General features: G+C 67.5%; 52 protein-coding genes and 1 riboswitch (1 of these 53 cut by a window edge). Of the genes, 36 read left to right on the forward strand and 16 right to left on the reverse strand.

Going from position 1 to position 57,286, the window contains the following annotated elements; all coding sequences use genetic code 11:
• Positions 1-601: 601 nt before the first annotated feature.
• From PSV23_RS16870 to PSV23_RS16890, 5 genes are read left to right on the forward strand one after another with little or no spacing between them, the layout of a single operon-like run.
• Positions 602-850, forward strand: coding sequence for a MoaD/ThiS family protein (locus PSV23_RS16870; RefSeq protein ID WP_300471413.1), 249 nt, complete (start codon positions 602-604; stop codon positions 848-850).
• Between the two features lies 1 nt (position 851).
• Entirely contained in the window at positions 852-1,322 is a 471-nt protein-coding gene (locus tag PSV23_RS16875; protein WP_300471416.1) for a molybdenum cofactor biosynthesis protein MoaE, read from the forward strand.
• Complete coding sequence (moaB, locus tag PSV23_RS16880) at positions 1,322-1,861, forward strand: molybdenum cofactor biosynthesis protein B (RefSeq protein ID WP_300471418.1); 540 nt, start codon at positions 1,322-1,324, stop codon at positions 1,859-1,861. Before PSV23_RS16875 ends, moaB begins: the two co-directional genes overlap by 1 nt.
• On the forward strand, positions 1,858-2,349 hold the full coding sequence (moaC, locus tag PSV23_RS16885; protein WP_300471421.1) for a cyclic pyranopterin monophosphate synthase MoaC: 492 nt from the start codon (positions 1,858-1,860) through the stop codon (positions 2,347-2,349). The genes moaB and moaC overlap by 4 nt, the downstream gene beginning before the upstream one ends.
• Positions 2,346-3,533, forward strand: coding sequence for a molybdopterin molybdotransferase MoeA (locus PSV23_RS16890; protein ID WP_300471424.1), 1,188 nt, complete (start codon positions 2,346-2,348; stop codon positions 3,531-3,533). Before moaC ends, PSV23_RS16890 begins: the two co-directional genes overlap by 4 nt.
• A 6-nt stretch (positions 3,534-3,539) precedes the next feature.
• Here PSV23_RS16890 and ric read toward each other — a convergent pair whose 3' ends face one another.
• Positions 3,540-4,184, reverse strand: a complete 645-nt coding sequence (gene ric, locus PSV23_RS16895; RefSeq protein ID WP_300471426.1) for an iron-sulfur cluster repair di-iron protein — start codon at positions 4,182-4,184, stop codon at positions 3,540-3,542.
• Between the two features lie 303 nt (positions 4,185-4,487).
• Between ric and PSV23_RS16900 the strand changes: the two genes are divergently transcribed.
• Genes PSV23_RS16900 through PSV23_RS16915 form a run of 4 tightly spaced genes read left to right on the forward strand, consistent with a single transcriptional unit; the run spans position 4,488 to position 7,325 of the window.
• Positions 4,488-5,012: an SCP2 domain-containing protein gene (locus PSV23_RS16900; RefSeq protein WP_300471428.1), complete on the forward strand. Its 525-nt coding sequence runs from the start codon at positions 4,488-4,490 to the stop codon at positions 5,010-5,012.
• A complete protein-coding gene (locus PSV23_RS16905) occupies positions 5,009-6,022 on the forward strand; it encodes a peptidase U32 family protein (RefSeq protein WP_300471431.1) in 1,014 nt (337 codons plus the stop codon). Before PSV23_RS16900 ends, PSV23_RS16905 begins: the two co-directional genes overlap by 4 nt.
• An 8-nt stretch (positions 6,023-6,030) precedes the next feature.
• Positions 6,031-6,951 (forward strand): U32 family peptidase, encoded by a 921-nt coding sequence (locus tag PSV23_RS16910; protein ID WP_300471434.1) that lies wholly within the window; start codon positions 6,031-6,033, stop codon positions 6,949-6,951.
• Complete coding sequence (locus PSV23_RS16915; RefSeq protein WP_300471436.1) at positions 6,948-7,325, forward strand: chorismate mutase; 378 nt, start codon at positions 6,948-6,950, stop codon at positions 7,323-7,325. Before PSV23_RS16910 ends, PSV23_RS16915 begins: the two co-directional genes overlap by 4 nt.
• Here the strand turns inward: PSV23_RS16915 and modC are convergent.
• From modC to modA, 3 genes are read right to left on the reverse strand one after another with little or no spacing between them, the layout of a single operon-like run.
• Positions 7,316-8,380, reverse strand: a complete 1,065-nt coding sequence (modC, locus tag PSV23_RS16920; RefSeq protein WP_300471438.1) for a molybdenum ABC transporter ATP-binding protein — start codon at positions 8,378-8,380, stop codon at positions 7,316-7,318. The two genes, PSV23_RS16915 and modC, sit on opposite strands and share 10 nt — an antisense overlap.
• Positions 8,380-9,075, reverse strand: a complete 696-nt coding sequence (gene modB, locus PSV23_RS16925; RefSeq protein WP_300471441.1) for a molybdate ABC transporter permease subunit — start codon at positions 9,073-9,075, stop codon at positions 8,380-8,382. The genes modC and modB overlap by 1 nt, the downstream gene beginning before the upstream one ends.
• Before the next feature lie 9 nt (positions 9,076-9,084).
• Positions 9,085-9,852, reverse strand: a complete 768-nt coding sequence (gene modA / locus PSV23_RS16930; RefSeq protein ID WP_300471443.1) for a molybdate ABC transporter substrate-binding protein — start codon at positions 9,850-9,852, stop codon at positions 9,085-9,087.
• Between the two features lie 203 nt (positions 9,853-10,055).
• A riboswitch (molybdenum cofactor riboswitch) is annotated at positions 10,056-10,192 on the forward strand.
• Here modA and moaA point away from each other — a divergent pair.
• Positions 10,182-11,174 (forward strand): GTP 3',8-cyclase MoaA, encoded by a 993-nt coding sequence (gene moaA, locus PSV23_RS16935; protein WP_300471446.1) that lies wholly within the window; start codon positions 10,182-10,184, stop codon positions 11,172-11,174. It overlaps the preceding riboswitch by 11 nt.
• Here moaA and PSV23_RS16940 read toward each other — a convergent pair whose 3' ends face one another.
• Entirely contained in the window at positions 11,175-11,954 is a 780-nt protein-coding gene (locus tag PSV23_RS16940; RefSeq protein WP_300471599.1) for a cyclic nucleotide-binding domain-containing protein, read from the reverse strand.
• Positions 11,955-12,262: 308 nt separating this feature from the next.
• Here PSV23_RS16940 and PSV23_RS16945 point away from each other — a divergent pair, with 308 nt between their 5' ends.
• Genes PSV23_RS16945 through PSV23_RS16995 form a run of 11 tightly spaced genes read left to right on the forward strand, consistent with a single transcriptional unit; the run spans position 12,263 to position 25,915 of the window.
• A complete protein-coding gene (locus PSV23_RS16945; RefSeq protein WP_300471448.1) occupies positions 12,263-13,606 on the forward strand; it encodes a nitrate/nitrite transporter in 1,344 nt (447 codons plus the stop codon).
• 12 nt (positions 13,607-13,618) lie between these two features.
• The gene (locus PSV23_RS16950; protein WP_300471451.1) at positions 13,619-15,013 is read left to right on the forward strand and encodes an MFS transporter; all 1,395 of its coding nucleotides are present in this window, start codon (positions 13,619-13,621) and stop codon (positions 15,011-15,013) included.
• A 2-nt stretch (positions 15,014-15,015) separates the two neighbouring features.
• The gene (locus tag PSV23_RS16955; RefSeq protein ID WP_300471453.1) at positions 15,016-18,747 is read left to right on the forward strand and encodes a nitrate reductase subunit alpha; all 3,732 of its coding nucleotides are present in this window, start codon (positions 15,016-15,018) and stop codon (positions 18,745-18,747) included.
• Positions 18,744-20,270, forward strand: a complete 1,527-nt coding sequence (gene narH / locus PSV23_RS16960) for a nitrate reductase subunit beta (protein ID WP_300471455.1) — start codon at positions 18,744-18,746, stop codon at positions 20,268-20,270. The genes PSV23_RS16955 and narH overlap by 4 nt, the downstream gene beginning before the upstream one ends.
• A gap of 2 nt (positions 20,271-20,272) precedes the next feature.
• Entirely contained in the window at positions 20,273-20,983 is a 711-nt protein-coding gene (gene narJ / locus PSV23_RS16965; protein ID WP_300471457.1) for a nitrate reductase molybdenum cofactor assembly chaperone, read from the forward strand.
• A gap of 11 nt (positions 20,984-20,994) precedes the next feature.
• Complete coding sequence (gene narI / locus PSV23_RS16970) at positions 20,995-21,714, forward strand: respiratory nitrate reductase subunit gamma (RefSeq protein ID WP_300471459.1); 720 nt, start codon at positions 20,995-20,997, stop codon at positions 21,712-21,714.
• Positions 21,711-22,823, forward strand: coding sequence for a peptidylprolyl isomerase (locus tag PSV23_RS16975; RefSeq protein ID WP_300471461.1), 1,113 nt, complete (start codon positions 21,711-21,713; stop codon positions 22,821-22,823). Before narI ends, PSV23_RS16975 begins: the two co-directional genes overlap by 4 nt.
• Before the next feature lies 1 nt (position 22,824).
• Positions 22,825-24,063, forward strand: a complete 1,239-nt coding sequence (locus tag PSV23_RS16980) for a hypothetical protein (protein ID WP_300471463.1) — start codon at positions 22,825-22,827, stop codon at positions 24,061-24,063.
• 27 nt (positions 24,064-24,090) lie between these two features.
• Positions 24,091-24,651, forward strand: a complete 561-nt coding sequence (locus PSV23_RS16985) for a hemerythrin domain-containing protein (protein ID WP_300471465.1) — start codon at positions 24,091-24,093, stop codon at positions 24,649-24,651.
• Positions 24,648-25,337 (forward strand): carbonic anhydrase, encoded by a 690-nt coding sequence (locus tag PSV23_RS16990; protein ID WP_300471467.1) that lies wholly within the window; start codon positions 24,648-24,650, stop codon positions 25,335-25,337. The genes PSV23_RS16985 and PSV23_RS16990 overlap by 4 nt, the downstream gene beginning before the upstream one ends.
• The gene (locus tag PSV23_RS16995; protein ID WP_300471469.1) at positions 25,334-25,915 is read left to right on the forward strand and encodes a molybdenum cofactor guanylyltransferase; all 582 of its coding nucleotides are present in this window, start codon (positions 25,334-25,336) and stop codon (positions 25,913-25,915) included. Before PSV23_RS16990 ends, PSV23_RS16995 begins: the two co-directional genes overlap by 4 nt.
• A gap of 224 nt (positions 25,916-26,139) precedes the next feature.
• On the opposite strand, the gene PSV23_RS17000 is transcribed toward PSV23_RS16995, so the two are convergent.
• The 8 genes from PSV23_RS17000 to PSV23_RS17035 form a co-directional block, all read right to left on the reverse strand.
• On the reverse strand, positions 26,140-28,917 hold the full coding sequence (locus PSV23_RS17000) for an HAD-IC family P-type ATPase (protein WP_366524279.1): 2,778 nt from the start codon (positions 28,915-28,917) through the stop codon (positions 26,140-26,142).
• Between the two features lie 771 nt (positions 28,918-29,688).
• Positions 29,689-31,128, reverse strand: coding sequence for an aldehyde dehydrogenase family protein (locus tag PSV23_RS17005; protein WP_300471471.1), 1,440 nt, complete (start codon positions 31,126-31,128; stop codon positions 29,689-29,691).
• A gap of 50 nt (positions 31,129-31,178) precedes the next feature.
• Positions 31,179-32,417 (reverse strand): NAD(P)/FAD-dependent oxidoreductase, encoded by a 1,239-nt coding sequence (locus tag PSV23_RS17010; RefSeq protein ID WP_300471473.1) that lies wholly within the window; start codon positions 32,415-32,417, stop codon positions 31,179-31,181.
• Positions 32,418-32,508: 91 nt separating this feature from the next.
• On the reverse strand, positions 32,509-34,887 hold the full coding sequence (locus tag PSV23_RS17015) for a TonB-dependent receptor (protein WP_300471475.1): 2,379 nt from the start codon (positions 34,885-34,887) through the stop codon (positions 32,509-32,511).
• Positions 34,888-35,007: 120 nt separating this feature from the next.
• Entirely contained in the window at positions 35,008-35,865 is an 858-nt protein-coding gene (locus tag PSV23_RS17020; protein WP_300471477.1) for an SDR family NAD(P)-dependent oxidoreductase, read from the reverse strand.
• Positions 35,858-36,694: an acetoacetate decarboxylase family protein gene (locus PSV23_RS17025; RefSeq protein WP_300471479.1), complete on the reverse strand. Its 837-nt coding sequence runs from the start codon at positions 36,692-36,694 to the stop codon at positions 35,858-35,860. Before PSV23_RS17025 ends, PSV23_RS17020 begins: the two co-directional genes overlap by 8 nt.
• 74 nt (positions 36,695-36,768) lie before the next feature.
• Positions 36,769-37,959: an amidohydrolase family protein gene (locus tag PSV23_RS17030; RefSeq protein ID WP_300471481.1), complete on the reverse strand. Its 1,191-nt coding sequence runs from the start codon at positions 37,957-37,959 to the stop codon at positions 36,769-36,771.
• A gap of 130 nt (positions 37,960-38,089) precedes the next feature.
• Positions 38,090-39,400, reverse strand: a complete 1,311-nt coding sequence (locus PSV23_RS17035; protein WP_300471483.1) for an MFS transporter — start codon at positions 39,398-39,400, stop codon at positions 38,090-38,092.
• Positions 39,401-39,676: 276 nt separating this feature from the next.
• Here PSV23_RS17035 and PSV23_RS17040 point away from each other — a divergent pair, with 276 nt between their 5' ends.
• The 15 genes from PSV23_RS17040 to PSV23_RS17110 are packed head-to-tail and all read left to right on the forward strand — an operon-like array spanning position 39,677 to position 53,562.
• Positions 39,677-40,549: a CoA transferase subunit A gene (locus PSV23_RS17040; protein WP_300471485.1), complete on the forward strand. Its 873-nt coding sequence runs from the start codon at positions 39,677-39,679 to the stop codon at positions 40,547-40,549.
• A gap of 10 nt (positions 40,550-40,559) precedes the next feature.
• Positions 40,560-41,375 (forward strand): hypothetical protein, encoded by an 816-nt coding sequence (locus PSV23_RS17045; protein ID WP_300471487.1) that lies wholly within the window; start codon positions 40,560-40,562, stop codon positions 41,373-41,375.
• Positions 41,376-41,377: 2 nt separating this feature from the next.
• Positions 41,378-42,271: an enoyl-CoA hydratase gene (locus PSV23_RS17050; protein WP_300471488.1), complete on the forward strand. Its 894-nt coding sequence runs from the start codon at positions 41,378-41,380 to the stop codon at positions 42,269-42,271.
• Between the two features lie 2 nt (positions 42,272-42,273).
• Positions 42,274-43,353, forward strand: a complete 1,080-nt coding sequence (locus tag PSV23_RS17055) for a nitronate monooxygenase (protein WP_300471490.1) — start codon at positions 42,274-42,276, stop codon at positions 43,351-43,353.
• A gap of 13 nt (positions 43,354-43,366) precedes the next feature.
• Positions 43,367-44,116: an enoyl-CoA hydratase family protein gene (locus PSV23_RS17060; RefSeq protein WP_300471492.1), complete on the forward strand. Its 750-nt coding sequence runs from the start codon at positions 43,367-43,369 to the stop codon at positions 44,114-44,116.
• Between the two features lie 10 nt (positions 44,117-44,126).
• Entirely contained in the window at positions 44,127-45,287 is a 1,161-nt protein-coding gene (locus tag PSV23_RS17065; RefSeq protein ID WP_300471494.1) for an acyl-CoA dehydrogenase family protein, read from the forward strand.
• Between the two features lie 2 nt (positions 45,288-45,289).
• On the forward strand, positions 45,290-46,366 hold the full coding sequence (locus tag PSV23_RS17070) for an acyl-CoA dehydrogenase family protein (RefSeq protein ID WP_300471496.1): 1,077 nt from the start codon (positions 45,290-45,292) through the stop codon (positions 46,364-46,366).
• Positions 46,356-47,507, forward strand: a complete 1,152-nt coding sequence (locus PSV23_RS17075) for an acetyl-CoA C-acetyltransferase (protein ID WP_300471498.1) — start codon at positions 46,356-46,358, stop codon at positions 47,505-47,507. The genes PSV23_RS17070 and PSV23_RS17075 overlap by 11 nt, the downstream gene beginning before the upstream one ends.
• Before the next feature lie 11 nt (positions 47,508-47,518).
• Positions 47,519-48,430, forward strand: a complete 912-nt coding sequence (locus tag PSV23_RS17080) for an SDR family oxidoreductase (RefSeq protein WP_300471500.1) — start codon at positions 47,519-47,521, stop codon at positions 48,428-48,430.
• Positions 48,431-48,440: 10 nt separating this feature from the next.
• On the forward strand, positions 48,441-49,601 hold the full coding sequence (locus PSV23_RS17085; RefSeq protein WP_300471502.1) for an acyl-CoA dehydrogenase family protein: 1,161 nt from the start codon (positions 48,441-48,443) through the stop codon (positions 49,599-49,601).
• Positions 49,598-50,377, forward strand: coding sequence for an SDR family oxidoreductase (locus PSV23_RS17090; protein ID WP_300471504.1), 780 nt, complete (start codon positions 49,598-49,600; stop codon positions 50,375-50,377). Before PSV23_RS17085 ends, PSV23_RS17090 begins: the two co-directional genes overlap by 4 nt.
• Positions 50,378-50,380: 3 nt before the next feature.
• A complete protein-coding gene (locus PSV23_RS17095; protein WP_366524270.1) occupies positions 50,381-50,836 on the forward strand; it encodes a MaoC family dehydratase in 456 nt (151 codons plus the stop codon).
• Positions 50,837-50,845: 9 nt separating this feature from the next.
• Positions 50,846-52,048: an acetyl-CoA C-acyltransferase gene (locus PSV23_RS17100; protein WP_300471508.1), complete on the forward strand. Its 1,203-nt coding sequence runs from the start codon at positions 50,846-50,848 to the stop codon at positions 52,046-52,048.
• A complete protein-coding gene (locus PSV23_RS17105; RefSeq protein WP_300471510.1) occupies positions 52,048-52,371 on the forward strand; it encodes a 2Fe-2S iron-sulfur cluster-binding protein in 324 nt (107 codons plus the stop codon). Before PSV23_RS17100 ends, PSV23_RS17105 begins: the two co-directional genes overlap by 1 nt.
• Positions 52,372-52,380: 9 nt before the next feature.
• Entirely contained in the window at positions 52,381-53,562 is a 1,182-nt protein-coding gene (locus tag PSV23_RS17110; RefSeq protein ID WP_300471512.1) for an acyl-CoA dehydrogenase family protein, read from the forward strand.
• A 119-nt stretch (positions 53,563-53,681) separates the two neighbouring features.
• Here PSV23_RS17110 and PSV23_RS17115 read toward each other — a convergent pair whose 3' ends face one another.
• The 3 genes in view from PSV23_RS17115 to PSV23_RS17125 are tightly spaced (each overlapping or abutting the next) and all read right to left on the reverse strand, a layout consistent with a single transcriptional unit that may run on beyond the window.
• Positions 53,682-54,449, reverse strand: coding sequence for an SDR family oxidoreductase (locus tag PSV23_RS17115; protein ID WP_300471514.1), 768 nt, complete (start codon positions 54,447-54,449; stop codon positions 53,682-53,684).
• The gene (locus tag PSV23_RS17120; protein ID WP_300471516.1) at positions 54,442-55,992 is read right to left on the reverse strand and encodes a FadD3 family acyl-CoA ligase; all 1,551 of its coding nucleotides are present in this window, start codon (positions 55,990-55,992) and stop codon (positions 54,442-54,444) included. Before PSV23_RS17120 ends, PSV23_RS17115 begins: the two co-directional genes overlap by 8 nt.
• Positions 55,989-57,286, reverse strand: the 3' portion of a protein-coding gene (locus tag PSV23_RS17125; protein WP_300471518.1) for an MFS transporter. It continues 43 nt past the right edge of the window; 1,298 of the gene's 1,341 nt are visible here — the last part of the coding sequence; its start codon lies off the right edge, out of view — the gene reads right to left on this strand; its stop codon occupies positions 55,989-55,991. Before PSV23_RS17125 ends, PSV23_RS17120 begins: the two co-directional genes overlap by 4 nt.

Raw genomic sequence — 57,286 nt, forward strand, 5'->3', positions numbered from 1 at the left:
TGGACGACCTCGTCAAGGCGATGGACCGGCTGTGGACACACTGCAACGTGGCGCGGATGCCCTGCGCGGCCTGAGCCTCAAGGGGCCCGGAAGCCCCGACCATCTCCACTCGGCTATTTCCATTGGGTCAGACGTTTGTTTCGAGCCCCGAACCCTGGTTCCGAGATGCGCGCCGCGAGCACGTGGATCATGCAGCTCACCCGCTCGTACGACCCTGTACTTCGGCGCCAGGTCAAGGGGTCGCTCCTGAACGCCTTCAACAACCGCCACCCTATGGTGTCCGGCCTCCGGATTCAGCCCGTTCCAGGCCGCAGGCCTTGCACCTTCGTCTGTCTGCATTGACGGGAGTAGGCAGGCCGATTGACAGTCAGCAATTCGAAATGCGGGCGCAGGCTGTAAGCCCGGCAGGTCGGCCCGATTTCGGGCGCAGAGGCAACCGACATAACCATGATGACGGCCCTTGACCGAGAGATCGTCCGGATGAGCCCCTGCGGGTCTGGCCCCTCGGTTCGGCCGACGCCTCTCCCGCGCTTCATCGTGGATCTGGACGAGGCCCCGCCCCGCGCGGGCTCCGCCCTGGCGGCCTGAAATGGAGACGACCATGACCCGTATTCTGTTCTTCGGCCGCGTCAGCGAAAGACTGGGACCGGAAGGAAGCCTGGACCTGCCGACCGAGGGATTGCCCGTCGGGCAGATCCGCCGCCTGCTGGCCGAGCGCGATGAGGTCGCCGCGGACGCCCTTCTGCGTCCGGACGTCCGCGCCTGCGTCGACCTGGTCGTGGTCGGCGAGGACGCACGGGCGCGGCCGGACCAGGAAATCGCCTTCTTTTCCATCTTCTCGGGGGGCTGAGATGTCTCTCGACGTCCGACTGGTTCCCGGCCCCCTGTCCGCCCCCGCCGAACTGGAGGCCTTTCTCGCCGGCCGCACGACAGAGGGGGCGGTGGTGAGCTTCACCGGCCTGGCCCGCGGCGTGGGCAAGGACGGGTCGATCGTCGACGCTCTCACGCTGGACTGGTATCCGGGCATGACCGAACGCTCGATGCGCGACATCGCCGAGGCCGCCGCAGCGCGGTTTCCCGTCCGGGACCTGGTTGTGGCGCACCGCTGCGGGGACATCGTCCCCGGCGAGACCATCGTCTTCGTCGCCACCGCGGCGGCGCACCGGCGTGCGGCCTTCGAGGCGGCGGACTATCTGATGGACAGGCTCAAGACCGAGGCCGCATTCTGGAAGCGCGAGACCGGCCCCGCCGGCGTCCGCTGGATCGAGCCCGTGGATGAAGATCGCGCCGCCGTGGCGCGCTGGAAGGACGAGACGCCCTGATGGCCGGACGAATTGACGAGACCCTGCCCTTTCATCCTCTGAACATCGCGGTCCTGACCATCTCGGACACCCGCGACGAAACCACCGACACGTCCGGCGGAACCCTGGTCGAGCGGCTGACCACCGCCGGTCACGTGCTGGCGGGGAAGACCATCGTTCCTGACGAGGTCGACGCCATCCGCGGCCAGTTGAAGATCTGGATTGCGGACCCGGCCGTGGACGTGGTGCTGACCACGGGCGGCACCGGCTTTTCGCCCCGCGACGTGACGCCCGAGGCTGTGAAGCCGCTGTTCCGACGCGAGCTGGAGGGCTTCTCGGTGGTCTTTCACCTCGCCAGCCTGGGGACGGTCGGGGTGGCGACGCTGCAATCCCGGGCTCTCGCCGGGCAGGCTGAAGACACCTTCGTCTTCTGCGTGCCGGGATCGACCGGAGCCTGCCGCGACGCCTGGGATCTGGTGCTGGCTGAGGAATTGGACAGCCGGTTCCGGCCCTGTTCCCTGGTCGGCCAGATCCCGCGTTTCCGGGGCATCTGTCCGTGAGCGCCCTGACGCACCTGGACAGCGCCGGCCGCGTGCATATGGTCGACGTTGGGGACAAGGTCGCGACGGCGCGCCGGGCCGTCGCCGAGGGCCGGGTCATCTGCGCGCCCGCGACCCTCGCCCTGGTGCGCGACAACCGCGCCCCCAAGGGGGCTGTGATCACGACCGCTGAGCTCGCCGGGATCATGGGGGCCAAGCGAACGGCCGACCTGATTCCGCTGTGCCATCCGCTCGGCCTCGACAAGGTCTCGGTGACAGTGACCCTCGACGAGGCCCTGCCGGGCTTCGTCGTCACCGCCGAGGCGCGGGTCAGCGGGCCGACCGGCGTCGAGATGGAAGCCCTGACCGCCGTCTCGGTGGCCTGCCTAACCCTCTACGACATGCTCAAGGCGGCCGACCGCGGCATGGTCATCAGCCAGGTCCGGCTGCTGTCGAAATCCGGCGGACGTTCGGGCGACTGGACCATCGACGACGGAAGCGCGACGTGATCGATTTCGATACCGCCCTGGCCCTGGTCCTGAACGAGGCCCGGCCGCTCCCCTGCGAGACGGTGGCTATTGACGCCGCCGGCGATCGGGTCCTGGCGGCCGATCTGAGGGCGCGCGGCGAGGCGCCGCGCACGGCGGTTTCCGCCATGGATGGTTATGCCGTGCGCGACATCGACCTGGCGACGCTGCCAGCGCGATTGCCCGTCGCCACGGTCGCCTTCGCGGGACGGGCGGACGTCCCGGTCCTGCCCCCCGGGGCCTGCGTCCGGGTCTTCACCGGTGGACCGACGCCGCACGGGGCCGACAGGGTCGTAGTCCAGGAGATCGTCGGCCGCGACGGCGACGAGGCGCTGTTCGAAATTCCGCCGGGACCGGGGCGCCATATCCGCGCGGCCGGATCGGATTTCGGAGCCGGCGACATCCTGCTTGCGGCCGGAACCGTCCTCGGCTTCCGCGCCATGGTCGCCGCCGCCGCGGCCGATGTCGCCACCCTGTCGGTCGTGCGCAAGCCCCGCGTCATCATCCTCGGCACCGGTGATGAATTGGCGGAACCGGGACAGGCGCTGGAGACCCCCGGCAGTATTCCGGAAAGCGTTTCGTTCGGCGTCGCGGCCCTGGCGCGGCAGTGCGGCTCCGAGGTGATCGCCCGCCGCCGGCTGACCGATACCCCGGAGACGCTCGAGGCCGCCGCGCGCCTCGCGCTCGACGAGGCCGATCTGGTGGTGGTCACAGGCGGGGCATCCGTCGGCGAGAAGGACTACGCCCGCGCCATGTTCGCCCCCTTCGGTCTTGATCTGATCTTCTCGAAGGTGGCGATCAAGCCCGGCAAGCCGGTCTGGTTCGGACGGGCCGGCGGCGCGCTGGTGCTGGGGCTGCCCGGCAATCCGACATCGGCGCTGGTGACCGCCCGGCTCTTCCTCGCACCGCTGCTCGCGGGCCTGGCGGGCCGGGATCCGGCCGCATGGCTGGCCTGGCGGGACATGACCCTGACCGCGCCGCTGAAGCCCTGTGGCGATCGCGAGACCTTCGAACGCGGGCGCCGGGTGGGCGACGGCGTCGCGGGGCTGGAGGTCCAGGACTCCGCGACCCAGAAGGCGCTGGCGAACGCCGACGTACTGATCCGCCGCCGCCCCGGCGCCCCCGGCCTCAGCGCGGGCGACGCCGCGGCCGTTCTGGACTTCTGATCGGGCTCAAAGGAAGCGACGGAAAAGGATATTGTTCTCCAGGTGGACGTGTTCGCGCAGGTCCGCATCCAGCTTGCTGCAACCGGCGTAGAGGGCGCGCCAAGAGCCGCAGGCGCCCTCGGGCGGGACGAAGTCGTCGGTCAGGTCCGCCATGAAGGCGAGCAATTCGCCCAGTTCCACATGGTCCTGCATCATCCGGGCGATCGGGTGGCGCAGGACCGGTCCCATGCCGCTGATCATGGCGGGAAACAGGACCGCCTCCTCCTTGTGCTGATGGTCTTCCAGGTCCTCGAACATGCGGGACAGCAGATCGGCGAGCCCGCGGGGACAGTCGGCCCTGGCCTGATGCACGGACTCGACGCGGCGGGCCATCTCGATGACCGCGGGGAATTCGCGCCGGTGCACCTTGTGATAGCGCTCAATAATGTGGGCGATCAGATCGGCGATCTCCGCCGGCGCATGCTCGCCCGGCGTGTCCAGGCCGTGAAGCTCCGCCTCGATGGCCGACAGGTCCAGTCCGCGGCTCTCCGCCTCGCGCGCAAGCAGGGCGTCGCCCTTGCAGCAGAAATCGATCTTGTGACGACGGAAGACGGCGGTGGCGCCAGGCAGGATGACGGCGATCTCGCCGACGGACAGATGTTGAAGGGCCATGTTCCCGGGTGTCCTTTCCGTTTCCCGCTCCGATCCGCGGGGGCGGCGTTGCGCTTTCCTAGGCCGCCGGCGCCGACCGTCGCTTGACCTCCGTCAAGCCTGCCGTTGATGGGGGTCCAGGTCTGCGACACCCCCGGACCCCTTCCGCGCGCCGCAGGGAATCACGGAGTCTGGCCTCCGCTTTTGAAGGGGTGCAGACATGGCGTTCGACAGTCCGCTGGCCGGTGAAATCCGGAGCAGCGAATCCCCGCAGGTCACTGCGGATGCCGGACAGGACAGTCGCCTCGACAGCGGCTCTTCCCGATGCGCATAGCTCCCCTGCGCGTCGCGCCGTCGCGCCGTCGCTGGACGGATCTGCTGTACCTCGCGCGGCGGCCCGTGGAGATGCTGTTGACGGCGTCGCTCCGGGGCGTCGCACGTCGCCAGCCCGATGCGTTCGACCGGCTGGGTCCGATCCGCCGGGCCACCATCCGGATCATCCCGGACGACCTGCCCGTCGCCTTCGAGATGCGGCCGGACGGCGCGGCCGGGTCCATCCGCGTGGTGCGCCCCGGTTCAGACGCCGCCACGGCCTCGGCCCGTATCAGCGGCCCCCTGCTGACGCTCCTGGCCCTGTTCGACGGACGCGGGGACGCCGACGGGGCCTTCTTCCAGCGCCGCATCGACGTTGACGGCGACACCGCCGCCATCCTCGCCCTGCACAATGCGCTGGAAGCCTCGGAGTTGACGATGGCCGACATCCTGGGCCTGCCGCGGCGGCTCGACCCAGTCCTGCAGGCGGCCCTGTCCATCGTCGGACGCTGGCAACAGGGCGAGGTCCGCCCATGACCGGCGCGACCGCGCCGGCGCTGGAGCTGGTCTGCCCCGCCGGCTCGCCCGCCATGCTGAAGGCGGCGATCGAGGCGGGCGCGGACAGCGTCTACTGCGGCTTCCGCGACGAGACCAACGCACGCAATTTCCCGGGCCTGAACTTCTCCCCCGAGGAACTGCGGGCGGCGACCGACTGGGCTCACGAACGCGGCGCGCGGGTCCTGCTGGCGCTCAACACCTTCGCCCGGGCCGACGCCACCGACCTGTGGCGAGCCTCGGCAGATGCGGCGGCCGAGGCCGGCGCGGACGCCGTGATCGCAGCGGACCTGGCCGTGCTGTCGCACATGCGCGCCAACCATCCCGACACCCGCCTGCACCTGTCGGTCCAGGCGGCGGCGGGCACGCCGGAGGCGATCGCCTTCTACGCTCGCGAATACGGCGTGAAGCGGGTCGTCCTGCCCCGCGTCCTGAGCGTCGAGGAAATCCGGAGCCTGACACCGGACATCACCGTCGAGACCGAGGCCTTCGTCTATGGCGGCCTGTGCGTCATGGCCGAAGGGCGCTGCGCCCTGTCTTCCTACGCTTCCGGGCGCTCGCCGAACCTGTCGGGTGTGTGCTCTCCGCCCGAGGCGGTGAGTTTCAGCGACGACCACGGCGAGCGCACGACGCGATTGTCCGGGTTCGCCATCGACCGGCTGCCGGCGGGCGAGGTCGGCGGCTATCCGACCCTGTGCAAGGGGCGGTTCCGCGGCGGCGGGTCCGGCGAGGCGGCCTATCTGTTCGAGGACCCGGTCAGCCTGAACGCCATGAGTCTGCTGGCCGGCCTGGCCCGGGCCGGCGTCACCGCCGTCAAGATCGAGGGACGACAGAGAGGCCGCGCCTATGTGGCGCGGGTCACCGCCGCGTTCCGGGCCGCCATCGACGCCATTGGGCGCGGGGAGTCGCCCACCCCCTATGAATCCCTGCTGGGCGATCTCGCCGAGGGGGCGCGAGAGACCACCGGCGCCTATCGGAAGCGCTGGCGATGAGGGCGTCCATGGAACCGGACGGGACGATGAAGCTGGCGATCGGACCGCTGCTGTTCAACTGGGCGGCGGACCGGGTCGAGAGCTTCTATGCCCGGATCGCCGACGAGGCCCCGGTCGGGACGGTCTATCTGGGCGAGGTGGTGTGCGGGAAGCGCCAGCCCCTGCTCCAGGACGTCCTGGCGCGGGCCGCCGAGCGGCTGGAGACGGCAGGCAAGACGGTGATCTGGTCCACCCTGGCTCTCCCCGCGACGCCCAGGGAACGCCGGCTGGCGGTGGAACTCGCCGCGGATCCCGACCATCTGATCGAGGCCGGGGACATGTCGGCGGTCTGGAGCCGGGCGCCCGCCCCCTTCGTCGCCGGCCCGCTGCTGAACGTCTATAACGCCCTTGCGGCGGCGGAGCTGGTGCGGATGGGCTGCGTGCGTCTGTGCGCCAATGTCGAACTTCCGCTGGGCTCCCTCGCGAAGATCGCCCGGGCCTGCCCGGGGCTCGAACTTGAACTGTTCGCCTTCGGTCGCTTGCCGCTCGCCCTGTCGAGCCGCTGCGCCCAGGCCCGGATGGAAGGGCTGCATCGGGACGCCTGCCGCTATGTCTGCGACCGCCATCCGGACGGCATGGACGTAGCGACCATCGAGGGACAGGACTTCCTGGCCGTGAATGGACTCCAGACCCTGTCGCACGGATGCCAGCTGATCGACGTTCCGGTCGAGGCGCTTGAGGCTGCCGGCGTATCGGTCCTGCGGCTGTCGCCGCACAGCCTGGACATGGTCGCGGTCAGTCACCTGTTCCAGGACTTTGTCGCCGGGCGGATCACACCGCGGGAGCTCGCCCTGGGGATCGAGCCTCTGGGGCCGCCGGGACCTCTGGTCAGCGGCTACCTGCACGGGGCGGCGGGCGCCCGCCGGGCCGGCGTCGGGGCGGCGTCGTGAGCGCGTCCGAACTGGCGGCCCGGCGGGCGCGAATCGACCGGATCGACGCGGTCCTGGTGCGGCTTGTCGCCGCCCGTCAGCGCCAGGTCGTCCTCATCGCCGGGCTCAAGGCCGGGCCGGATCGTGTGCGGGATCCTGAACGGATCGCAGACATCCTCGCCCGCGTCCGGGCCGCGGCACGACGTTACGGGCTGGACGAGGCGACCGCGGTTCCAGTCTGGCGCGAACTCCTCGAGCGTTCGGCCGAGGCCCAGCAGGCGCTGTTGCGCGCGCCCGGCTCAATCGGCCGCCTTGACCAAGGGCAGGCCGCGCCCCCTCCCGGTCGGTCGCCGACGAAAGCCGCATCGCCCGGGGCTGACAACGGTCAGGCGTAGCGGGCGGCCGCGGTCGCCTTGACCAAGGCGATGACGTCGGTCCCGGGCGCCAGCCCCAGTTGTTCGCTTGCCTGGCGCGTGACCAGCGCCTTGAGCCTCAGTCCCCCCGCCTCCAGCCGCACCAGGACGCCGTCGGCCCGCAGTTCGAGTGCGGCGATCCGCATCGGCAGCCGGTTCTGAAAACTGGCGCCGATCGGGTCGGTCAGGGCCAGGGCGACGTCGCGGGCGTCGACGACGACGCGCAGGCGTTCGCCCGGAACCACGTCCAGGAGCGGCGACAGAAACGGGATTCCGGCCAGATCGATCCGGGTGGCGTTCCCCGCCGGATCGTGCGCGGTCACGCGTCCGTTGAGGATGGACAGGGGCGCGCTGAGCCCGGCGGCGGCCTCCGCTTCCAGTCGGTCGAACGTCGCGTCCGGCGGCTCCGCCCCGACGGCCCGGCCATCGCCGACCAGCACCACCCGATCCGCGAGGCGCGCCACCTCCTCGACCGAGTGGCTGACATAGAGGATGGGCGGCCCGTCCCGGGCCAGTCTGTCCAGATAGGGCAGGATGTCGCCGCGCCGGGCTCCGTCCAGCCCCGCCAGCGGCTCGTCGAGGATCAGCAGGCGGGGCCGGGTCAGCAGGGCCCGCCCGATCGCGACCCGGCGGGCCTCGCCGCCCGACAACGCCCCCGGCCGGCGCTCCAGAAGGCCTTCGAGCCCCAGCAGGGCCGCCGCCTGGTCGAGGGCGGGGTGAAGCTCGCCTGATCGCCGGGGGCCGTACAGCAGATTGTCCCGCACGGTCATGTGCGGGAAGAGGCGCGCGTCCTGGAACACATAGCCGATGCGCCGCTTCCAGGCCGGGACTGACAGGCCTGCATCGCTGTCGAACAGGACCTCCCCGTCCAGCAGCACCCGACCACGCACGGGATGGATCAGACCCGCGACCAGTTCGGCCACCGTGGTCTTGCCGGCCCCCGAGCGGCCGAACAGGCAGGTGATGCGCGCATCGCTGGAAAAGCCGACCTCGAGCGAGAAATCATCGCGGGCGATATGGGCGGAAACCTCCAGCATCACCGCATCCCCCCGACGCGCCGCGCCGCCGCCCGCGCGCCCCACTCCGAAACCAGAAGGGCGGCGATCGACACCCCGACCGAGATGAGGACCAGTCTCAGCGCGGCGGCCTCGCCCCCGGGAACCTGGGTCAGGCTGTAGATGGCGAGCGGCAGGGTGCGGGTCTCCCCGGGAATGCTGGCGACGAATGTGATGGTGGCGCCGAACTCGCCCAGCGCCTTGGCGAAGGCCAACACCGTCCCGGCAGCGACCCCGGGAAGGGCGAGGGGCAGGCTGATGGTCAGGAAGCGGATGAAGGGCCTCGCCCCCAGGGTCTCGGCCGCGCGTTCGATGCGAGGATCAACCATGTCGAACGACAGGCGCACGGCCCGCACCAGCAGCGGAAAGCCCATGATCGCGGCGGCCAGCGCCGCCCCGGTCCAGTCGAAGGCGAAGACGATCCCCATCGGCGCGAGCAGGCGGCCCAGCGGCCCGTTAGCGCCGAACAGCAGCAGCAGGGCATAGCCGGTCACCACCGGCGGCAAAATCAGGGGTAGATGGGTCAGGCCCGACAGGAGGGCCTTGCCGGGGAAGCGGGCGCGCGACAACAGATAGGCCAGCGCGATCCCCGGGGGCAGGCTGAACAGTGTCGCCGTCGCCGCGACCTTCAGCGAGAGGCCGATAATCTGCTGTTCCTCGGGGCTGAGCGCGATCATCCGGGGTGCTCAGACGGTCGCGGGCGCGAAGCCGAAGCGTCGGAACAGGGCCTGTCCGTCCGCGCCGGTCAGGAAATCCAGAAAGGCCAGCGCGCCCTCGCGGTCGCCGGCCCCGTCCCGCCGCCGAACCGGCGCCGCCGCATAGAGGATCGGCGCATGGCTGGCGGCGGGAAAGGCCGCCACCACCCGAACCCGCCGCTCCGCACGGGCGTCGGTGGCATAGACCACGCCCAGGGGCGCCTCCCCGCGCGCGACCAGGGCCAGGGCGGCGCGGACACTGTCGCCGGGGGCCAGCCGATCCTTGACCCCTGACCACAGGTTCAGACTTGTCAGGGCCTCCTGCCCGTAGCGGCCCGCCGGCACGGCGGCTTCGGCCATGGCCAACCGGCCCCCGCCCAGCCGCACGGCGAGCGCGGTCGGGGATGTCAGGTCGACGGGCGCGTCGGGGGTCGAGATCGGGGCGATCAGCACCAGACCGTTGGAGGCGAGCCGTCGTCGCGCGGACGCCTCTATCAGACCGCGTTGGTCCAGCCAGTCCATCCAGGACTCGTCGGCCGGGATGAACAGGTCGGCCGGGGCTCCTTGGGCGATCTGGCGGGCCAGTTGGGCGCTGCCGGCGTAGGTCGCCCGAACTGTCCGGCCGGATCGTTGATGGTGCGCGGCGGCGGCCGCGTCCAGCACCTCACGCAGGCTGGCCGCCGCGAACAGGTCGATCGGCGCCGGGCCGGCGGGGCGCCGGGGCGCACAGGCGGCCAGGGCTGTGGCCGCGAGCAGCATCAGCCCGGTCCGCCGTCCGACGCCTGCCTCCGCGTTCGCCATTGATCGCGCCTCCATCCGGAGCCAGCCGTTTCGGTCCGCCGTCCTGACTAGCATGGCCGGAGCCATCAGCCGTACAAGGGTCGCGCCGGTGGCGCTTGATCTTCATCAAGACCGGTTCGGCCGCGCGTCATAGGGTGGGATGGATTGATCGACTAACAATCCGCTTGAGTTCGCTCCGAGCCGCCCGACCTGTAGCGCCCGTGCGCCATGGTGGCGCGGCCGGATCCGCAAGGATCGAGGGTGGCGGGAGAAATCCCTCCGCCTCCCGCGTTTGGAAAGGAGCTTCCATGGCGCTCGACGCCGCCCCCATGACCGACGGCTTCGGCCGCCGGTTTCACTACCTTCGCCTGTCGGTGACGGAGGTGTGCAATTTCAGTTGCACCTACTGCCTGCCGAACGGCTGGAAGAAGACCGGGCCGCTGTCCTTTCTGACCGTCGAGGAGATCGCCCGTCTGGTGGCCGGGTTTTCGGACCTGGGGCTCGGCAAGGTTCGCCTGACCGGCGGCGAACCCACCGTCCGCAAGGATTTCAACGCCATCATCGAAGCCGTGGCGGCCGCGCCCGGGGTGGCCAAGGTCGCCATGACCACGAACGGCTGGAACCTGGCCCGTCACGCGGCCGACTGGCGCGCCGCGGGCCTCAGCCATATCAACGTCAGCATTGACTCGATCGACCCGGAGACGTTTCACCGCATCACCGGCCACGACAAGCTGAGCCAGGTCCTGACGGGCCTGGATCTGGCGCTGGCCGAAGGCTTCGCCGCCGTGAAGGTCAACGCCGTCCTGCTGCGCGAGACGGCCGAAGCCGGATTCGACGACTGGGCGCGCTTCGTCCGCGAGCGGCCCGTGGCGGTGCGCTTCATCGAACTGATGAAGACGACCGACAATGACGACTATTTCGCCCGCCATCATGTGAAGGCCCAGGGCCTGCGCGACTGGCTGGACCGGAACGGGTGGACGCCGACGCCCCGCGCCTTCGACGCCGGGCCGGCGCTGGAATATCGTCATCCCGACCACGCCGGGGCCATCGGCCTGATCGCTCCCTATGCGCCGGGATTCTGCGACAGCTGCAACCGCCTGCGCGTCACCGCCCGGGGCAAGCTGCGCCTGTGCCTGTTCGGGGACGGCGGGGTCGACCTGCGCGATCTGCTGCAGGACGATGATGACCGCGAGACGCTGACGCAACGCATCGTCTCGTCTCTCGGGGGCAAGTCCGCGGGCCACGCCCTCGCCGTGGGGCGCTCAGGCGACTTGCGAAACCTGGCCCAGCTCGGGGGCTGATCAGCCGATGACAGAGCCGCAGGTTCGTCCCGTCCGGGTGGTCCACCGCTCGCTCTCGGCCTTGCCGACGACGGCCGACGGCGGCGGCATGTGATTGTCAATCAGAGGGTCAGGCCGCGCCAGACGCTCCAGGGCGTCCGGACGGCCGAGGCTGACCTCCGCGCCGTGAACGACGACCCCGTAGCTGGACAGGTTGGCGAAGGCTCGGGACAGATTCTCCGGGGACATGCCGAGCAGCGAGGCCAGCACCCGCTTCTCGTGGGGCAGAACGATCGGATCGCGCATCCCCTGACGAACCCTTTGCGTGATCAGATAGTTGGCCAGGCGTTCGACGCCGCCACGAAGCTTCTGGTTCTTCACGGCCCGGACCAGGCCGCGGTAACAGCCCGACAATTCCTGGGCCACCGCAAAGCTGAAGTCGGCGTCCTGTCGCATGGTTCGGCGAAGGGCTTCGCCCGACAACATGAGGATCTCGGACCTCTCCAGCGTCCGCGCCGACATCAGGGCGTCCGCATCCAGGACGACAGCGGCCAGGATGAAGGTGGATATCGGAGTCAGCAGCGCCAGAGTGGTTTCCTTCTCCTTCCAGGAGCCCTGGAGTTCGACGGCCCCGTCCAGCAGGACATAGAGGAAGTCGACGGTGTCGCCCTCCATCAGCAGTGTCGTGCCCGCGGGGAATCGCTGAAGGAAGGCGCCGGCCGTAACGTCCCGGAAGACTTCCGGCGAGGCCCGCGAGAACAGCGGCAGCGCCTTGACGCGGTCGAGATCGGCGGCGCGCATGGTCATAGGGCTTTCCTCCTGATCACATCCGGCCGCGTGGGCCCGATCTGATCTCGTTCGCTACACACACCGCCGCCACTCCTGCTCACTAGAACACCTCACTTGATGAATATCAATCGCCAACTGCAGGCGCGACAACTCCGGGGCGCACATATGTCGGTTTACTGAAAGCTTTCTGTATCGAGGAGGTTCTGAGCCAACTCTACAAAGACTTCAATTGATAAGCATCAAACAGCGACTGTCAGACGCGGGTTAGAAATCACCGAACGGAGACCCGGCGAGCGGGACCGTCCATGGAGCATGGCCAGGTGGTATCCGCCTCCGAAACATCAGCGCCGGGCGCGGCGTCCGCCCTGTGGATCAGCACCTTCGCCTTCACGGCGTGTTTTGCGGTGTGGACGATCTTTTCGATCATCGGGGTCCAGATCAAGACCGACCTCGGGCTCACCGAAGCGCAGTTCGGCCTGCTGGTCGGGACGCCGATTCTGACCGGATCGCTGGTGCGTGTGTTCCTGGGCGTCTGGACCGAACAGTTCGGCGGGCGGCGGGTTAATCTGATCGTCATGGCCCTGGCCGCGGCGGCGACCTTCCTGCTGTCCTACGCTCACACCTACCCCCAATTCCTGGTCGCGGCGCTGGGCGTCGGAATGGCGGGCGGGGCCTTCGCGGTCGGCGTCGCCTATGTCTCGAAATTCTATCCGGCGAGCCGTCAGGGGACGGCGCTCGGGATTTTCGGCGCGGGCAATGTCGGCGCGGCGGTGACCAAGTTCGCGGCGCCGTTCGTCATGCTGGCGTTCGGCTGGGAAGCCGTGGCGCAGATCTGGGCCGGAGCGCTCCTCCTCATCGCGCTCGTGTCCTTCTTCCTGACCCGCGACGAGCCGCAGCTGATCGAGCGGCGGCGGACGGGCCAGAAGCCCGTGGCGGCCTGGATGCAGCTGGAGCCGCTGAAGGACCTCCGCGTCTGGCGGTTTGCCCTCTACTATTTCTTCGTCTTCGGCGGGTTCGTCGCTCTCGCCCTCTGGCTTCCGCACTATCTGACCGGCGCCTACGGGGTAGGTATCGGCGTGGCCGGGATGCTGGCCGCCGCCTATTCGATCCCCGGCTCGTTGTTCCGGGTGTTCGGGGGCTGGCTCTCGGACCGGGTTGGCGCCCGGAAGGTCATGTATCTGACCTTCATCATCAGCGTCATCTGCGCCTTCATCCTGTCCTATCCGGCGACATCCTATGTGGTCGACGGCATCGACGGACCCATCCGCTTCCGCATGGTGATGAGCCTGCCGGTCTTCACCGGGGTGGTCTTCATCCTCGGCTTCGCCATGAGCCTGGGCAAGGCGGCCGTCTTCAAACACATCCCCGTCTACTACCCGGATCACGTCGGCTCGGTCGGCGGCCTGGTGGGCATGATCGGCGGGTTGGGCGGCTTCATCCTGCCCATCGCCTTCGGCGCCCTGAACGATCTGACCGGCGTCTGGACCAGCTGCTTCATGCTGCTGTTCCTGCTGGTCCTCACGGCCCTCGTCTGGATGCATTTCGCCGTCCGCCGGATGGAGCGTCGGCGCTCTCCCATGCTGGCGACGCTGCCGGAATTCCCCGAACTGGCCGGGATCGGCCCCGACAAGGCCGCGGCCGCCTCACCCCTCCGTTCGCACTAGAGAAAGACGCGCATGTCCCGTCACGTTCTGCACGACTGGCGTCCGGAGGATCCGGCGTTCTGGGCCTCCACCGGCCAACGGATCGCCCGCCGCAACCTGTGGATCTCCATCCCGAACCTGCTGCTGGCCTTTTCCGTCTGGATGCTGTGGTCGACGGCGGCCACGCGCCTCAACATGGTCGGTTTCCAGTTCTCCACCGCCCAGCTGTTCTGGCTGACGGCGCTGCCGGCCCTGTCCGGCGCGACCCTGCGGATCTTCTACAGCTTCATGGTCCCCATTTTCGGCGGGCGGCTCTGGACAACGCTCTCGACCCTCTCGCTGGCGATCCCGGCAATCGGCATCGGAATGGCGGTGCAGAACACCGACACCCCGTATCCGGTGTTCGTCGCCCTGGCCCTGCTCTGCGGTCTCGGCGGCGGGGCGTTCGCCTCGTCGATGGCCAATATCGGCTTCTTCTTCCCCAAGGCCCAGAAGGGCAACGCCCTGGCGCTGAACGCGGGCTTCGGCAACCTGGGGGTCAGCGTCCTGCAATTCACGGCGCCGCTGGTCACCGGCCTCGCCCTGTTCACCCCCCTGTTCGGGGCGCCGCAGACCTACCTTGAAAATGGCGTCCAGCATCAGGTCTGGCTGCAGAACGCCGGCTTCGTCTGGGCGCCGTTCATCCTGATCGCCGCAGCGGCGGCCTGGTTCGGCATGAACGACGTCGCCTCCGCGCGGGCCTCGTTCCGTGAGCAGGCGGTGGTGTTCAAGCGCAAGCACAACTGGCTGATGTGCTACCTCTACATCGGCACCTTCGGCTCGTTCATCGGCTTCTCGGCGGCCTTCCCCCTGCTGGGCAAGACGCTGTTCCCCGACGTGAATATTCTCCAGATCGCCTTCCTCGGGCCCCTGGTCGGAGCCGCCTCGCGGGCGATGACCGGCTGGGTGTCGGACCGCTGGGGCGGCCAGAACGTCACCCAGGTCGTCTTCTACGCCCTGGCCGTGGGCGTGCTGGCGGTGCTCTACAGCGTCGGCGCCTTCGGCGGCGAGCCGGTGTTCGGCCTGTTCTTCGCCAGCTTCCTCTGGCTGTTCTTCTGGACCGGCGTGGGCAACGCCTCGACCTTCCAGATGATCCCGGCCCTGGTGCGCGCCGACATGCCTCGCCTGCTGCCCCGCGCCTCGCCCGCCGAACGGCTGAAGGCGTCAGAGCTTGAAGGGGCCGCCATCGTCGGCTTCTCGTCGGCCATCGGCGCCTATGGCGGCTTCTTCATCCCGCTGGCCTTCGCCAACTCCATGAAGGCCACCGGAGGACCGACGACGGCCCTCTACATCTTCCTGGTCTTCTACATCACCTGCGCCGTCGTGAACTGGGTGTTCTACGCCCGCCGGCGCTCGATCCTGAACCTCTCTCCCAACACGGCGGCCTGATCATGAGCCATACCCTGGACCGTCTCGCCTTCTTCACGCGCAAGACAGAACTGTTCTCCGACCGCCACGGCGTCATGAACGACGAGGACCGCGGCTGGGAGGAGGCCTATCGGAACCGCTGGCGTCACGACAAGATCGTGCGCTCGACCCACGGCGTGAACTGCACCGGCTCGTGCTCCTGGAAGATCTACGTCAAGGGCGGGATCGTCACCTGGGAGACCCAGCAGACCGACTATCCCCGCACCCGGCCGGACCTGCCCAACCACGAACCGCGCGGCTGCGCGCGGGGGGCCAGCTACAGCTGGTATCTCTATTCGGCCAACCGGGTGAAATATCCGCTGGTGCGCTCCCGCCTGCTTCGGGTCTGGCGCAAGGCGCGCGAGACCATGGAGCCGGTCGCGGCCTGGGCCTCGATCCAGAACGATCCCGCCGCCCGCAAATCCTACACCAGCATGCGCGGCGCCGGCGGCTTCGTGCGGGCCGACTGGGAAGAAATCACCGAGATCATCGCCGCTGCCAACGCCCATACGGTCAAGCGCTGGGGTCCTGACCGGGTGTTCGGCTTCTCGCCGATCCCGGCCATGTCGATGATCTCCTACGCCGCCGGCGCCCGCTACCTGCAGCTCCTGGGCGGCGTCACCGGCTCCTTCTACGACTGGTATTGCGACCTGCCCCCGGCCTCGCCCCAGACCTGGGGCGAGCAGACCGACGTGGCCGAGAGCGCCGACTGGTACAATTCCAGCTTCATGCTGCTGTGGGGCTCGAACGTTCCGCAGACCCGCACGCCGGACGCCCATTTCTACACCGAGGCGCGGTATCGCGGGGCCAAGTCCGTCGTCATCTGCCCGGACTATTCGGAGGCCTCGAAATTCTCGGACCTGTGGCTGCCCGTCAAACAGGGCACCGACGCGGCCCTCGCCATGGCCTTCGGTCACGTGATCCTCAAGGAGTATCACGTCGACAAGCAGGTGCCGTATTTCCGCGACTACCTGCGCCAGTACAGCGACCTGCCGATGCTGGTCCGGCTGGTTCCCCAGGAGGGCGGCCATGTCCCCGAACGCCTGGTGCGCGCCTCGGATTTCGTCGGCGATCTCGAGCAGGCCAACAATCCCGACTGGAAGACCGTCGCCATCGACGAGGCCACCGGCGAGATCGTCGTGCCCAACGGCTCGATCGGTTTCCGCTGGGGCGAGGACGGCCGCTGGAACCTCGAGGAACGCGACGCCGCGGGCCGCGAGACCACGCTGAAGCTGGGCCTCAAGGACGCGCACGACGAGGTCGCCGGCGTCCGCTTCCCCTATTTCGCCAATACCGCCAGCAATGGCTTCGCCTCGACCGACCACCCCGATGTCCTGACCCGCAATGTGCCGGTCCGACGGGTGATGCTGAAGGACGGCGAGGCGCTCGTCGCCTGCGTCTACGACCTGTTCCTGGCCAACTACGGCGTCGACCAGGGCTTCGGCGGCGACTGCATGCCGGAGTCGTTCGACGACCTGCAGCCCTATTCGCCGGCCTGGGCCGAGGCCATCACCTCGGTCCCGCGCGACCAGATCATCGCCACGGCCCGCGGCTTCGCCACCAATGCCGAAAAGACCAACGGCAAGTCGATGGTGATCATCGGCGCGGCGATGAACCACTGGTTCCACATGGACATGAACTACCGCGGCGTCATCAACATGCTGGTGATGTGCGGATGCGTCGGCCAGTCCGGCGGCGGCTGGGCCCACTACGTCGGTCAGGAGAAACTGCGGCCGCAGACCGGCTGGGCTCCGCTGGCCTTCGCAACGGACTGGATCCGTCCGCCCCGCCAGCAGAACTCGACCTCGTTCTTCTACGCCCACTCCGACCAATGGCGCTACGAGACGGTCGGAATCGACGAACTCCTGTCGCCGACAGCCCCCGAGGGACCGTGGAAGGCCTCGATGATCGACTTCAACGTCCGGGCCGAGCGTATGGGCTGGCTGCCCTCCGCCCCGGCGCTGAAAACCAATTCGCTTGCTCTGGCCAAGGCCGCCGAAGCGGCGGGAGTCGACCCCAAGGCCTACACCCTGGACGGACTCAAGGACCGCTCGATCGAACTGTCCTGCATGGACCCGGACGACCCGGCCAACTGGCCGCGCAACATGTTCATCTGGCGCTCCAACCTGCTGGGCTCCTCGGGCAAGGGCCACGAGTATTTCCTCAAACACCTGCTCGGCGCCTCGCACGGCGTCCAGGGCAAGGATCTGGGCGAGACCGGTCAGGTGAAGCCTGTCGACGTCGTCTGGCATGACGAGGCGCCGGAAGGAAAACTCGACCTGCTGGTGACCCTCGACTTCCGCATGTCGACCACGGCGGTCTACTCCGACATCGTTCTGCCGACGGCCACCTGGTACGAGAAGAACGACCTCAACACCTCCGACATGCACCCCTTCATCCACCCGCTGTCCGCGGCGGTGGATCCGGCCTGGGAGTCGAAGTCCGACTGGGAGATCTTCAAGGCCATCGCGAAAAAATTCTCGCAGGTGGCCCCCGAAGTCCTGGGCAAGGAGAAGGACGTCGTCCTGACCCCGATCCAGCACGACAGCCCCGGGGAGATGGCCCAGCCCTTCGAGGTCAAGGACTGGTTCCTCGGCGAATGCGAGGCGATCCCGGGCAAGACCATGCCCCAGATCACCGTGGTCGAGCGCGACTACCCCAACCTCTACAAGCAGTTCACGGCCCTCGGCCCCTTGCTCGCGAACGTCGGCAACGGCGGCAAGGGCCTGGCCTGGAAGACCGGCCACGAGGTCGACCTGCTGCGCGAACTGAACGGCGCGGTGCTGGACGTCGGCCTGACCGAAGGCATGCCCAGCATCGACACCGATATCGACGCCTGCGAGACCATCCTGATGCTGGCGCCGGAAACCAATGGCGAGGTCGCCGTCAAGGCCTGGGCTGCGCTGGAGAAACAGACCGGACGCGAGCACACCCACCTGGCCCTGCCCAAGGAGGACGAGAAGATCCGCTTCCGCGATCTGCTCGCCCAGCCGCGCAAGATCATCTCCTCGCCCATCTGGTCGGGCATCGAGAGCGAGAAGGTCTGCTACAACGCCGGCTACACCAATGTGCATGAACTGATCCCGTGGCGGACGCTCACGGGCCGGCAGCAGCTCTATCAGGATCACCTGTGGATGCGGGCCTTCGGCGAGGCGCTGTGCGTCTACAAGCCGCCGATCGATCTGAAGACGACGCATGTGAAGGGCCTCAAGCCCAACGGCGAGACCGAGATCGTGCTCAACTTCATCACCCCGCACCAGAAATGGGGCATCCACTCCACCTATTCCGACAACCTGCTGATGCTGACGCTCAACCGCGGCGGGCCGGTCGTCTGGATCTCGGAGACGGACGCCCGCAAGGCCGGCATCGTCGACAACGACTGGATCGAGGTCTTCAACGCCAACGGGGCGCTGACGGCCCGGGCCGTGGTCTCCCAGCGGATCCGTGAAGGCACGACCTTCATGTACCACGCCCAGGAGAAGATCGTGAACACGCCGGGGTCCGAGATCACCGGACGGCGCGGCGGCATCCACAACTCGGTCACCCGCACCGTGCTCAAGCCGACCCACATGATCGGCGGCTACGCCCAGCTGTCCTACGGCTTCAACTACTACGGCACCGTGGGCTCGAACCGGGACGAGTTCATCGTCCTGCGCAAGATGAAGACGGTCGACTGGCTGGATGAGCCTCTCGAGTCGAAGGAGTTCGGCCAATGAAGATCCGCGCACAGATCGGCATGGTGCTGAACCTCGACAAATGCATCGGCTGTCACACCTGTTCGGTGACCTGCAAGAACGTCTGGACCAGCCGCAAGGGCGTTGAATACGCCTGGTTCAACAACGTCGAGACCAAGCCGGGCATCGGCTATCCCAAGGAATGGGAGAACCAGAAGAAGTGGAACGGCGGCTGGCGGCGCAAGGCCAACGGCAAGATCGAGCCGCGCATGGGCGCCAAATGGCGCATCTTGGCCAAGATCTTCGCCAACCCCGACCTGCCCGAGATCGACGACTATTACGAGCCGTTCGACTTCGACTACGGCCATCTGCAGACGGCGCCGGAGATGAAGCATTTCCCCACGGCCAGGCCCCGGTCGCAGATCACCGGCAAGCGGATGGAGAAGATCGAATGGGGCCCCAACTGGGAGGAAATCCTGGGCGGGGAGTTCGCCAAACGGTCGGAGGACGCCAATTTCGAGGGCATCCAGAAGGAGATCTACGGCCAGTTCGAAAACACCTTCATGATGTACCTGCCGAGGCTGTGCGAGCACTGTCTCAATCCCACCTGCGTGGCCGCCTGCCCTTCCGGCGCGATCTACAAGCGCGAGGAGGACGGCATCGTCCTCATCGACCAGGACAAGTGTCGCGGCTGGCGGATGTGCGTCTCGGCCTGCCCGTACAAGAAGATCTATTACAACTGGGACTCCGGAAAGTCGGAGAAATGCACCTTCTGCTTCCCGCGGATCGAGGTCGGCCAGCCGACCGTCTGTTCCGAAACCTGCGTCGGGCGCATCCGCTATCTGGGCGTGCTGCTCTATGACGCCGACCGGATCGAGGCGGCCGCCTCGACCCCGGACGAGAAGGACCTCTACCAGGCCCAGCTCGACATTTTCCTCGACCCCCACGACCCGGCCGTCATCGCCCAGGCCCGGCTCGACGGCGTCCCGGAAGCCTGGCTTGAGGGCGCGCGGCGCAGCCCGGTCTACAAGATGGCCATCGACTGGAAGGTCGCTTTCCCGCTGCACCCCGAATACCGGACCCTGCCGATGGTCTGGTACGTCCCGCCGCTGTCGCCGATCCAGAACGCCGCCGCCGTCGGCGCCCTGGAGATGGATGGCGAAATGCCGGATGTGAACTCGCTTCGCATCCCGGTGAAATACCTCGCCAACCTGCTGACCGCCGGGGTCGAGGCGCCGGTGACCCTGGCGCTGCGGCGGATGCTGGCCATGCGCGCCTATATGCGCGCCAGGACGGTGGACGGCCGCATCGACCATGGTCTCGCCGAAACGGTCGGCCTGACGGCGGCCCAGATCGACGACATGTACAAGATCATGGCCATCGCCGATTACGAGGACCGGTTCGTCATCCCCTCGACCCACCGCGAGACGGTCGAGGACGCCTATGACCTGAGGGGGAACTGCGGCTTCACCTTCGGCAATGGCTGTTCGGGCGGCCGCACCGAACTGGGTCTGTTCGGCGCCGACAAACGCTCACGCGCCAAGCCCACAGCAGAGGTGGCCTGATCATGGCTTTGACCTATCGCGCCCTTGCGCTTCTGCTCAGCTATCCGACCGCGGACGTCCAGGCCGCCGCGCCGGCGATCATGGCCGCCATCCGCTCGGAAGGCATGGTCCCCGCCCCTATCGTCGGGGCGTTGGAAAAGCTGGTCCGCAAGCTGGAGCGCGAGGACCTCTTTGATCTCCAGGAGGGCTTCGTTCACCTGTTCGATCGGACCCGATCACTGTCGCTCAATCTGTATGAACACATCCACGGCGAGAGCCGCGATCGCGGACAGGCGATGGCGGCCCTGATCGAGCTGTACCGCTCCTACGGGCTGGAGCTGACCGCCAATGAGCTGCCGGACCACCTGCCGGTGTTCCTGGATTTCCTGTCCACCCTGCCGGAAGAGGAAGCCGCCTCCCTGCTGGGCGAAGGCGCCCATGTGCTGGCCGCCCTGACCGAGCGGCTGCACAAGCGCGAAAGCCCCTATCGGGCCGTGTTCGGGGCGCTCACGGCCATGACCGGAGCCGTGCCGGACTCCGACGCCGTCGCCGCCCTGATGCAGGAACCGGACGACGATCCGGACGACCTGGAAGCGGTGGACAAGGCCTGGGAGGAGACCGCCGTCACCTTCGGCCCGGCCGACGCCGGCTGTCCGAAAGCCGACTCCATCCTGTCCGCCATGAACGCCGCACCGCCGCCCGACAAGAGCCGCCGCGCCGGCGCGGCCGCCTGAGGACCCCTGCCATGGACATGAACACCTTCTTCTTCGGGGTTTATCCCTATATCGCCATCGTCGTCCTGATCCTCGGGTCGGTCATTCGTTTCGACCGCGAGCAATACACCTGGCGCACGGGCTCGTCGCAACTGCTCCGGCGTAAACAGCTGATGTGGGGCTCGGTCCTGTTCCACGTCGGCATACTGATGATCTTCGGGGGGCATGTCGTCGGCCTGCTGACCCCCGTGGCGATCTGGGACAGCCTGCACGTCGCCCATTCCTTCAAGCAGATGCTGGCGATCGTCGCGGGCGGGTTCGCCGGCCTGCTGATGATGATGGGCGGCCTGCTGCTGCTGCATCGACGCCTGTTCGACGCCCGCATCCGCGCCACATCCACGTTCGGCGACACGGCGATCCTGATCATCCTGCTGGTCCAGCTGTGTCTGGGCTTCTTCACCATCCGCGTCTCGATGGGCCATCTCGATGGCGCGGAAATGATCAAATTCATGACCTGGGCGCAGGGGATTTTCACCTTCAGGACCCGCATCGCCGATGTCGTGGCCAACGTCGACTGGGTGTTCAAGATCCACATCGTCCTGGGTCTGACCATCATGATCGTCTTCCCGTTCACCCGACTGGTCCACATGCTCTCGGCGCCGGTCTGGTATCTCAACCGCCGGGGCTGGCAGCTCGTCCGCAGCAAGCGCCGGATGCCGGTGGCGCGCCGTGCCGGGGGCCAGAACCAATGAGCGCCGTCATCGTCGTGGATGGGGTCGCTCTCCCCGAACGCCTGGTCGCCGAGGAGGCCCAGAACCATCCCGCCGCCACCCCCGAGGCGGCGAGGAAGGCTGCGGCTCACGCCCTGGCCATAAAGGCCCTGTTGCTGGACCGGGCTCATCAGCTTGGTCTGACGCCCCAGGCGGAGCGGGATGAGGATGGCCGCGAAGAGACGCCTGAGGAAGCCCTGGTCCGGGCGGTGCTGGACGCCGAGATTGAGGTCGAGCGCCCCGAAGAGGCCGAATGCCGACGCGTCTACGACAGCACGCCGGAACGGTTCCGCACCCCTGCCCTGACCCAGGCCTCCCACATCCTGTTTGCGCCGAAGGGCGAGGACGAGGCCGCCCGGGAGGCGGCGCACGCCGCCGCCATGGGCGCCATCGCCGAGCTGGCGGACCATCCGTACCGGTTCGCCGACCTGGCCGCCGCCCTTTCCGACTGCCCGTCCAAGGGCGTCGGCGGCTCCCTTGGTCAACTTTCGCCCGGCGATCTCGCCGCCGAGGTCGAGGCCGGGCTGAACCGGCTGCAGGACGGCGAGACCGCGTCCGAGCCGGTGCGCTCGCGCTTTGGCTGGCATGTCCTGCGACTGGAGCGGCGTATCGAAGGTCGCCTGCTGCCCTTCGAACACGTCCTGCCGCGTATCGCCCTGCATCTGGAAAGCCGGGCCTGGACGGCGGCCGCGACCCGCTACGTCTCCGGCCTTGCCGCCGAGGCGCGCGAACGGGGCGTGGCGCTGAGCGTGACCGAGGATGGCGGGGTCGCCCACGGCGCCCTGTCGTTGGGGGACCTGCTGAACGACCAGGCCGCCGTCACCGCCCGGCTCGAGCTCTGGCTGGACGAAGCCGATCCGGCGCTGGCCGCCCAGGCCCGCGAAACGGCCGCCACCACGGGCGCCAGTCTCGCTGAGTTCGTGCAGCGCGAAATCTCGGAATTTGTCCAGGCCGCCGATGACGAGGGCTGGACCCGCCTGATCTCGGCCGCCCAGGGCTCCGACGATCCGGCCCTGGCCTGCGTGCAAGCGATCTTGAAGTCGAAACTGAAGGCGCCCGCCCGAACCTACACCCTGATCCGGAGACACTGACATGCCGCCGATCGGCCGCCCGGCCTTGATGGCTCTCGCCGTGATGGCGGTCCCGGCGCTGGCCTACGCCCAGTCTCCCGCCCAGTCTCCCGCCGCAGGGCCGGCGGCCGCCTCGACGCAGTCGGGCGATATCCTGTTCGAAAGCCGTCTGCGCTATGAGGGTGTCAGCCAGGACGGGCTCGATGACGCCACCGCGGTGACCCTGCGCGCGCGCCTGGGCTGGCAGAGCCCGGAGCGGTCCGGCTTCCGCCTGCTGGTCGAAGGCGAGGCGGTCGCCGCTCTGATCGATGACTACAACGACACCATCCACGGGCCCCTGCGCTATCCCGTGGTGGCCGATCCGGAGGCGTTCGAACTGAACCGGCTTCAGGTCGCCTGGACCGGCCTGCCCGACACCGAGGTGATCCTGGGCCGGCAACGCATCGTGCTGGGCTCCGCCCGCTTCGTCGGCAATGTCGGCTTCCGCCAGAACGAACAGACGTTCGACGCCCTCAAGGTGACGACCCGCGCGTTTGAGCCGTTGACCGTCACCTGGGCCTGGATCGACCGGGTTCACCGGGTGTTCGGCGACGACAGTCCCGTCGGCGAGTGGCGCTCGGACAGCCACCTGGTCAATGTCGAGGCCCCGACTCCTGCGGGCAGGCTGACGGCCTATGGCTATCTGCTGGATTTCGCCAACGCCCCGGCCCAGTCATCCGCCACCTGGGGCGCACGGCTGGAGGGAAGCCGCAACCTGTCGCCGGACTGGTCGGCCCTGTACGCGCTCGAATACGCCCGCCAGTCCGAATACGGAGCCAATCCTGCGCGGTTCGACCTGGACTATGGGCAGGTGTCGGCGGGACTGAAGCGCGGTCCCGTCACGTGGACGCTGGCGCTCGAGCGACTGGACGGAAACGGCGCCCAGGCGTTCCAGACCCCTTTGGCCACACTGCATGCCTTCCAGGGCTGGGCCGATGTCTTCCTGAACACGCCGAGGGACGGTTTGCGCGACGTCTCCGCCACGGTGAGCTATGCGGTCGCCCATCCGCCCGTGGGGCGCAGCGGCGCCCTGACCGCCTCGTGGCGTGACTTTCAGGACGCCGACGGATCCGTCCGCTACGGCCGCGAACTGGACGTATCGGCGCGGCTGGCGTTTGACGCGCGGTGGGCTGTCGAAATCAAGGGCGCTCATTTCGACGGGGCCCAGGGCGCCTTCGCCGACCGCGACAAGGTCTGGGCCGCCGTCGACTACCGGTTCTAGACCGATGATCGGGCAGGGAGAGCGCGGATGAGCCAGAGCCCCCGGATCGAGCCGCTGCCCCCCGAGCTTGTTCATGAACCGCTGAACTGGCTGTTCGCCGAACACTATCGCCATCGCCAGCTGTGCCAGCTGATCGAACGCGTCGGCAACGCCACCGTCCTGCTGCGTGACGAGGCGCAGGAAATCCTCGACTTCCTGCGCCATGACATGCCGCTGCACGTCATCGACGAGGAGGATGACCTGTTTCCGCTTCTTCGCCGGCGCTGTCAGCCCGCCGACGAGCTGGATACCGTATTGGGTGCGCTGTCGGCCGAGCACCGCGACGACCTGGAGCAAGCCCGCGTCTTGATCGCGGGCCTCGAACGGGCCCTGACGGATGGCCGGGCGCCGGGACGTGACCGGGAGGCCCGACGTCTGTTCACGGAATTCGCCCTGCACGAACGCCGCCACATCGCGCTGGAGAACGCCGTGGTGCTGCCGATCGCCCGCCTTCGCCTGACGGCTGCGGACCTCAGATCGCTCAGCATCCGACTGGCGGCGCGCCGCGGCGTGTTGCTGGACCCCCAGGGCGACGAGGCCGCGTCATGATCGAGGATCTGCTTCGCAACAATCTGGCCTGGGCGGCGACCAGGACCCGGCTCGATCCTGAGTATTTTCGCCGGCTATCGAAGCAGCAGACGCCGCAGTATCTGTGGATTGGCTGTTCCGACAGCCGGGTTCCGGCCAATGAGGTGGTCGGGCTGCAGCCTGGCGAACTGTTCGTCCATCGCAACGTCGCCAACCTGGCGCCGGCGCAGGACATGAACCTGCTGGCCGTGCTCCAGTTCGCCCTGGAATCGTTGAAGGTCCGACACATCATCGTCTGCGGCCATTACGGGTGCGGCGGCGTCCGCGCCGTGCTGGACGGACAGCGTCACGGCATCCTCGATCACTGGATGCAGCGGGTCCAGCGCCTGTGCGAAGACCATCAGTCGGATCTCGGCGCCATCCACGACCCCGAGACCCGGGTCAATTTCATCTGCGAGAAAAACGTGCTGGCCCAGGTGCGGGCGCTTTCCCGCAATCCCTTCGTCACCGACGCATGGCGTCGCGGGCAGCCGGTGTCGATCCACGGCTGGATCTATTCCATTCGCGATGGTCTGGTCCGTGATCTCGAGACGACGGTCAGCGACGCTGACGAGGCCGGTCGCCTGAGCGCGCCACTGCCGCTGGCCCGACGCGGCGGCTCGCCCCGAACCGCCGTGAAACCCCGATCGCCGGGCCGCGCCACATGAGCCTCGTCGTCGCAGTCCTGGCCGGCGGGGCCGGGCGGCGGATCGGCGGCGACAAGCCGCGTCATCTGCTCGGCGGAGCCCGCCTGCTGGACCATGCGCTGGCGACGGCGCGAGCCTCGGCCGCACCGGTGATCCTCGTTGTGCGCGATCCCGAACAGGTGGAGGGCTTCGCGGGAACGGTGGTGCTGGACGCACCCGGGATCGCGGGCCCCCTGGCCGGCCTGCTCTCGGCCCTGGCCTGGGCCGTGGACGCCGGCGCGGACCGGGTGCTGACCCTCCCCTGTGACATGCCCTTTCTGCCTGGCGACCTGAACCTGCGGCTGGATCTGGCGCTGACGAAGGATCTCGGGGTCGCGGTCGCTGCAAGCGGGGGACAGCTGCATCCTGTCTGCGCCTTGTGGCGCACCACCGCGGTGCGAACCCTGGTGCAGCGAGCGGGCGAAGGGCGCCTGTCCCTGCGCGGACTGAGCGAAGCCGTCGGCTGCGCGGTCGTGGAGTGGCCCATTGATGAGGGCGACCCCTTCATCAACATCAACACCGCCGAGGACCTCGCCGCTGCCCAGGCGGCCCTGACCTGAGGGATTGGCGACACCCACGCCGGGCACGCAGCGCGAACGCGCGTCCATCGCTTGATGGCGAAGCCGGCCTGGAGTCACCGGCGCCAGTTGCGGTGGTGTCATGCCGTCCTCCGCCAATGTCGGCAATCGTCAATACCAGGCATTCAGTGGCGGCCGAACTGCGGACGTGTTCGCCTGGCCCGGACTGACGGACCGCCGTCGACCCATCGCCGGCTCGCGCCTGGTCAGGCGACGCGCGACCGTCCCCCGCTGGCGCTGCGGCGAGGCGAGTTCAAAACCCGCCCTCGCGCGGCCTTCTCCAGCTCGGTGGCAAGGAGCGTCGTCACCCCGAGGCCGATCACGACCGCGCCCTCGAAGAACGACAGCGGCTCGGTGCCGAAGGCAGAGTTAAACCAGGGCGCATAGGTAAGGGCGACCTGCGCCAGAACGACCACGGCGACGCCGATGAGGATCGCGGGCGTCCCGAGAACCCCGGTCCAGGTTATCGAAGCTCCGTGGATGTAGCGGACGGAGAAGAGGTAGAAAACCTGCATCACCACCAGGGTGTTCACCACCAGGGTGCGAGCGTGTTCCAGACTGCCGCCGCGCTCAAGCGCCCAGAAGAATACCCCCGTCGTGCCCGCGACGAAGATCGCGGAGACATAGAGCACCTGCCACCATAACGCTCCGGTGAGCAGAGGCTCGGTCCTCGGGCGTGGCGGTCGACGCATGGCGCCGGCTTCAGGGCGTTCGAACGCGAGGGTGAGTTCCAGCGCCACGCCCGTGATCATGTTGACCCACAGGATCTGGATCGGCGTGATTGGCAGGACGAAGCCGAAGGCCAGGGCGACAACCAGCGCCCCGGTTTCCCCGCCGTTCGTGGGAAGCACCATCGAGATGACTTTTTTCAGGTTGTCGTAGACGGTGCGTCCCTCGCGAACCGCCGCCACGATGGAGGCGAAATTGTCATCCACCAGAACCATCTGCGCCGCGGCTTTCGCGGCCTCCGTCCCCCTGAGCCCCATCGCCACGCCGACATCCGCCTGCTTCAGCGCAGGCGCGTCATTCACCCCGTCTCCCGTCATCGCCACCACGTGTCCCGCGCTCTGCAGCGCCCGCACGAGACGCAGCTTGTCGGACGGGCTGGTGCGGGCGAAGACGACCGCCTCCTGCGCCACGCCGACGAGTTCATCGTCGCCCAGCCGGGCGAGGTCGTGGCCGGAGATGACCCTGGGATCGTCGGAGAGCCCAAGTTGTCGGGAGATCGCGATAGCGGTGGCGGCGTGGTCCCCGGTGATCATCTTCACGGATATGCCGGCCTCGCGGCACTCCAGGATCGCGGCCCGGGCCTCGTCGCGCGGCGGGTCGATGATGCCCACCACACCCAGCAGGACCATGTCCCGTTCCACGTCAGACGGCTTGAGTTCCGGGGCGCCGGGGCCCGCTCGCCTGACAGCCAGGGCAAGCACCCTGTGCCCTCCCCGCGCCAGCTGATTGACCGCGCTCGTCCAGTAATCTTGATCGAGCGGGCCTTCGCCTTGCGTTCCCAGCTGCCGGGCGCACATGCCGAGAACGCGTTCCGGAGCGCCTTTCAGGAATATCTGGCGGTCGCCGTCCGCCAGCTGATGCAGCGTGGCCATGTAGCGGTGGCGGGCGTCGAACGGAATCTCCGCCAGGCGCCGGGCCTGCGGCGCCGGCTCGGCGGAGGCGGCTTCGATCTTGCCGGCCAGGGCGATGAGCGCCGCCTCCATGGGGTCGCCGTGCGGCGCCCAGCCTTCGTCCGTCTGTTCGATACGGGCGTCGTTGCAAAGGGCGGCGGCCGCGGCCATTCGTGTGAGGATCGACCAGTCCGCCCCCCTCCCGTTCGCGCCCGGCAAGGCGACATCGCCAGTCGGCGCGTATCCCGTCCCACCGATCGCCACCACTCCGCTGGACAGCACGACCGAGGTCACGGTCATCTCGTTGCGGGTGAGGGTTCCGGTCTTGTCGGAGCAGATCACCGAAACGGAGCCGAGCGTCTCTACTGCAGGCATATGGCGGATCAGCGCGCGACGGGCGGCCATGCGGCCCACGCCGATCGACAGGGCGATGGTCATGACCGCCGGCAGACCTTCGGGAATCATCGCTACAGCGAGGCCCACGATGATCATGAAGGCCTCAGCGGCGTCGTAGCCGCGAATCCAGTAGGCCAAGCCAAACGTCATCGCGGCCAGAACCGCCACCACGATGGTCAGCTGACGGGCGAAATGGTTCATCTGTCGGACCAGCGGCGTGGGCGGCCGCCTGACCTCGGCGACGAGATCGCTGATCCGGCCGAGTTCCGTGGCCCCGCCGGTTGCGACCGCGCCCCCCTGGGCCGAGCCAGCCGCCACCAGGGTGCCGCAGAAGGCCATGGCTGTCCGGTCACCGAGCGATGCGCCCGGATCGTTCGGCCGGATGCCCTTGTCCACAGCGACAGCCTCGCCGGTCAATGCAGCCTCCTCGACCCGGAAATTGCTTGTCCGGAACAGCCGCAGGTCTGCCGGGACGCGATCCCCGGCTTCCAGCAGAACGACGTCTCCGGGCACAACCTCGTCGGCGGGTACGGTCATGCGCAACCCGTCACGCAGGACGGATGCATTGGGATCGAGCATCCGGCGAATACCGGCGAGCGCCCGTTCGGCGCGGCCCTCCTGGATGAAGCCCGCCAAGGCGTTCACCATGACCACCACCATGATGACCAGGGCGTCCTTGAGATGCTGCATCAGGGCCGCGCCGATGGCGGAGGCAATCAGCACATAGATCAGGACATTGTGGAACTGTTGCAGGAAGCGCCGCAGAGGGCCCGGCGGTCGCGGCTCCGGAATCCGGTTGGGGCCGTGGAGTCCGAGTCTCGCCTCCGCTTCCGACGCGGACAGGCCGGCGGGCGAACTGTCGATGTGGGCGAACGCCTGTGCGACGGAGAGCGCGTGCCAGTCAGGGGCGGCGCCCTGCCCTGATCCGCCGGTGACGGGCGGCGACCTGCGCGTTTCAATCTGGACCAGTGGACACTTCCCTCCCGCTCGCCGATGTCATTTGGGCAATGAGGTGACGCGCATCGGCATTTTGGTCCTCCCGGCTGGGCGCTCCTGTCCCACGCGTCGGATCGGGCCACGTTGATCCTGGTCAAACATCGATCCCGGGCGGCGGCGGCTCCATCCCGAGGTCTCCCGCGGCTCGGACAGACAGTCGATTTTCCTCACCCTTCCGGAGGAAGGGCGTTCAGCCGTGGCCTACAGCAGCATCTCCCCTCACTCCCACTCGATTGCACGATCTCGTTTAAGTATTTGTTTTAACATGTCTTTTTTGCATCTGTCCCCAGCTATGCCGATCTGCAAGCGGACGAAATTCCCGGGTTCTGAAAATACTGATTAAATAAATCGATGTAAAAAACCGCGTGATCGCGACATCTTTCGAGATGTATTGACAACGCCGCGCGGCCAATACGTCACGAGCTCAGACCAGCAACACAGCGCTCCAAACTACCATACGAACCACGTTCTAGGCATCGCCCGCCATCGCGCTCGCCGGCCTTGATCACGGTCTCGGGCGGCCGTAGGCGTCGCGCGCCCATTCGATGTCATCGGCATGGGTCCGCCGGCCCGTTTCGAGTAGTGGGCCTAGATGGGAACGGTTCCGCACCGTGCTTGTCGGCAACCGTCGCCGGCCCGGTCTGAGGCCAAGCAAGCTCTTCTTCACCACGTGCAATTTCCTGTCAGCCTCCGCCGGATTCGCGAGCATTGGACGGGGAACCGGCGCCGGGCCTGACTGGACGATCATGTCGCCTCCTGGACCGGCGTGTAGCCGAGCGTGGCCTTGACCTCGAGGAACTCGGCGAAAGCATGATCACCCCATTCGCGACCGTTGCCCGACTGCTTGAAACCGCCGAAGGGCGCCATCAGATCCGGCCCCGGGTTGTTGATCAGCACCTGACCGGCCCGCAGCCGGCGGGCGAGGTCGCGCGCATGATCCATGTCTCCCGACTGCACATAGGCCGCCAGCCCATAGACGGTGTCGTTGGCGATCTCGACCGCCTCATCCTCGCTGTCATAGGGAATGATCGACAGGACGGGGCCGAAGATCTCCTCGCGCGCGATGGTCATGCGGGGATCGACGTCGGCGAAGATCGTCGGCTTGACGAAATAGCCTGCGGCCAGGCCGTCAGGACGGCCCGTGCCGCCCGCGATCAGGGTGGCACCCTCTTCGATCCCCTTGGCGATCAGGGTCTGGATCTTGTCCCACTGCACGGCGGAGACCACTGGTCCGAGCGTGACGTCACGGGTCGGATCGCCGATCGTCAGGCTCTCGGCGGCGGCCCTGGCGGCGGCCTTGACCTCGTCCATTCGGGCGCGCGGGGCCAACATCCGCGTGGGGGCGTTACAGGACTGGCCGCTGTTGGTCATGATGTGGGCCACGCCCGCGGTCACGGCGGCCGGAATGTCGGCGTCCTCCAGGATGATGTTGGCGGACTTGCCGCCCAGTTCCTGATGCACGCGCTTGATCGTCGGAGCGGCGTTGCGCGCCACCTCGACGCCGGCCCTTGTCGATCCGGTGAAGCTGACCATGTCCACGCCCGGATGGCTGGAGAGGGCCGCGCCAACGTCCGGTCCGTCGCCGTTGACGAGGTTGAATACCCCCGCCGGGACTCCTGCCGCGTCCATGATCTCGGCCCAGAGAATGCCGGACAGGGGAGCGACCTCGGACGGCTTCAGCACCATGGTGCAGCCGACGGCCAGCGCGGGAGCGACCTTGCAGCCGATCTGGTTCGACGGCCAGTTCCACGGCGTGATGAAAGCGCAGACGCCGATCGGCTCGCGGCTGATCAGGGTGGAGCCACGCAACTCTTCGAACTCATAGTCCTTGAGTACCGCGATGGCGGTGCTGAGGTGGGCCGCCCCCATGAAGGCCTGGGCGTTGCGGGCCAAGGCCGCCGGGGCGCCCATCTCGGTTGTGATGGCTTGGGCCATCTCGTCCTGGCGGCGGACGTATTCCGCCAGGATGGCTTCCATAAGATCCAACCGCTCCTGCCGCGAGGTGCGGCTGAAGCTGACGAAGGCGCGCCGCGCCGCCTCGACCGCGCGATCCACATCCGCGGCCCCGCCCAAGCTTATGCGCGCCACGACCTGTTCGGTCGCCGGATTGATGACGTCCAAGGCGCGGGGCGCGACTGGATCGACCCAGACGCCGTCGATGTAGAAACTGAGATGATCGGTCATGATGCCTCCAGGGCGATGTGTTCGAACGGGGTCGGATGCCGGCGACGAGATCAAAGAGCGACCGTCTTCATCGACGTCGCGCGGTCGGCCAGGCGCTCACGGGAGACGGGCGTGCGACGGCCGATCAACTGGCGTCCGACCATGAACTCGCCGGGGGCATTGACGGCCTCCACCGCCTGAATCAGGTCGCCCGCCATGTGGAACAGGGCGAAGCCCGGCATGCCGGGGTCTCCGCGCACCACCATGTCGTCGCATCCGACCGGCACGCCCGCGATCTGCAGCTTGAGATCATACTGATCCGACCAGAACCACGGGATCTCGGGTTCCGGCGCGGGACGTCCGGTGATGGCGGCGACAGCCTGCCGCGCCTGCTCCAGCGCATTGGGCACGCTCTCCAGCCGCATGAACGTGTCGGAGAGCGGCATCGGACGGCGGGTCACATCGCCAATGGCGAAGATCGCTGGATCGCTGGTCCGCGCCGCCCGATCGACCACGACGCCGTCCTGACAGTCCAGCCCCGCCGCCTGCGCCAATTCGTCATTGGGCGCCGCGCCGATGCCGATCAGAACCGCGTCGCAATCCAGAATCGACCCGTCGTCAAGTTGCGCGCCCGCGACCCGACCCTCCTCACCGATCAGCCGCTCGACCGTCGCGTCGAGAATGAACCGCACCCCGCGTTCGCGGTGAAAGGATTGAAAGAAGCGCGACAGAACCGGACAGGCGACCCGCGCCAGGATGCGGTTCTCGCGCTCCACAATGGCCACCTCGGCGCCCAGGGCTCGAGCGGAGGCCGCCACCTCCAGGCCCACATACCCGCCGCCGATCACGACCAGCCGCTTCACGTGGCCATGATCCGGATCCAGTGCGGCCTTCAGCGCCTCTGCGTCCGCCGCCGTGCGCAACGCCGTCACCCCGTTCAGGTCAGCGCCTTCGATATTCAATAGGCGCGCCCGCGCGCCCGTGGCCAGGATCAGCCGGTCATAGGCAAGCGTGTCGCCATCGCTCAGGCGAACGGTCCGCCGGGTCCGGTCGATGAACTCGACCGTCTGCGACAGTCGCAGATCGACGTGATTTTCAGCGTACCATTCGGGGGCCTTGAGGCGCAGACCGTCGCCGTCGGCCTCGCCCTTCAGCCAAGCCTTTGACAGCGGCGGTCGCTGATAGGGCGCCAGCGGTTCGGCGCCGATCAGGGTGATGTCGCCCGCATGTCGGTATTGTCGCAGCAGGGCGGCGGCGGTTCCGCCGGCGTGACCGGCCCCGACGATGACGATATGTGCATTGTCGCTCATGGACCGCGGCCCCACCCGGAGAGTGTCGGAGACCCGGCCGGAAGACCGTTGCGAAGTCGACGTCGCAACGGTCTTCCGTCGGGCTGTCGTCCTAGAACCTCACGCTGGCCTGCAGGCCGAGGCTGCGCGGATCACCCCATTGCCGCACGGTAAACAGGCTCAGGTTGATGCCCGAAACCCAGTACTCCTCGTCAAGCAGGTTCTTGCCCCAGATCGAGATTTCGGCCGTGCGGCCGTCGCCGATATCGATGTCGCTGAGCGACAGGCGACCATCCAGCAGGCCGTAGGCCTTGCGATAGGACAGCGGGTCGTTGTTGATCCCGCCCGCCTGTTCGCCGCGCCAGCTGTAGTTCAGACTGGCTACGACATCGCCGCCCGCGACGCCGGCCCAGCGATAATCTACCCCTAGGGTGTAGTTGTGCTCGGGGATCAGCGGGAAGACGTAGGTGTCCGTCACATCCAATCCCGACGGCAGGATGAACTCGTCGTATTCGGCGTTGGTATAGCCGTAGCCGAAATTGATCCTGAGGTTGTCGATCGGGCGCACCTGACCTTCGAGCTCGAAGCCGGACATATGCGCCTTGCCCGCGTTGATGATCGTCGTCGTGATCAGGGCGGGCACGAAGACACCGACCTGGAAGTCGCGATAGTCGCTGTAATAGACTGACGCGCTGAGGCTCAGGCGACGGTCGAACCACTGCCCCTTGGTGCCGATCTCATAGGCTGTCAGCCTTTCGGGTGCATAGGGCGTCAAGAAGCTGGCGTTGGTCGCAGCGACGTCGTTGTTGCCGCCGCTCTTGAAGCCCGTCGCGAACCGGCCATAGACATTCCAGTCCTCGGCCAGTTTCCACGAGATGTTGGCCTCGGGGGTGAACTCGGACCATTCGCCTTCGGCGGTCAACGGGATCAGATCGGACGGACCGATATTGCCCGCACCCGGCAACGCCCCGAGCGCCGGACCGCCGCTGCGCGTGACAGGATTGCCGCTTGCATCGCGCTGGAACACGCCGGACCCCTGGGCCGAAGGGTTGGCGGCGTAGGCCGAGTAGGACTGGCTGAGTGAGGTCGCTGACTTCTCGTCCTTGTTGATCCGGCCGCCCAGGGTCAGGCTCAGTCGTTGGTCGAAGGCCGAGGGCGTCCAGGTCATCTGGCCATAGGCGGCCAGCGAAGTGTTTTCAGCCGAACGTTCGTTGGTGTCGAACCTGTCGCCCCCGAACTGAAGGTTCCAGCGCGGGTTGTGAACGTCGTACTCTTCTTTGAAAGCGAAAAGGCCGAAGGTGTATTTCAGCTGCTCGGTGGATCCGATCAACTGCAGTTCCTGCGACATCTGCTTATAGTTGTTGTTCAGAGTGAAGTGGGTGATATCCACACCAACCCCGTCGAAGTCAGTGCTGCTTCGCGTCTTCAGCTCACGATAGGCCGAGATCGACTTGATCGTGATGTCGCCCAGGAATGGCACGGCGCTGGCGTTGTACTCCGCCGTCAACGAGTGCCCGCTGACGAAGAAGTCGCTGCGGTTGGCGTAGTCATTGGCGATCCCCTCGGGACGGTCCGTATGGATCGAGTTCTGGATGCGGGGGTACAGCGACGCCAGCACCCCACCGGGGCCAATCAGGCCTGGCGCACTGATCGCCAGCATGGCCGGCGAGCCGCGGCTGGAGGTGTCATCATAGCCATAGGCGAGCGTGAAACCCTCGGTCGGACGCCAAAGGATGTCCAGGCGACCGGCCTGCTGGTTCTGCTCGCCGAAGGTCGCGAAGCGGGCGTTGGGATGGGTGTTGTCGAAGAAGCCATCGCGGGTGCGACCCGAATAGGCGACCTTGACATCGAAGGCGCCGATGCCGGTTCCGACTTCGCCGATGCGGGGCAGGTCCAGAGACAGGCGCTGCTCGAACAGGTTCGCGCTGCCGACGCCGAGCATGAATTTGCCGCCGAACTCACCGGACGGACGCCGTGTCACCAGGTTGACCGCGCCGCCGATGGTGTTCTTGCCGTACAGGGTGCCCTGCGGACCACGCAGCACTTCGATCCGCTCCAGATCCACTGTATCGAAGGCCGCTCCGGTTGATTTCGCGATCGGCACCCCGTCGATATACAGGCCGACCGGCTGGTCGCGGCCCAGGCTGGTGTCGGCCGACGGCGCCAGGCCGCGCATTGAAATCAGCGGTCCGAACGAACCCCCAACCGTCTGGTTGATCTGGATATTGGGCACATAGCCGCCGATGCCCGAGATATCGGTCACCCCGGCGCGTTGCAGAGCCTCGCCCCCAAGAGTCGAGACGGACAGCGGCACGTCGATCAATCGCTCTTCGCGGCGCTGGGCCGTCACGACGACGTCGTCGATGCGGGTCGCCTGCTCTGTCGGCGCTTGGGGCTCTGCTTCCTGCGCCATGGCCATCATGGGCCAGGCGCCAGCCAGAGCGGTGCCTGCCAGCAGAACAGTGGCCGCGCGATTCATGCGAATAGTCATCTAACCCTCCCTAATAGCCCCATGACCATTTTTGGTCTAGTTGATTGTTATTTTTATGTTTTTTTACGATACTTATTTGAACCTGGGCTGGGTGCTCCCTGTCGCCCTCGATCCGTTCCCCTAGCCGCCGAGCCCGACGGGCGCGCTGCGGGTCAGGATGCTGTCCATGCGACGACGAATGTTGCCGTCCGTCCGCTCGCTTTCGGGCAGGAGCCAGAAAAGGCCCTGTGCGACGCCGTCCAGAGCGAAGGCCGCGACCTCCTCCGGTTCCGTGACGGGGACGCCCCCGTTCTGTTGGGCCAGTTCGGACATCGACTTGCCAGCCGGCTGCGGGCTGGCCGGGTCGACATAGTCAGCCGGACGCGCCGAACGCATGAGGTTGGTGTTGACCAGGTGCGGCCCGGGAAACAGCAGCGCCGCCTTCACCTTGGCTCCCTGGGCCGTGAGTTGATGATGGAGCACCTCCGTCAGGCTCGTCACAGCCGCCTTGGTCGAGGCGTACACGGGCGTCCGCGCCGACGGCGCCAGCCCGCCGTTGGCCGAGGTGGTGTTGACGACATAGCCGTCCTCGCCCCCCGCCAGCATGCGGGGCACGAAGGCCCGGATGCCGTGGACCACGCCCATGACATGGATATTGTGGCCCCACTCCCAGTCCTTGAGCGCCAAGGTCCAGATGGGCTCCCGGAAATCGCCCAGGCCGACGCCTGCGTTGTTGAACAACAGGTGGACCGCTCCGTGACGCGCGTAGACCTGATCAGCCAGGGCCTCGACCGAGTCCTGCTTCATCACGTCGGCCACGACACCGACGATGTCGCCTCCCTCGGCGCCCAGGGCGGCCACGGTCGCTTCCAGGGCTTCGGCGTTGATGTCGCTGAGCACCACCTTGGCGCCGCGCTCGACGAGAGCCTCGCCCAAGGCGCGCCCCACGCCGCTGGCGCCGCCCGTGACGACGGCGACCTTTCCCGTCAGATCACGCATCCTGAAGCACCGCCTCCGAAGCGAGCGCGATCTCGACGCCGCCGGTCGGGTTGTCGTCGTAGCGGCCGAACCAGAAGGGCTGCAGCCATTCGCCCGGCACCTTTTCCAGGATTTCGCCACCGGTGATGCTGCGGCCTTCGGAGTATTCCATCTTCAGCAGTTTGCGCACCGGCACGTCGACCAGCGGATCGGAAGCGGACTCGCGCAGGGTGACCACGCCGCCGTCGACGACATGGTGCAGGTCCCAGTCGCGGGCCCAGTTCAACTGGGTCAGGAAGACGTCGCCGTCGAAGCCGAAGCCGTTGTCGATGCCCGGCATCGCCTTGTAGCAGAACAGGTTCTCGGTGAATTTCTTGGCGCCCAGGCTCTCGCCGATCCTGCCTTCCAGCTCGACGAAGGCGACGCCGTTGCGGGTGCAGGTGACGTGCAGGCGGTCGCCGTCATTGGTGAATTTGACGTCGGCCAGCTTCTTGGGCTCGCCGAAACGCTCACGGCCGCTGATGACGACGAATTCGCCGCCCATGGGCATGGCGAGGACGTACCAGCCGGTCCTGCCCTTGTAGGTGGCCTCGACGCCGACTGTCATGGCCGCCGACACCACGACGTTGTCGGGCGTCGGACGCATTTCGACATGGGAGAACTGGATCAGAATCCTGGAGGCGCTGGTCGGCGCCAGCGGCTTGGGCAGCAGGGCCGCCACGATCTCCGGATCGGTCTCATAGAAGGCGCGCAGCGTCTGCACGGTGTTCTTCAACCCGCCGCCGGAGGCGCGAGCCTCCATCGCAGCCTTCAATTTGGTCACGTCCTGCACGTAGCGAAGCTTGGCCAACGTCGTTTCTCCCGGTCGTTTTTTGAGGGTCTGGAGGGGGAGCGGACGTCGAGGCGCCCGATCCCCGCTCGGTGTCAGGCGGCGGCCTTTATAAAGCTGGCCTTCTGCGGGCCGATGCGCGCCGCGATGGCGTTCAGCGCCTTCTCATCCAGGTCGTAGACATCCAGCGCATTGCCCGCGAACATCCTGGAGATGTCGGCTTCGGGCAGGCCACCCAGGCTGGCGATCATCTTGGGCAGGGTGTGGGGCCAGGTGCCCTCGGGGTGCGGATAGTCGGTGCCCCACAGAACCCGGTCGATGCCGATGTTATAGTAGGACTCGGTGGTCTCTTCGTCCGGCAGGGCCGAGCAGCCGACCCAGATATTGCGCTTGAAATAGTCGCTCGGCTTCATCGACAGGTTCGAGCGGTGATCGCCCAGCTTGCCGCTGGTGTGCTTGACCGAGGCGCGGACGTCCATCAGCTCGAGCATCCACGGGAACCAGAACTCGCCGCCGGCCTCGGTGAAGGTGACCTTCAGGTTCGGGAACTGCTCGAACACGCCGCCGAAGATCAGGGCCGACATCGGCCGGGTCAGGAAGAAGGCGTATTCCGACAGGTAGATGCCGATCCAGCCAGGCAGCGAAGTGTCATAGGCCGGCGCCGCGCCCGAGTGAAAGTTGACGGGCATGTTGTACTCTTGGAGCATCGCCCACATCCGGTGGTATTTCGGATGGTTGTAGAAATCGAAGCCCTCCATCAGGGTGGGCAGGACCACGCCTTTGAGCCCGTTCTCCTTGGCCCAGCGGATCTCCTTGAGGTTCTGCTCCATGTCGTAGAAGGCCGGGATGATGGCCAGGCCGATGCGGCGCACGGGGTCCATCTGACAGAACTCGGCCATCCAGCGATTATGGGCGCGAGCCCCCGCCCACTGCAGGTGCGCGTCCTTGAGAACCGGCCTCAGACCGATGTCGGCGCCGAACGGCGGGGCGTTCCTCTCGGTGATACCGTCCGGATACAGAACCTCGGCGGCGACCCCGTCTTCGTCCAGGATGCGGCTGCGGATCGAGGAATCCCAAGCGCCCTCCATGCCCTCGCCGGCGGCGGCGCGCCATTTGTTGTTGAAGTCGTCAAGCAGGAAATTCTTCTCATGTTGCTCACGCGCCGCGATTTCCTTGGCGATGCGTTCATCGAATTCTTCGCGGTACTGTGAATCCAGATACTCCCGATACTTTTCAGGTGGCAATCCGGCATGACCATCGGACGAAATTACAAGATATCGATCCACAGAACACTCCAACGTTTCATTGGCGGATACGAACTGACCTGCTCGTCAGCCAATTCTTAAATCGTCATGGAACGATTATTACCCGCCACTCGTCGACAACAAGCGCGTGGACGCAGACGGTTTATCCGCATCAGGAAACAATCGGCGGGCAGGCCAGACCGGGTTTGCCGCGCCGCAGCGAGGCGTTTTTCCAGGCATAGCGCGCGAGCCCGGCCATGACGGCGCAGTTCAGGATGAAGGGCGCCGCAGGTGCGAACTCGTAGAGCAGCACTCCGATGACCGGCGTGACGACGATGGCCGCGCCTGAGACGCTGGAAACCATACCCGCCACGCCGCCCTGCTGATCCTCGCGCGCGGCCAGGGAGGCGCCCGCCATAAAGCCCGGGCGACAGAAGCCGAAGCCGAGGGTCAGCACCACATAGCCGAGCGTCAGAAGCCAGAAGTCGTGCGCGAAGACGGTGATCAGGTTGCCTGCCAGCGCCAGGAGGGCGCCGGACCGCAACAGTTGGCGCGGTGACAACTTCAATAGGGGGATCAGCACCCACTGGCCGACAAGACCGGCAACCGCTCCGGCCGCCATGGCGATGCCGATATAGGCTTGGGATTGGGCCAGCGGCAGCGCCATCGAATCCATGATGACGAAGCCCAACGTATAGACATTGATGGCTTGGGCGCATCCCGACAGCAGGCCGTACAGTAGATACGGCGCGACGTTCCGGTCGCTCCACAGCCTGGGCGAAGTCCCGGATCCCTGCCCGTCCCTGGACACGTCCTGCGCCGACCTCATCAGCACCGGCGGCCGGTCGCGCGGGATCACCACCGCAACCGCGACCAGAATGCCCCCGGCGATCAGGGCGAAGATGGTCATTGGACCGGCCAGCCCCAGAAAGCCGAACACCAGCAGCGGCGACACGGCCGGTCCGATGATCGTGCCCATGCCCAGCGCTCCGGCCAGGGCGGACATGGCCGCCGTCCGGTCCTTCTCTGATGTCCGGTCTGCCACATAGGCCTGGCTGGAAGACGCCGTCGCCGACCCGAGTAGGCCGAAAATTCCACGAATGACGGCGAAGGCCGCGAACACCGCCAGCGGGGTCAGGAGCGCCTGCAATCCGGCCCACACCACCAAGGCGCAGCCGAGCATCGAGAATACAAAGCCGCCCAACCCCAGCATCATCATCGGCTTGCGGCCGCGCACGTCCGAGACCTTTGCCCAATGCGGCGCGCTGAGGGCCCACAACAGGGCCGACAACGAGAAGATCGCCGCCACCAGATGGTCGGATATGCCGATGGCGCGGCCGATGGCGGGCATGACCGAGATCAGGCCGGTGTTGCCCACGGCCATGGCCATCGACACCACGAAGATGAGTACAAACACACCGCGGGAAATGGAGGTCTCGGTCGTCCCCGATACGATCCGGCTGTTGCGTATTCTCTGCAGCAATCTGGCTCCCCCCGGCCGGATCGCGCTGAGACGCGCCGCCTGATGGATGTCTGGGGCGGACAGCGCCGCCATCGTCGAAAAAATAGAGCGCACCCGCGTCCAACCGATAAGGCGTCGGACACGCCCAGAGTGTTTCGTCAGCAGCCCTATTGCCGATCACGCGGCATTGTCTCCGGAGGCAAACAATCCGTTCCTTCGAGGCCCCTTCACCCTCCCCGGTCCGTCTCATAGCGTCGTGACAGGAACCAATCTTCCCTGCTTACGGAGTTTGACCGCGTGCTCGACAAACGGCTGGATCTGGATGGCTTCGTCGCCGGCCTGCGCGACGGAATGACGATCGGAATCGGCGGCTGGGCCACGCGTCGCAAACCCATGGCCCTCGTGCACGCCATCGCGCGTTCCGACCTAAAGGACCTGACCATTGTCAGTTACGGCGGTCCGGACGTCGGCACCCTGGTGGCGTCAGGGAAGGTGAAGAAGCTGATCTTCGGCTTTGTGTCCCTGGATCACTTCCCTCTGGACCCGCATTTCCGCGCCGCCCGTCAGGCGGGCGCCCTGGAGATTCTGGAACTGGACGAGGGTCTGCTGCACTGGGGCCTGCGCGCAGCGGCGATGCGCCTGCCTTTCCTGCCAGCCCGCTTCGGCATGGCCACCGATATCCCCTCGCAAGGACTGAAGACGGTTCAGTCCCCCTACGCCGACGGCGAGACCTTGCTGGCCATGCCTGCGATCAGGCTGGACGCAGCGATCATGCACGTGCATCGCGCGGACCAGGCGGGCAATACGTTGATCTTCAGCCCTGACCCCTTCTTCGACGATCTGATGGCGCGCGCCGCCGACACGGTCTTCGTTTCAGCCGAACAGGTGGTCGGGACCGAGGGCCTTGACCTGCCCGCCAACTCGCGCTTCCACCCTTTCGAACGTAGCGTCGTCACCGGGGTCATCGAGGCGCCGCTGGGCGCCCACCCGACCGGCGCCACGCCCGATTACGGGATCGATATGGCCCATCTGAAAACCTACGTCGGGGCGACTTCACCGGAAGGCTGGGACGCCTATCGCGCCCGCTTCATCGATGTAACGCCCGACGCCTACCTCGCGGCAGTCGGCGGGGCAGCCTACGTCCGCGCGCTGCCCGCGCCGGTCTATTGAGGTCCGCCGAATGACCCAGACACCCTATACCTTGGCCGAACTGTGCATCGCCGCCGCCGCCGACGCCTGGCGCGATGACGGCGAGGTGCTGGCGACCGGCATCACCCTCATGCCGCGTCTGGCCGCGGGCCTGGCCAAGCTGACCGTCAATCCGGCCCTGATGCTGACCGACGGCGAGAATCATTTCGTTTCGGAACCCGTGCCTGTCGGTCCGCGAAACGGCTACGTCCCGAAGGTCGAGGGCTGGATGCCTTTCGCCCGCACCTTCGACAATCTGTGGGGCGGCAAGCGTCACGCCATGGTCGTTCCGACCCAGATCGACCGCTTCGGCCAGACCAACATCTCGGTCATTGGCGACCATGCCAGGCCCAAGGCCGCGCTCTTGGGCGCACGGGGCTATCCCGGCAATTCGATCAGCCACCCGAACAGCTATTTCGTGCCGACCCACAACCAGCGCGCCTTCGTCAGCGGAGAAGTCGATTTCGTCTGCGGCGCTGGATACAACCCCGCCCGCTGGCCCGACGGCAAGAAGCCCGGCGGTCTCGATCTGCGCATGGTCGTCACCAACCTCGCCGTGCTGGACTTCAACGGCGCCGAAAAGGCCATGCGGGTGCGCTCGCTGCACCCCGGCGTCACTTTCCAGGAGGTCCAGGACAACACCGGCTTCGTCCTGGCCCGGCCGGACGGCATCCCCGAAACCGCCCCCCCGACCGCTGAGCAGTTGTCCATCATCCGCGACCGGCTGGACCCACACAATCTGCGCGCCACCCTGTTCAGGGACGACCCGGCCGGCGATCGACGGCTGCAACGTTCGGACGCGGCCTGAACATGAGCGATCTGGTCCCACCAAAAGACGTCGAGATCGTCTACGAAACCGCGGTTCCGGTCGCCTATGCGGTCGATGGGCCGGTCGCCTGGATCACCATGGACCGCACGGCGTTTCACAACGCCCAGAACTCGCAGATGACCTATGCGCTGGACGACGCCTTCCGTCGCGCCGTCGATGACGATGGCGTCAAGGTGATCGTCCTGCGCGGGGCGGGGAAGCATTTCTCCGCCGGGCACGACATCGGCACCCCCGGCCGCGACCTGCACAGGAGCTTCGAACGCAGGCATCTCGTCTATGATCACGTCAACAAACCGGGGGCCGAACTCCTCTACGCCCGCGAGCACGAGGTTTATCTGGGGATGTGCCGCCGCTGGCGCGAGATCCCCAAGCCGACCATCGCCATGGTCCAGGGCGCCTGTATCGCGGGCGGCCTGATGCTGGCGTGGGTCTGCGACCTGATCATCGCCTCCGACGACGCCTATTTCCAGGACCCTGTCGTGCGGATGGGGATCCCGGGCGTGGAGTATTTCGCCCACGCCTTCGAAATGCACCCGCGTATCGCCAAGGAGTTCCTGTTCCTGGGGGAGCGGATGCCAGCCGCCCGCGCCTATGAGCTGGGCATGGTCAACCGCGTGGTCGCCCGCGACCAGCTGGAGGATCAGACTCGCGCCGTCGCCGAAAAAATCGCCGCGATGCCGCGTCTCGGCCTGTCCCTGACCAAGCAGGCGGTGAATCACGTCGAGGACCTGCGCGGCAAGCGAACGGCGATGGACGCCGTCTTCCACATGCACCACTTCGCCCACGCCCAGAACGATCTGGTCAGCGGCAACAGCCTGGGCGGCCTCGACGGCAAGGCCATGGCGGCCGGCAACAAGCGCGCGGACGAGGGCTGACCATGGCCGACGCCCTCTCCACTGAACTGACCGCCCGACTGGGCTGTCGCTATCCCATCATCCAGACCGCCATGGGATGGATCGCCACCCCCGAACTGGTCGCCGCCACCAGCGAGGCCGGCGCCTTCGGCTTCCTCGGCGCAGCGGTGATGCGCCCGGCCGAACTGCGTCAAGCCATCGCCCGGCTGAAGGGGCTGACCAGCAAGCCGTTCGGCGTGAATTTCCACATGTTCCAGCCGGGCGCGGAAGAAATCGTCGAGATCATCCTGGCCGAGCGCGCCCAAGTCCGCGCCGTCAGCTTCGGGCGCGGCCCCGACAAGGCGGTCATCGCCCGCTTTCGCGACGCGGGCATCGTCTGCATCCCCACCGTCGGCGCGCTGAAACATGCCCTCAAGATGGTCGAACTGGGCTGCGACATGATCACGGTCCAGGGCGGGGAAGGCGGCGGCCACACCGGCTCGGTCGCCACCACCGTCCTGCTGCCACAGATACTGGACTCGGTGAGGACGCCCGTCGTGGCGGCGGGCGGCTTCAGCGACGGGCGCGGACTGGCCGCCGCCCTGGCCTATGGCGCTGCCGGCATCGCCATGGGCACCCGCTTCTTGATGACGGCCGAAAGCCCCGTCCCCGACGCGACCAAGGCCCACTATCTGAAGGCCGGTCCCGACGACATCCTCGTCTCCACCAAGGTCGACGGCCTCCCCCAACGGATGATCCGGAATCGGCGTCTGGCCCGGATCGAGAGCGCCGGTCCCCTCTCCATGTGGCTGCGCGCATTCGAAAGCGCCCTGATGATGAAGCGGGCGACCGACGCCTCGACGTCCGAGCTTCTGGCCGCCGCGCGCGCCATGACCAGCCACGGCGGCCTGACCCTGGCCCAGGCCATGATGGCCGCCAGCGCCCCCATGCTGATCCAGCGCGCGGTCGTCGAAGGCCAGCCCGACGATGGGCTGATGGCCACCGGCCAGGTGGCGGCCCGCCTCGGCGACCTGCCGCCCTGCCGCGACCTGATCGAACAGATTGTCACCCAGGCCCGCGCGCGGCTGGAGGCTGTGTCCAGCCCGCTCGCGACCGCGGCCTGACAGGGAACCCCCAATGCCCCTCCGCACCGACATCAACGACCGCATCGGCGAGATCATCCTCGACCACCCCCCGGTCAACGCTCTGGACTCCGCACTGTGGAACGCCCTCCCGGGGCTCATCACCGAGGTCGGTTCGCGCGAGGACGTGCGCTGCGTCCTGATCCGCGCCGAGGGGCGCGGCTTCTGTGGCGGCGTCGACATCAAGGAGATGCAGGCCCATCCCGAACGGATCGTGGCCCTCAACCGGGGCAACTACCTGACCTTCAAAGCCGTGCGCGATTGTCCGGTCCCGGTGGTGGTCGCCGCCCACGGCTTCGTCATCGGCGGCGGCATCGGCATCTGCGGCGCGGCCGATACGGTCATCGCCTCTGACGACTGCTATTTTTCCCTGCCCGAGATCGACCGGGGCGCCATGGGCGGCGCGTCGCACCTGTCGCGAATGCTGCCCCTGCCCGTCGTGCGCGCCGCCTTCTTCACCGGCGGCAAGATCACGGCCCAGGACGCCTGGCGCCTCGGCGGGGTCCAGAAGCTGGTCCCGCGTGATCAGTTGTATGCCGAAGCGCGCGCCTTCGCCGGCATCATCGCCTCCAAGAGCCGCACGGCCGTGATCCTCGCCAAACAGGCGCTGAACGGGCTGGAGCCGCGCGACGTCGACCACGGCTACCGCTTCGAACAGGGCTTCACCCTGGAAATGTACATGCACCCGGACAGCCAGGCGTCGCGCGACGCCTTCGTCCATCAGAACCAGACCGCCAAATTCTGAAGGTCAACCAGTGAACCTGAGTTTTACCCCTGAGCAGACGGCCTTTCGGCACGAGGTACGCGCCTGGATGGCCGCCCATGTGCCCGCCGACCCTCTGCCCTCCTTCGACACCGCCGAGGGCTTCGCCGCCCACCGCGAATGGGAGCGCACACTGAGCCAGGGCAACTTCGGCATGGTCACATGGCCCAAGGCCTATGGGGGGCGGGCGCTGGACCTGGTCCAGTGGCTGATCTTCGAGGAAGAATACTACCGCGCCGGCGCGCCCGGTCGGGTCAATCAGAACGGCATCTTCCTGCTGGGCCCGACGTTGATGGAGTTCGGCACGGTCGAGCAGAAGGCGCGTTTCCTGCCCGCCATGGCCGCCGGCGATGAAATCTGGGCCCAAGCCTGGTCGGAGCCCCAGGCAGGCAGCGATCTGGCCGCCGTCGCCGCCACCGCCGTCCTGGACGGCGATGACTATGTGTTGAACGGCCACAAGATCTGGTCGTCGCGCGCCGTCTTCGCCGACTGGGCTTTCGTCCTGGTCCGTACAGAGGCGGGCTCACAGCGCCACAAGGGCCTGTCCCTCCTGCTGATGGATCTGAAGACCCCCGGCGTCCTCGTCCGGCCCATCCCGCAGATCAACGGCGAGGCCGGTTTCGCCGAAATCTTCCTGGAGAACGCCCGCGTGCCTGCCGCCAACCGTCTGGGCGACGAGGGACAAGGCTGGCACGTCTGCATGGCCACCGCCGGCTTCGAGCGCGGACTGATGCTGCGCAGCCCGGCCCGCTATCAGCAGGCCGCGCGCCGTCTGGCCGCTCTCTATGTTCGCCACCGGGACGAGGTCGATCCGGCGCTGGGCCGCGACGTGGCCCAGGCCTGGATGGACGCCGAGGCCTATGCCCTGTCGATCTATTCGACAGCCTGTCGCCTGTCGGCTGGCGGGTCGATCGGGGCCGAGGCCAGCTGCAACAAGATCTTCTGGTCCGAGATGGACATCGCCTTGCACCAGACTGCGCTGGCGGTCCTGGGGCCGCGCGCCGAACTGCTGGCGAACGGGCCCGACGCCGGGGACGTGGGTGACTGGCTGGGCGGGTATCTGTTCTCGCTGGCCGGGCCAATCTACGCCGGATCCAATGAGATCCAGCGCAATATTGTCGCCGAGCGCCTGCTCGGACTACCGAGGGGCTGATCGTGGATTTCGCCTTCTCCGACGAACAACAGGCCTTCGCCGAGGTCGTCCGCAACCTGCTGCGGGCCGAATGCACCGCCGCGCACCTGCGCCGACTGATCGACAGCGGTGCGGCCCGCGACGGCGACCGCTGGCGCCAGGTCCTCGATCTGGGCCTGACCGGCCTCATGGTCCCCGATGCCAAGGGCGGCCTCGGTCTGGATGAGACCGACTTCGTCCTGATCGCCCAAGCCTGCGGCCACGCCGCCCTGCCCGAGCCGCTCGTCGAACAGACGGGCGTGGTCCTGCCGCTATTGGCCGCCATCGATCATCCGCGCGCTTGCGCATGGCTGGACAGGACGCTGACGGGCGAGGTGACCGTGGCTCTGAGCCACCCGTCGAACCCATTCGTAGCCGACGCCGACACGGCCGCCGCCCTGCTTCTGGTTCACGACGGCGCCCTGCATCTGGTCGAGTCCCCGGTCGTCGAGCTGATCGCCCAGCCCGGCATCGACCCTTTCCGCCGCCTGTCGCACGTCATCTGGACGCCATCGACGCACACGCTGGTCGCGGATTCCCGGACGGCGGCCCCATTGCTGGCCACGGCTCTTGAGCGCGGCGCCATCTTCGCCGCCGCCCAGTCCATTGGACTTGCGGAGCGCAGCGTCGAACTGGCCGTCGATTATGCGAAGGAACGCATCCAGTTCGGCAAGCCCATCGGCGTCAATCAGGCGGTGAAGCATCTGCTGGCCACGGCCCAGGTGAAGATCGAATTCGCCCGACCCGTCGTCTTCGCCGCCGCCGCCGAGCGGGCTGCCGACAACGCCCTGTCGCGCGCCCGCGCCTCGCACGCCAAGCTGGCCGCCGCCGAGGCCGCGTCGCTGGCCGCCCGCACCGCCATCCAGGTGCACGGGGCCATGGGCTATTCGTGGGAAGTGGACGTCCACTTCCTGCTGAAACGCGCCCTCGCCCTCTCCGGCGTCTGGGGCGACGAAAGCTTCCACCGCGCCCGCGTCAGGGCCCACGCCATCTCAGCTGCCGACATCGACCACAGCTTCGCCTGGACCGCCCTGAAGGAAGTCGCCGCCGATGCCGCATGAGGCCTATATCATCGACGCCGTCCGCACCCCTGTCGGGCGCAAGAAGGGCGGCCTGGCCCACGTCCATTCCGCCGACCTGGGCGCCCACGTCCTGTCGGCCCTGATGGCCCGCGTTGGCGTCGATCCCGCCGCCGTCGAGGACGTGGTGTTCGGCTGCTGCGACACCTTGGGGTCTCAGGCCGGCGACGTCGCCCGAACCTGCTGGCTGGCCGCGGGCCTGCCCGAACATGTGCCCGGCGTGACCATCGACCGCCAGTGCGGCTCGGCTCAGCAGGCCGTGCATTTCGCGACCCAGGGCGTAATGAGCGGGACGCAGGATCTGGTCGTCGCCGGCGGGGTCCAGAACATGAACGCCATCCCGATCTCGGCCGCCATGCTGGCCGGTCAGGCCTATGGTTTCGCCGACCCTTTCCGTGGTTCGAACGGTTGGTTGAAGCGATACGGCGATCAGGAGGTCAGCCAGTTCCGCTCGGCCGAAATGATCGCCGACAGGTGGGAAATCAGCCGCACCGAGATGGAGCAGTTCGCACTGGAAAGCCATCAGCGCGCGCTGGACGCCGCCGCGGCGGGGCGCTTCGACAACGAGATCATCCCGCTGGAAGACGTCACGCGCGACGAGACCCCGCGTCAGACCTCGCTGGAGAAGATGGCGACCCTGGCGCCGCTGATCCCCGACGGCCGCATCACCGCCGCCGTGGCCAGCCAGACCGCCGACGCCGCCGCCGCTCTGCTGCTCGCCTCTCCCAGGGCCGTGAAGGATCACGGGCTCACGCCGCGGGCCCGCGTCCACCACATCTCCGTGCGCGCCGACGATCCGATCTGGATGCTGACCGCGCCGATCTCGGCCACCCGCCATGCCCTCGAAAAGACGGGCTTGAGGATTGAGGACGTCGATCTGTTCGAATGCAACGAAGCCTTCGCATCGGTCGCCATGGCCTGGATGAAGGAGCTCGGCGTTCCCCGCGACCGGGTCAACGTCAACGGCGGGGCCATCGCCCTGGGCCACCCACTGGGGGCGACCGGGGCGCGCATCATGACCACCCTGCTCAACGAGCTTGAGCGCCGGGGCGGCCGATACGCCCTGCAGACCATGTGCGAAGGCGGCGGTCAGGCCAATGTCACCATCATCGAGCGGCTGTGAGGGAAGCGTCCATGTTCGGTATCTGTGAAGGCCGGGTGGTCATCGTCACGGGCGCAGGTCGGGGGTTGGGCCGCGCCTATGCCCTTGCCTTGGCGGCCGAGGGAGCCAGGGTCATGGTCAATGATCTGGACGTCGGCGCGCACGGCGAGGCCGGTCAGACCACCGGCGCGGCCCAGGCGGTAGTCGATCAGATCGTCGCGGCTGGCGGCGAGGCCATCGCCAACAGCGACGACGTTACTGAGGTCGAAGCGGGCCAGCGCATGGTCCGGACGGCGCTCGACGCCTTCGGCGACCTGCACGCCGTGGTCAACAACGCCGGCTTTGTCCGCGACCGGATGTTCGTCTCTTGCACGCCCGACGAATGGGACGCCGTACTGCGCGTCCACCTGCGCGGCCATTTCTGCCTCAGCCGCGCCGCCGTCGACTACTGGCGGGCCAAGCAGAAACAGGGGCATGACCCCGACGCCCGCATCATCAACACCTCGTCCGGCGCGGGCCTTCAGGGCTCGATCGGCCAGAGCGCCTATTCGGCGGCCAAGGGGGGCATCGCCAGCCTGACCCTGGTCCAGGCCGCGGAGTTGGGCCGTTACGGCATCACCGCCAACGCCTTGGCCCCGGCGGCGCGGACCCGGATGACCGAGACCGCCTTCGCCGACGCCATGCAGGCGCCTGAGGACGGATTCGACGCCAACGACCCCGCCAATGTCGCCCCCACCGTGGTCTGGCTGGCCAGCGCGGATTCGGCCGGAGTGACGGGACAGGTGTTCGAGCTGCAGGGCGGGCGGATCATGCTGTCCGAAGGCTGGCGCAACGGCCCCGCCATAGACCAGGGACGCCGCTGGGATCCGTCAGAGGTCGGCCCGGTGGTCAGCGAGCTGCTGGCCCGGCGCACCCCGCCACAACCCGTCTATGGCGCCGGCTGAGGGCGGGCGCATGAACATCACCCTTACCGACGAACAACAGGCCATCGCCGAAAGCGCCCGGGCGTTTCTGGACGAACACGGCAGTTCCGCGCGCCTGCGCGCCGCCATCGAATCCGCCGACGGCTGGGATCCCGAACAGTGGCGCGCCATGGCCCAGGAGATGGGTTGGCTGGGCGTCGCTGCGCCCGAGAGGTTCGGCGGCAGCGACCTCGGCCTGGTCGAACTGGCCATCCTGCATGAAGAGGTCGGCCGCACTCTGACGGCGGCCCCGCTGTTTCCGACCCTCGGCCTGGCTTTGCCCGCCCTCATGTCGGCGGGCTGCGAGGCGCGACAGGCGGAGTTCCTGCCCCGCCTGATCGAGGGCGGGATCCGCGCCGCCGTCTGTCTGACCGGCGCCACCGGTGCGCCCGTCCCGTCCGACGTCGCGATCCGTCTGGAGCCGGACAGCGACGGCTGGCGGCTGAACGGAACCGCCGAATACGTGCTGATGGGCCACGCCGCCAACCTGCTGATCGTCATCGCGCGTACGGCTGGCACGACGGGCTGGGACGGTCTCAGCCTGCTCGCTGTCGCCGCCGACACGCCGGGGATCAGCATCGAGCGCCTGACCAGTCTCGATCTGACCCGGCCGTTCAGCCGCGTGCACTTCCATCAGGCCCGCGTCGGAGACGACTCCCTCTTGGGCGCGCCCGGGACGGCCGCCGCCGCCGTGCGCCGGATGCTGGCGGTCGGAACCGTGATGCTGGCCGCCGAACAGTTGGGCGGGGCCGAGCGGGCGCTGGAAATCAGCACCGAATACGCCAAACAGCGCGTTCAGTTCGGCCGGGTCATCGGCTCGTTCCAGGCCATCAAGCACAAGCTGGCCGACATGATGCTGGCCGTCGAATCCGCCCGCTCGGCCCTCTACTACGCCGTGCGCCTGCTGGACGTGCCCGACGCGATGGCCGAGGCGGCCGCCACCGCCGGAGCCTGCTGTTCCGAAGCCTTCCTGCAATGCGCGGGGGACACCATCCAGATCCATGGCGGCATCGGCTTCACCTGGGAGCACGACGCCCATCTCTATTTCAAGCGCGCCCGCGCCAGCGCCGCCCTGCTGGGCGGCCCGTCCCATCACTATGAATCCGTCGCCAGCCTGATCGGTCTGGACGAGGCTCCAGAAACCAGCGCATGACCCCTCCTCCGCCCTATCCGGTCGCCCGCAACCTGTTGCAGGGCAAGACGGCCGTCATCACCGCCGCCGCCGGCACCGGCATCGGCTTTTCCGTTGCCAGGCGCTTCGCCGAGGAAGGCGCGAGCCTGCTGATCAGCGATCTGCATGAGCGCCGCCTGAACGAGGCCGCCGACGCGATCGAGGCCGCTGTCGGACGACGCCCGGCGACCCAGCTCTGCAACGTCACCATCGAGGCGGAGGTCCAGGCCCTCGCCGCCCGTTCGGTCGCGGAACTCGGCCGCGTCGACGTTCTGGTCAACAATGCCGGTCTAGGCGGCTCGGCCGCCGTGGTCGACATGGCCGACGACGAGTGGGGACGCGTCCTCGACGTGACCCTGACCAGCGTCTTCCGCATGAGCCGCGCCTTCCTGCCGATCATGTACGCGCAAGGCTCGGGGGCCGTGATCAACAACGCCTCGGTCCTGGGCTGGCGGGCGCAGAAGCTTCAGGCCCACTATGCCGCCGCCAAGGCCGGCGTCATGGCCTTTACCCGCTGTTCGGCGCTGGAAGCGGCCGACCACGGCGTCCGCGTCAACGCCGTCGCCCCCTCCATCGCCATGCACGCCTTCCTGGCGAAGGTGACGACGCCGGAACTGCTCGAGACCCTCGCCGCGCAGGAGGCGTTCGGCCGCCCGGCGGAAGTTTGGGAAGTGGCCAACGCCATCCTGTTCCTGGCCTCGGACCTGTCCTCCTACATGACCGGCGAAGTGCTGTCGGTCTCCAGCCAGCGGGCCTGATACATGGTCGTGTTCGAGACGGCGAACGAACTGCTGGGCCGGGTCGACGCGCCGCTGGGCGTGAGCGACTGGGTGCGGATTGATCAGGACCGGATCGACGGCTTCGCTCAGGTCACCGGCGACGACCAGTGGATCCACGTCGATCCGGAACGCGCCAGGACGGGCCCGTTCGGCGCGACGATCGCCCACGGCTATCTGACGGTCTCCCTGGCCAACCTCTTCCTTCCCCAGATCATCGAGGTGCGGGGCATTTCGATGGGGGTGAACGTGGGTTGCGACAACATCCGCTTCCTCGCCCCCGTCCGGGTCGGATCGCGCCTGCGCGGTTCGGGTCTGCTGCTCCGCGCCGAAGAGGCCAAGGGGGGGTCTGTTCAGGCGACGGTCCGCATCACCGTCGAGATCGAAGGCGAGGCCAGGCCGGCCTGCGTTCTCGACGCCATCAGTCGCTACTATCCGTAAAGAGATTTCATGCGCCAAGCCGTCATCGTCAGCGCCGCCCGCACCCCGATCGCCAAGGCCTATCGCGGCGCCTTTAACGACACCGAAGCCACGGCCCTGTCCGGCCATGTCGTAGCCGAGGCCGTGAGGCGGGCGGGCCTGGACCCCGCCAGCATCGAGGACGTCATCGTCGGCTGCGCCGCCCAGCAGGGCACCCAGGGCTACAACATCGGCCGCCTGACCGCCGCCGCGGCCGGCTTTCCCGACAGCGTCGCGGGCATGGCCCTGGACCGGATGTGCGCCTCGGGCCTGATGGCCATCGCCACGGCCTCGAAACAGATCAGCGACGACGGCATGGAGGTCGTTGTCGCGGGGGGGGTCGAATCGATCACCCTGACCCAGAACAAGCACAAGAACGCCTATCGCGCCCGCAACGAGAGCGTCATCGCCCGTTCGCCGCGCATGTATCTGCCGATGATCGAGACGGCCGAGATCGTCGCCGACCGCTACGGGATCAGTCGCGAGGCGCAGGACCGGTATGGTTTCGAGAGCCACCAGCGCACTGCGGCCGCCCAGGCCGCCGGTCGCTTCGCCGCCGAACTGGCGCCGCTGACGACGCGCAAACAGGTGGTCGACAAGGCCACTGGCGCGATCAGCCATGAGACGGTCACCCTCACCGCCGACGAGGGCCCGCGCGCCTCGACCACGCTCGAGGACCTGGCCCGGCTGGAGCCGGTCTTCAAGGATGGCGAGATCATCAAACAGGGCCGCCACATCACGGCAGGAAACGCCTCGCAGCTGTCCGACGGCGCCGCCGCGGTGGTCCTGATGGAGGCCGCCGCCGCCGCCCGCGCCGGCCTGACGCCCCTCGGCGCCTGTCTGGGCATGAGCGTCGCGGGCTGCGGTCCCGACGAAATGGGCATCGGCCCTGTCTTCGCCGTGCCCCGGCTTCTGGCCCGCCATGGGCTCAAGGTGTCTGACATCGACCTGTGGGAGTTGAACGAGGCCTTTGCCTGCCAGGCGGTCTATTGTCGCGACACCTTGGGAATCGATCCGGACCTGTTCAATGTCGACGGCGGGGCCATCGCGGTAGGCCATCCGTTCGGCATGACCGGTGTGCGCACCGCCGCTCACGCGTTGTTTGAAGGCAAGCGTCGCGGCGTCAAACGCGCCGTGGTGACCATGTGCGTCGGGGGCGGCATGGGCGCCGCCGCCCTGTTCGAGGTGTATTGATGGCCCAGATCTTCGTGACCCAGCAGAACGGGGAGTCGCTGACGTTGGAGGCCCAGCCCGGCCGCCGCCTGATGGAAGTGCTGCGCGACGGAGGAACCACGGTCGAGGGCACCTGCGGCGGCGCCTGCTCGTGCGGCAGCTGCCATGTCTATGTCGAGGAGGCCTGGCTGGCCGAGCTGACCGAGCCGAAGGACGAAGAGCGCGAGATGATCGAGGCCATCGGCGAGGTGATCGAGGTCCGTCCCAACTCTCGCCTCGCCTGCCAGATCCAGATGAGCGACGCCCTGGACGGCCTGGCCCTGACCATCGCCGAAGCCATATAGGGGGCTGGAATGAGCCGTAATTTCGCACCCGAACACGAGGGTTTCCGCCAACAGGTCGCGACCTGGCTGGATGACCAGCTGTCCGGTCCCTTCGCTCCCCTCCGCGGGCTGAACAATCACGTCGACGCCATTCCGGAACGCCGGGCGTGGGAAGCGGCGCTGGGCAAGGCGCGCTATGGCTGCATCGGCTGGCCCGAGGCCTGGGGCGGTCGCGACGCCAGCATCGCCGAACAGGTCATCTTCGCCGAGGAATACGCCCGCGCCAAAGCCCCCTCGCGCATCGGTCACATCGGCATCGAACTGGCTGGTCCGACCATACTGCTGCACGGCACGGAAAAGCAGAAGAAGCAGTTCCTGCCCGGCATCGCCTCTGGCGCCGACATCTGGTGCCAGGGCTATTCGGAGCCGAACGCCGGGTCCGACCTGTCGAATGTGCGCACGACCGCTTGGCTGAAGAACGGCCGTTGGATCATCAACGGCCAGAAGGTCTGGACATCGATGGCGCAGTTCTCGGACTGGGTCTTCGTCATCTGCCGCGCCGATTCCGGCACGCGCGGCGCCAGCGGCCTCGCCTATCTTCTGGTGCCCATGGATCAACCGGGCGTCACCATCCGGCCCATCCGCCAGATGACCGGCGAGGCCGAGTTCAATGAGGTCTTCTTCGACAACGCTGAAACAGCCGCCGAGAACATTGTCGGCCAGCCGGGCGAAGGCTGGAAGGTCGCCATGGCCACCCTCGCCTTCGAGCGCGGCGTCTCGACTCTCGGCCAGCAGATGCATTTCCGCAACGACCTGGATGAGTTGGTCGCGCTGGCGAAGGCCAACGGCGCGGCGCGCTCGCCCCTGATCCGCCAGCGATTGGCCAAGGCCCATGTCGGCCTGACCGTCATGCGCGCCAGCGCCCTGCGGATGCTGGCCAACAAGGACCCGCAGACGCCGACTTCCGGCGCCTATACCTACAAGCTCTACTGGGCCAACTGGCGTCGCTCGCTGGGCGAGCTGGCTATGGATGTTCAGGGTCTGCCCGGTCAGGTCGGGGAAGGTGAAGCCGATTTCAGTGCCTTGACCAAGATGCATCTGATGTCGCGCGCCGAGACCATCTACGCCGGCACCAACCAGATCCAGCGCAACATCATAGCCGAGCGCAGCCTCGGCCTGCCCCGTGAAGCCCGCGGCGCCGAGCGCGGCTGACCGAGCCCGCGGAAATCTTCCCCTTCACCATCCGGGCCTCCGCCGGGATGGTGAAGGGGAAGGAGCGCCCGGCCGCGGAACAACTACGGCGAGGGCCGGTCCTGGACCCGCCCGGAGCCTCAGACCAGATCGAGGAAGGAGGGTCGCTCTCCGCCGCCGTCGACGGCCAGCCGCGCGCCGCTGACGTAGGACGCCAGCGGCGACGCGAAAAAGAGGACGGCGTTGGCGATGTCACGCCCGGCGCCCATCCGCTTCAGCGGCAAAGCCTCAGCGATCGCGCCATGACCCGCGCCGTAATGATCCGTGGCGCCTTCGGTGGCGATCAGGCCGACGATGATGGCATTGACTCTAATCTTCGGCCCCCACTCCATCGCCAGGCTTTGGGTCAGGTTGATCAGCCCCGCCTTGGCCGCCCCATAGATCGCCGTGCCCGGCGAAGGCCTGACGCCCGCGACGCTGCATATGTTGACGATGCTCCCGCCGTTCGGCTGCGCCTGCATATGCCGCCAGGCAGCCTGCGAGACGTGCAGGGGCGCCATCAGGTTCAGGGCCACGATCGCGTCGCTGAAGCGCGGCGAGGCCGTAGAGGCGGCGGCGGCAGGGGAGCCGCCGGCGTTGTTGACCACGATATCGAGCCGGCCATGGCGCTCGACCACGCCGTCGACCATGGTCCGCACCTGATCTGCGGCCCGCACGTCGCAAGCCGTGAACTCGGCCGTCCGGCTGTCATGTGAAGGCAGGGTCTCCGGTTGGTTGCGGCCGCAAACCACCACGCGGCATCCGGCCTCGAGCAGCGCCTGGGCTATGGCCTTGCCGATTCCCTTGGCGCCGCCCGTCACAAGGGCGACCTGGCCCGACAGATCGACCGTGACCGCGCCCTCACCCATGGCGCGCGCCTTCATTCCCGGCCATGGCGGCCAGCAGGAATTTCTGCACCTTGCCCGCAGCATTGACGGGCAGAGCCTCGACGAGCTCAAAGGCGCGCGGCGCCTTGTAGTTGGCCATGTTGGCGCGGCACCATTGGCAGATCTCCTCCGCAGTGGCCTCGGCCCCGGCGCGCAGGACGATAAAGGCCTTGCCGATCTCGCCCAGACGCTCGTCCGGCGTCCCGATGACCGCCACCTGGGCGATAGCCGGATGAGCCGACAGGATGCGCTCGATCTCGGCCGGATAGCAGTTGAAGCCGCCACTTATGTACATGTCCTTCATCCGGTCCGTGACCCGCAGATAGCCGTCGGCGTCGAAACAGCCGATGTCGCCGGTGTGCAGCCATCCTTGAGCGTCCACCGCCTCGGCCGTCGCCTCCGGGTCTTCGAAATAGCCGGCCATGACGTTGAATCCGCGCACCCAGATCTCACCCTCCCGTCCGGGCGCTACCGACTCTCCGAGGCGATTGACGCACTTCACCTCGACGCCCGGGATCGGCCTGCCGCAGCTGGTGGCGATGCGTTCCACGCCATCGCCCATCTGGCTCATCGTCACCATGCCCGAACTTTCGGTCAGACCATAGGCGGTCAGGACGTTGCGGATGCCCAGTTCGTCCTGCATCCGCTTGACCAGCGACGGCGCCACCGACGCGGCTCCGGTCACGGCGACCCGGATCGACGACAGGGTCACGCCGGTCTTGGCGCTGCTGGTCAGCAACTGCTGGAAGATGGTCGGCGGCCCCGGCAGGACGGTGATGCCCTCGCCCTCGACCAGGTCGACGACGCGCGCCGGATCGAAGGTCGCCATCGGATAGGCCGTCGCCCCCTTCAGCAGGCAGGCCAACCAGCCGGCCTTGTAGCCGAAGGTATGGAAAAACGGATTGACGATCAGATAGCGGTCGCCTTCGGTCAGACCGGCGCAATGGGCCCAGCAGGTGAAGGCCTGCACGCTCTGGGCGTGGCCGCTGACCACGCCCTTGGGATGGCCTGTCGTGCCCGAGGTGAACAGAATGTCGGCGGGGTCATCGCCGCCGACGGCCAGCATGGCGGCGCGGGCGCGGTCCAGGCACCGCCCCGTCGCGGCGAAGGCGTTCCAGTCGCCGTCCAGCGTCAGGACTCGCTCCAGATGGGGCAGGTCCAGGCCATCCAGCAGAGTGCGATAATCCTGGCCCAGGAAATCGCCGACCGTCAGCAGAATGCGGGCCCGGGTCTTGTTGAGGATGTATTGCGCCTCAAGCCCCTTCATCCGCGTGTTCATGGTCACGACCACCCCGCCGGCCGACTGGACCGACAGACAGGCGACGATCCATTCCGCACTGTTCGGCGCCCAGATCGCCGCGCGGTCACCGGGGGTCAGGCCCGCCTCGATCAGGGCCGCCGCGCCGTGCAGAACGCGCTGCTCCAGCTGGGCGAAGGTCAGCCGTTCGCGGTCGACTATGGCCAGGGCGTCCCCGAACCTGGCGGCGGCGTCGATCACCGCCTGCGGCAGGGTCGAGACGCTCATGTCTTCTTCTTCTCGTGCCACTCGCCCATCTCGATCATGGCGGCGCGATAGGGCTTGCGCGCCAGGACGAACATCAGCGCCACCGCGGGTCCGATGATCGCCGGCAGGATGGCCAGAGAATAGCGCAGGGCGCCGTCGTCGTGGAAGACGAACTGGGTCATGGCGGCGATGACGCTGGAGCCCAGGGCGGTGCCGACCAGGGTGACACACAGCAACATCAGGGCGGTCATCTGGCCGCGCAGACGGCTGGGCGTGATGTCCTGAAGCGAGGCAAGGGCGACGCTGTTGGTGCCTTGGCCGATGAAGGTGGCGATACCCATCAGCAGCAGGGCGCCGCCCGCCGTCGGCATCAGCGGGCCGACGACCAGGGGCGCGACCTTCACCAGGGTGACCCAGGTCATGATGTTGAGGTTGGCCGCCGGGTGGCCGCGACGCATGAAAAAGCCCGAGAACCAGCCGCCGGTCAGATTGCCCAGTCCGCCGCAGACGATCATCAGGATGCCGAAGGAATAGCCCGCCTCGGTGGCGGTCATCCCATAGGTGCGGATCAGGAAGGTCGGGTACCAGATGGCCGTACCGATCGCGAGCATCCCCAACAGGGACACCGACCCGATCAGCGACGAATAGACCTTCCAGCGGTGCGCCAGGAAGCCGCCGGTTTCACGCAGGGTCATTCGCTGGACGCCGATCACCGCCGTGGGCGACGCATGTCGCTGGGGCTCGCGGATCAGGGCCACCAGGACCGCGACCAGCAGTCCCGGCAGGCCGACGATGAAGAACACCATCTGCCAGGGCTGCACCAGGCCGATGACCGGCAGGATGACCGCGCCGTAGGCCTTGGCCGCCTGCAGGACATAGGCGCCGATGACCAGAGCCAGACCGCCGCCGACAGGGTAGCCAAGGGCGAAGACGCTGATCGCGAAGGCGCGGCGCCTGGGCTCGAAATAATCGCTGATCAGGGAATAGGCCGTCGGACCCAGGGTCGATTCACCGATGCCGACGGCGACCCGCGCGGCGAACAGGTGGCCGAAGCTCCGCGACAGACCACTGGCCGCCGTGGCCAGACACCAGAGGACGATGCCGCCCGCCAGAAGCTTGCCGCGATTGCGACCGTTGTCGACGATGCGCCCGATGGGCACGGCCGCCACGGCGACCAGAACCACAGTGGCGAAACCCTGCAGCAGGCTGATCTGGAAGTCGTCCAGCTTCAGGTCCTGACGGACGTCCGCGACCATCAAGGTCATGACCTTGGCGTCGATCGCCGCGATCGTATAGCAGACGAAAAGAAGGATAA

This window comes from Brevundimonas sp. (assembly GCF_029946145.1).
Classification (GTDB): Bacteria; Pseudomonadota; Alphaproteobacteria; order Caulobacterales; family Caulobacteraceae; genus Brevundimonas.

Bases quoted from the DNA above. Each gene is read 5' to 3' on its own strand.
- PSV23_RS16900 (WP_300471428.1), top strand. From the start codon at position 4,488: ATGCGCATAGCTCCCCTGCGCGTCGCGCCGTCGCGCCGTCGCTGGACG.
- PSV23_RS16950 (WP_300471451.1), top strand. From the start codon at position 13,619: ATGTCCCGTCACGTTCTGCACGACTGGCGTCCGGAGGATCCGGCGTTC.
- PSV23_RS17100 (WP_300471508.1), top strand. From the start codon at position 50,846: ATGCGCCAAGCCGTCATCGTCAGCGCCGCCCGCACCCCGATCGCCAAG.
- PSV23_RS16975 (WP_300471461.1), top strand. From the start codon at position 21,711: ATGAGCGCCGTCATCGTCGTGGATGGGGTCGCTCTCCCCGAACGCCTG.
- narJ (WP_300471457.1), top strand. From the start codon at position 20,273: ATGGCTTTGACCTATCGCGCCCTTGCGCTTCTGCTCAGCTATCCGACC.
- PSV23_RS17010 (WP_300471473.1), bottom strand. From the start codon at position 32,417: ATGAGCGACAATGCACATATCGTCATCGTCGGGGCCGGTCACGCCGGC.
- modC (WP_300471438.1), bottom strand. From the start codon at position 8,380: ATGCTGGAGGTTTCCGCCCATATCGCCCGCGATGATTTCTCGCTCGAG.
- PSV23_RS17120 (WP_300471516.1), bottom strand. From the start codon at position 55,992: ATGAGCGTCTCGACCCTGCCGCAGGCGGTGATCGACGCCGCCGCCAGG.
- narI (WP_300471459.1), top strand. From the start codon at position 20,995: ATGGACATGAACACCTTCTTCTTCGGGGTTTATCCCTATATCGCCATC.
- PSV23_RS17110 (WP_300471512.1), top strand. From the start codon at position 52,381: ATGAGCCGTAATTTCGCACCCGAACACGAGGGTTTCCGCCAACAGGTC.
- PSV23_RS16910 (WP_300471434.1), top strand. From the start codon at position 6,031: ATGGAACCGGACGGGACGATGAAGCTGGCGATCGGACCGCTGCTGTTC.
- PSV23_RS17055 (WP_300471490.1), top strand. From the start codon at position 42,274: ATGGCCGACGCCCTCTCCACTGAACTGACCGCCCGACTGGGCTGTCGC.
- PSV23_RS17080 (WP_300471500.1), top strand. From the start codon at position 47,519: ATGTTCGGTATCTGTGAAGGCCGGGTGGTCATCGTCACGGGCGCAGGT.
- moaB (WP_300471418.1), top strand. From the start codon at position 1,322: ATGGCCGGACGAATTGACGAGACCCTGCCCTTTCATCCTCTGAACATC.
- PSV23_RS17095 (WP_366524270.1), top strand. From the start codon at position 50,381: ATGGTCGTGTTCGAGACGGCGAACGAACTGCTGGGCCGGGTCGACGCG.
- PSV23_RS16990 (WP_300471467.1), top strand. From the start codon at position 24,648: ATGATCGAGGATCTGCTTCGCAACAATCTGGCCTGGGCGGCGACCAGG.
- PSV23_RS17115 (WP_300471514.1), bottom strand. From the start codon at position 54,449: ATGGGTGAGGGCGCGGTCACGGTCGATCTGTCGGGCCAGGTCGCCCTT.
- moaA (WP_300471446.1), top strand. From the start codon at position 10,182: ATGGCGCTCGACGCCGCCCCCATGACCGACGGCTTCGGCCGCCGGTTT.
- PSV23_RS17005 (WP_300471471.1), bottom strand. From the start codon at position 31,128: ATGACCGATCATCTCAGTTTCTACATCGACGGCGTCTGGGTCGATCCA.
- PSV23_RS16985 (WP_300471465.1), top strand. From the start codon at position 24,091: ATGAGCCAGAGCCCCCGGATCGAGCCGCTGCCCCCCGAGCTTGTTCAT.
- PSV23_RS17105 (WP_300471510.1), top strand. From the start codon at position 52,048: ATGGCCCAGATCTTCGTGACCCAGCAGAACGGGGAGTCGCTGACGTTG.
- PSV23_RS17075 (WP_300471498.1), top strand. From the start codon at position 46,356: ATGCCGCATGAGGCCTATATCATCGACGCCGTCCGCACCCCTGTCGGG.
- PSV23_RS16940 (WP_300471599.1), bottom strand. From the start codon at position 11,954: ATGCGCGCCGCCGATCTCGACCGCGTCAAGGCGCTGCCGCTGTTCTCG.
- PSV23_RS17045 (WP_300471487.1), top strand. From the start codon at position 40,560: ATGACCCAGACACCCTATACCTTGGCCGAACTGTGCATCGCCGCCGCC.
- PSV23_RS16875 (WP_300471416.1), top strand. From the start codon at position 852: ATGTCTCTCGACGTCCGACTGGTTCCCGGCCCCCTGTCCGCCCCCGCC.
- PSV23_RS17020 (WP_300471477.1), bottom strand. From the start codon at position 35,865: ATGCGTGATCTGACGGGAAAGGTCGCCGTCGTCACGGGCGGCGCCAGC.
- PSV23_RS16905 (WP_300471431.1), top strand. From the start codon at position 5,009: ATGACCGGCGCGACCGCGCCGGCGCTGGAGCTGGTCTGCCCCGCCGGC.
- PSV23_RS16995 (WP_300471469.1), top strand. From the start codon at position 25,334: ATGAGCCTCGTCGTCGCAGTCCTGGCCGGCGGGGCCGGGCGGCGGATC.
- ric (WP_300471426.1), bottom strand. From the start codon at position 4,184: ATGGCCCTTCAACATCTGTCCGTCGGCGAGATCGCCGTCATCCTGCCT.
- PSV23_RS16870 (WP_300471413.1), top strand. From the start codon at position 602: ATGACCCGTATTCTGTTCTTCGGCCGCGTCAGCGAAAGACTGGGACCG.
- PSV23_RS17085 (WP_300471502.1), top strand. From the start codon at position 48,441: ATGAACATCACCCTTACCGACGAACAACAGGCCATCGCCGAAAGCGCC.
- modB (WP_300471441.1), bottom strand. From the start codon at position 9,075: ATGATCGCGCTCAGCCCCGAGGAACAGCAGATTATCGGCCTCTCGCTG.
- PSV23_RS17090 (WP_300471504.1), top strand. From the start codon at position 49,598: ATGACCCCTCCTCCGCCCTATCCGGTCGCCCGCAACCTGTTGCAGGGC.
- PSV23_RS16955 (WP_300471453.1), top strand. From the start codon at position 15,016: ATGAGCCATACCCTGGACCGTCTCGCCTTCTTCACGCGCAAGACAGAA.
- PSV23_RS17015 (WP_300471475.1), bottom strand. From the start codon at position 34,887: ATGACTATTCGCATGAATCGCGCGGCCACTGTTCTGCTGGCAGGCACC.
- PSV23_RS16980 (WP_300471463.1), top strand. From the start codon at position 22,825: ATGCCGCCGATCGGCCGCCCGGCCTTGATGGCTCTCGCCGTGATGGCG.
- modA (WP_300471443.1), bottom strand. From the start codon at position 9,852: ATGCTGCTCGCGGCCACAGCCCTGGCCGCCTGTGCGCCCCGGCGCCCC.
- narH (WP_300471455.1), top strand. From the start codon at position 18,744: ATGAAGATCCGCGCACAGATCGGCATGGTGCTGAACCTCGACAAATGC.
- PSV23_RS17050 (WP_300471488.1), top strand. From the start codon at position 41,378: ATGAGCGATCTGGTCCCACCAAAAGACGTCGAGATCGTCTACGAAACC.
- PSV23_RS17060 (WP_300471492.1), top strand. From the start codon at position 43,367: ATGCCCCTCCGCACCGACATCAACGACCGCATCGGCGAGATCATCCTC.